The following is a 53,401-nucleotide window of genomic DNA, read 5'->3' on the forward strand; positions in this document are numbered from 1 at the left end:
CCTATCACCAGCTACGCTCGACCATCGCCCAAGTCGGTGGGAAGAAGGAATTGACCGGCCGCACCGACATCGAAATCGAGATCAGCAACCAGTGCGCCAGGCTGATCGGCAACGCGATCATCTTCTACAACTCGGCGATCCTGTCCCTGCTGCTGACGAAGTACGAGGCAGCTGGCAATGCCAAGGCGCTGGCGTTGATCACGCAGATGTCGCCAGCGGCCTGGCGGCACATCCTGCTGAACGGGCATTACACCTTCCAGACTGACGGCAAGTTCATCGACCTGGATGCGCTCGTGGCGGGACTGGAGCTGGGCTGACGGAAATTTCTGGGATTCCGGCGTACAACCCCATGGAGGTCTAATGTACCGGCTTGTCCGTGAACGAAGCGGCTACAAATGCGCGGATGAAAAGTGGTTTATTGCGAAAATGCGAACGGGCACAGTATTTCGTGCGTCGGGTGCGGGCTTGCGCGCCTGTCGCGAGCAGCCCCGAAGCCCCCGGTAGGAGCGAGCATGCTCGCGATGGCGGTGTGTTGGGTGAGTCATAGCCAAGTCATTCAGCCCACCGTCATCCGCCTCACCACGCGCCGAATCATCGGCGCCGCCAGCACCACCACCGGCAACATCGATACCCACGACAGCGCCCACGCGTTCAACCAGCGGCCGGCAAAGGCCAGGTCGAGCGCATGGGGTGTGGTGGCGATGGCGGCCGCGACCGCGCAGGTCAGGCCGGATTGAACGACGCCGAAAACGAAATGCTCATAACGGGCGGGGATTTTCATCGGGGGTTCTCGAGAAAGAGCGGGGGGGCGCGATGCCCGGCCGCTCGGGCACGATCAAGCCGGTTGCAGTTGCGCGATAGTCTCTTCGGTGGTCCACAGCCCGTGGGCGAGGAAGCGGTAATTGATGATGGCCGCCAGGTAGCCGTCGCCATCCGGCAGGCGCGGGCCGGCGGTGGCGTCGCGTACCACGACTATTTCAAAGCCCTGTTCGAGCAGTTCGCGCAGGTGTGATTCCACGCAAAGGTTGGCCGCCATGCCGGCGAGGATGATCTGCGACACGCCTTTCTTGCGCAATTGCAGCGCCAGGTCGTTGGTTTCCGGGCCGTAGACCTTGTGCGGCGAGGCGATGATGGTCTCGCCGTCGAGAATGTACGGCTTGTAGATCTCGAGGAAATCGGCGCCGGAGCCTTCGAAGTTTTCCAGGGTGTTCGGTCCCTTGCGATCGAACATGCAGATGCTGTGCATGACCTTTTCCAGCGGACCGCCAAAATGCCAGTCGTGGTCGTGCGGGTAGTAATAGTGTGGCGACACGGCCACGGGCAGGTCGTGAGCCTTGAAGGCCTTGAACAGTTTTTCCAGGTTTTCGACGGTGTTGTTCTCGACGATGCTCTCACCGAACACCGCCCAACTGGCGCCGGCAGGGCTGAGGAAGTCGTTCTGTGGGTCGATGACCACCAGGGCGGCTTTGCTCAGGTCGAGCTTGAAACCAGTGGCAGGCAGTGCGGGTTCGGCGGGGTCGGCGTACAGATGGCTCATGACGATTTACCTCTTGGGTGCTTGCGTGGATGAGACGTGAATGTTGCTTTATATAAATGACCAGTCGTCTTATTAATGAGGAAAAAAAACTCACTCCAATAGCCGAGGCAAGACCATCGATACGAAACGCTGCAGAGGTGCACCGTCGCGCAGGACCTTGCCGCGCATGACCGCACCTTCCCAGCCTTCGACGATGACACTGGCCAGCGCTTCGGCGTCGTGAGTTTCAGAGAGTTCGCGGCGCTGCTGCGCTTCACGCAGGCAGCTCGCGAGCAAACCTTCCCAGCGCGCCAGCACATCGGCCAGACGCTTGCGGGTTTGTTCGCTGCCATTGGACATTTCCAGGGACAGGTTGCCAATCAGGCAACCCAGGCTGTATTCATGCTCGCCGTGCTCGAGCACCAGGGCCTGGAAGAACTGGCCGATGCGCTCCAGCGGCTTGACCCGGGCGTCGTAGAAGATCGGCCCGTGGCGGGTTTCGATCGAGGTCCAGTATTCCTCGAGGATCTCTGCCGCGAAGTCTTCCTTGCTGGCGAAGTAGTTGTAGAAAGAGCCCTTGGGAATCTCGGCAGCGGCGGTGATGTCCTGGACGCCGCAGCCGTTGAAGCCACGGTTGTGAACCACCTGGCGGCCAATCGACAGCAAACGGGATCTGACTTCGAGGTTGACCGGGCGAGCCATGACAGAGACATCCAGTGATGAGAAAGTTTTAATAAACTAACTGGTCATCTATGTTTCGTCAACAGTCGAATTGACTGCCAATCAGTCCGCCTGCGCCATCTCGATGTACTCGAGCATCTTCTCGTTGCCATCGAGAATGTCACGGCAGATGGCCGCCCGTGCCGCCGCGCCATCGCGGCGCTTGAGTGCGTCGAGCACTTCCCAGTGATGGTCGATGGCCATGCGCTCGTTGAAGTTGCCATAGGCACGGGCGATCAGTGGGCCGGTGCGCATCCACAGGCTATCGAGCAAACCCGCCAGCACCGGCATGCGCGCGATGGTGGTCAGCGCGTAGTGAAATTGCTGATTGCACTTGAGAGCGGCTTGCAAGTCCTGGGCGTTGATCGCGGCGATGTTGTTTTCGATGCAGGCTTGCAGGGGTCGTCTCAGAAAACGGAAAATAAAGCACGCTAAGCGTGCGTGGAGGCTGGCACCCAGCGGTACAGCGTCGGAATGGACACGCCGAGGTTCTTGGCCACGTCCTTGGGCGGCACCCCGCTGGCCAGCAGCTTCTTGGCCGACTCGATCTTGCTGTCGGTCATCTTCGGCTTGCGGCCGCCTTTGCGGCCGAGCTGCTTGGCGACTTCCAGCCCGGCGCGGGTGCGCTCGACGGTCAGCTCGCGCTCCATTTCGGCAAGGCTCGCCATGACGTGGAAGAAGAACCGCCCGGATGGTGTGCCGGTGTCGATGGAGTCGGTGAGGCTCCTGAACTGGACACCGTGCTTGTGCAGATCGCCGACCAGATCGACCAGTTGCTTGACCGACCGGCCCAGCCGGTCGAGCTTCCAGACGACCAAAGTATCGCCTTCGCGCAGCATTTCGAGCGTCTTGGCCAAGCCAGGCCGGTCTGCCCGCGTGCCACTCACCTTGTCCTCGAAGACCTTTTTACATCCGGCCTTGCTCAAGGCTTCGCGTTGCAGCTCCAGGTTCTGATCCTGCGTCGAGACGCGCGCATAGCCAATCAACATGGCTTGTCTCGCGCCCGGTCGATGCGTTCCTGCATCGCCTGCATCACTTCTTCGTGGGTGTACGATCTGGCGTTGGCGTCGGTGGCTTGCCGCAGGGCTTCCTCAACCTCGCGCGTCATCCGCTCGTAATCCTCCGGCCACAGCGCTTGCTCCATGCGCAGCGACGCCTGACCCAGCAGGTGCAGCAGGCTGAACAGCCGCATGTCGTTGGTGGCGACGATGCGCTCCCGAATCTGCTCCTGAATAGCTTCGCTAGCCCGATGCGCTTGTGGTGTGGCAGTCCCCTCGTAGTCAGCGGGGAATTCCGCTTCCTCGGCAATCCTTGCCCAGGCGCTGGCCAGCGCCTCGATGGTTGACGTGCTCATTTCCGCCGCTCCTGTGCTCTTTGGCGAATCAACCGGCCAAGGGGCCTCGACGCGAAAACCAGCAGCATCACGCCTATCGGATACCAGGTCGAGAAGACCACCAAGGCATCGAAGGCTGGCCGTCCGGTGTTGGTAGGCAGTACGGCGGTCACAGCCATCAACCCGCCGACCGTCCAGATGATGCGCCACACGTAGGGCATCACGCGGGGCACGTAGCCGTCATCGAAAGCGGTCTGGTAGTAGCGGCGCAGGCCGCGCTCGGCAAGCGCCTGGCGCTGCCGCTCCGACAGCGCATCCGTCCGGCCATACCAGCGCCGGAATGGTGGACAGCGCAGCAGCAAAGGGGTGAAGAGGATCATCACCGCCACGATCGCGACACCCCACGCCATGACGGCGCCGGCATCGGGCCGCTTGGCGTTCTCGATCACGGGCGCGAAGACGCCCGGAGCACCGATCATCCAGAACAGCGCAATGTGCTGATGGAAGGAGAGCTTCATTTGCTCATCCACTTGCGCAGCAGGCGCTTTTTCAGGGAGGCGCGTTCTTGCGGGTTGCGTCCCTTGTGATTGGCGATGCGATCCGCCGTGGCGGCCTGGCGCTTGACGGGCCAGTAGGAGCGGCCATCCTTGCCCATCGACCAGACGCTGCTGGCCTGGTTTTCCAGCAGGGGCAGATGGGCGCTCAGGGCTTCGGGCGACGCGCTGGTCAGCGCCGTGCGCTCACGGGTGCGCCAGCGCTGATGCCAGAGCTTCTTGTCCTCGCGCTCGCTGCCGCAGGTCGTGTGCCCGACGATGGGTGTTTTGCGGCGGCTGCGGCTCATAACGTAGTGGTCTCCAAGAACATTCAGGACTGATCCCAGGCGTCGATGGTCAAGACCTGATCGGCAGGACAGGCGGCTACGCGGTCGGGAACTGGATGGTGTTCAGTCTCATGCCGACCCCATTCGATTGATCGCGTCGCTTGCGGCACGCTGCGACGCAAGGAGGTTTGCGACCTGGTTTAGCAGCCGTGTCCGCTGCATGTCTGTTACCTATCTCCCCGACCGCTCATTGGACCAACTCCAGAGATTGGGCTCTATCGCTCAGCCAATACGAAACCGGCATTGGCTGATGCCACAACCGAGACGAACACAAATGGCTCGGTACCTGTATTTCGCGCCCCGTGCACTTGGCCCGGTCTTGCCACGGCTATCTCACCTTCCCTGAGGGCACGAACAATCCCATTGCCCTGAAAGTAATCAGCCATTCCCGACAAAACAGTCCACGTGTCTTGGCCGTGAGGATGAATGTGAGCCGCAATTTCCTGCCCGGGATGGACATGCCAAACCACGATAATTGAGTCTCGGGTTTCAAGCACAACGGAACGAATAGGCTCGCCTTCGGACGGCTGAACATACTCGGCTACAGAAAATATTCTCGATTCAACAGTCATCGGAGATCCCTCTTTCACAGTGCCCCCAGACAGGCTGGATATGAGTTCTAACTCGAATTTGAACGGGAGGCTGGTCGTGCGGTCGTGCAGTTGCCGATGAGCGTGTCGGCTGCTGCCTCCTTGCCCACCAGCGAACTCACGTCCGTTGCGGCCATCCAGAAGGTCTTGCCCGAGCGCGGCTCATAGGTCGCGGGATCGAACACGCCAGAGGGGCCGAACATCGGCGGCTTGATTGGTCATGGCTCCATGCCTTTGTCGTTACGGTCTTCATCGTCGGCATCCTGACGCACGGCGGGCAATTGCTGGAGCAACGCCGGCAGCCATTCCTGTACCGTCTCCCACACCACATCGAGGTTGATGTCGAAATAGCCGTGAGCCATGCGATTACGCATATTGCGCATGCTGCGCCACGGCACGTCGGCATGCGCCTGGGTGAACTCGACGTAGCCATCCATCACCTTTGTGGCCGCCTCGCCGATGACGATCAGGCTCATGATGACGGCCTGCTGGGTGCGCTTGTCGGCCAAGAAGTCGTCCTTGGCCATCCCTTCCACGAAGCTGCGCGCATCGGTTGCGGCCTGCTGAATGTGGTCGAGGTAATCGGGCAGGCGGTTCTCGCTCATATCGGTTGCGCCTCCGCGAGCACCTTGGCCCGGAACTTCGGCGGCAGGTCGCCGGGAGTCAGCAGATCGACGTCAACGCCGAGCAGCGATTTCAGTTCTTCTTCCAAATCGCCCAAGTCCAACAACGTGGCACCGGGCAGCGCATCGACCAACAGGTCGAGGTCGCTGCCATCCCGGTCGGTGCCATGCAGCACCGAGCCGAAGACGCGCGGGTTCGCGGCGCGAAAGCGGCCTACCGCTTCACGCACTGCGCTTCGCTTCATGTCAAGCACAACAGACGGTCGCATGCGCATCCTTTCTTATCGAAACTCGTTGAGATGATATGCAATCAAGAATAGAATTTCAAGAACTATTTTCGAGAATCGCAATGCCTTGATTCCCGTGCCGCGCTGTCACTTTCAGAAGGCGACAGCACGAAATATCAAAAGTCGACCGCACGGTCTTTTCTGACGTTGGAGTCGCCTCAGAAAACGGAAAATAAAGCACGCTAAGGCGTAGTTCCCTCGGGCTACACCGCGTCCGCACTGCGCGGTTCTTTCTTCCCTTGCAGTGACGCAATCAGCGGGCAGGAAACGTTCCCCTTCCGCGCATGGCAGGCGCACACCAAATCAGACAGCACGGCCTCCATGCGCGCCAGGTCAGCCATCCTCTCGCGCACGTCCTTGAGCTTGTGCTCGGCCAGGCTGCTGGCTTCCTCGCAATGGGTGCCATCCTCCAGCCGCAGCAGCTCGGCGATCTCATCCAGGCTGAAGCCCAACCGCTGGGCTGATTTCACGAAGCGCACCCGCGTTACATCCGTCTCGCCATAGCGGCGAATGCTGCCGTAAGGCTTGTCCGGTTCCGGGAGCAAGCCCTTGCGCTGATAGAACCGGATGGTCTCCACATTGACCCCGGCCGTCCTGGCGAAAACGCCAATGGTCAGGTTCTCCAAATTGTTTTCCATATCGCTTGACTCCGTACATAACTACGGAAGTAAGCTTAAGCTATCCAATTCAGATTCGAAAGGACAAACGTATGTCTGAACCTCAAAACGGGCGCGGCGCGCTCTTCACTGGCGGGCTGGCCGCCATCCTCGCCTCGGCTTGCTGCCTCGGGCCGCTGGTTCTGATCGCCTTGGGGTTCAGCGGCGCTTGGATCGGCAACTTGACGGTGTTGGAACCCTATCGCCCCATCTTTATCGGCGTGGCGCTGGTGGCGTTGTTCTTCGCCTGGCGGCGCATCTACCGGCCGTCAGCCGCCTGCAAACCGGGTGAGGTTTGCGCGATTCCCCAAGTGCGAGCTACTTACAAGCTCATTTTCTGGGGCGTGGCCGTGCTGGTTTTGGTCGCGCTCGGATTTCCCTACGTCGTGCCATTTTTCTATTGATCACAGGAGTTCACCATGAAAAAGCTGCTTTCCGCCCTTGCCCTCGCTGCCGTTGTTGCCCCCGTGTGGGCCGCCACCCAGACCGTTACGCTGTCCGTACCGGGCATGACCTGCTCGGCCTGTCCGATCACTGTCAAGAAGGCGATTTCCAAGGTCGATGGCGTCAGTAAAGTTGACGTGACCTTCGAGACGCGCGAAGCGGTGGTCACCTTCGATGATGCCAAGACCAGCGTGCAGAAACTGACCAAGGCTACCGAGGATGCGGGCTACCCATCATCAGTCAAGAACTGATCATGAAAGACCCGAAGACACTGCTGCGGGTCAGCATCATTGGCACAACCCTCGTGGCGCTGTGTTGCTTCACCCCTGTTCTGGTCATTTTGCTCGGTGTGGTCGGCTTGTCCGCGCTGACCGGCTATCTGGACTATGTGCTGCTGCCTGCGCTGGCGATTTTCATCGGCTTGACCATCTACGCCATCCAACGAAAACGCCAAGCCGATGCCTGCTGCACCCCGAAATTCAATGGAGTAAAAAAATGACCGAAATCACCGTGAATGGCATGACCTGCACATCCTGCGCCACCCATGTCAAAGATGCTTTGGAAAAGATTCCCGGCGTGAATGCCGCTGTGGTGTCCTATCCAGAAAGCCGCGCGCAAGTCATGGCAGACACCGCCGTGAGCCACAACCAACTGCTGGCCGCCATCGCCGCATTGGGTTATCAAGGCTCGATCCGGGTTGGTGATTTCAAAGATGAACCAAAAATCCGTGATGCACTTGAGGGCGCCGGTTTGCATATCGCCATCATTGGCAGCGGCGGGGCCGCGATGGCGGCGGCGCTGAAGGCCGTCGAGCAAGGCGCGACGGTCACGCTGATCGAACGCGGCACCATCGGCGGCACCTGCGTCAATATCGGCTGTGTGCCGTCCAAGATCATGATCCGCGCTGCCCATATTGCCCATCTGCGCCGGGAAAGTCCGTTCGACGGCGGTATTGCGGCAACTGTGCCTGCGATTGACCGCAGCAAACTGCTGGCCCAGCAGCAGGCCCGTGTCGATGAACTGCGGCACGCCAAATACGAAGGCATCCTGGACGGCAATCCAGCCATCACCGTTTTGCACGGTGAAGCGCGTTTCAAGGACGACCAGAGCCTGGTCGTCCGTTTGAACGAGGGTGGCGAGCGCGAGGTAACGTTCGACCGCTGCCTGGTCGCCACCGGTGCCAGTCCGGCCGTGCCGCCGATTCCGGGCCTGAAAGAGTCACCCTACTGGACTTCCACCGAAGCGCTTGTCAGCGACACCATTCCCGCACGCCTGGCCGTGATCGGTTCGTCGGTGGTGGCGTTGGAACTGGCGCAAGCCTTTGCCCGGCTCGGCAGCCAGGTCACGATCCTGGCACGCAGCACCTTGTTCTTCCGGGAAGACCCGGCCATCGGCGAGGCCGTGACAGCCGCTTTCCGCGCCGAGGGCATCGAGGTGCTGGAGCACACGCAAGCCAGCCAGGTCGCCCATGTGAACGGCGAATTCGTGCTGACCACCGGACACGGTGAATTGCGCGCTGACAAGTTGCTGGTTGCCACCGGTCGGGCACCGAATACGCGCAGCCTCGCGCTGGACGCGGCGGGGGTCACTGTCAATGCGCAAGGGGCCATCGTTATCGACCAAGGCATGCGCACGAGCAACCCGAACATCTACGCGGCCGGCGACTGCACCGACCAGCCGCAGTTCGTCTACGTGGCAGCGGCCGCCGGCACCCGTGCCGCGATCAACATGACCGGCGGCGACGCAGCCCTCAATCTGACCGCGATGCCGGCAGTGGTGTTCACCGACCCGCAAGTCGCCACCGTGGGCTACAGCGAGGCGGAAGCGCACCACGATGGCATCGAGACCGACAGTCGCACGCTGACACTCGACAACGTTCCGCGAGCGCTTGCCAACTTCGACACACGCGGCTTCATCAAGCTGGTCATCGAGGAAGGTAGCGGACGGCTCATCGGCGTGCAGGCGGTGGCCCCGGAAGCGGGCGAACTGATCCAGACGGCGGTGCTCGCCATCCGCAACCGCATGACGGTGCAGGAACTGGCCGACCAGTTGTTCCCCTACCTGACAATGGTCGAGGGGTTGAAGCTTGCGGCGCAGACCTTCAACAAGGACGTGAAGCAGCTTTCCTGCTGCGCTGGATAAAAAAAGGAGGTTTTCAATGAGCGCCTACACCGTGTCCCGGCTGGCCCTTGATGCCGGGGTGAGCGTGCATATCGTGCGCGACTACCTGCTGCGCGGATTGCTGCGTCCGGTGGCGTGCACCCCGGGCGGCTATGGCCTGTTCGATGATGCCGCCTTGCAACGGCTGTGCTTCGTGCGGGCGGCCTTCGAGGCGGGCATCGGCCTGGACGCGCTGGCGCGGCTGTGCCGGGCGCTGGATGCTGCGGACGGCGATGAAGCGGCCGCGCAGCTTGCCGTTCTGCGCCAGTTCGTCGAGCGTCGGCGCGAAGCGTTGGCCGATCTGGAGGTGCAGTTGGCCACCATGCCGACCGAGCCGGCACAGCACGCGGAGAGTCTGCCATGAACAGCCCCGAGCGCTTGCCGTCCGAGACGCACAAACCGATCACCGGCTACCTGTGGGGCGCGCTGGCCGTGCTCACCTGTCCCTGCCATTTGCCGATTCTCGCCATTGTGCTGGCCGGCACGACGGCCGGCGCGTTCATCGGAGAGTACTGGGGTATCGCAGCCCTCACGCTGACCGGTTTGTTCGTCCTGTCTGTGACACGACTGCTGCGGGCCTTCAAAGATCGATCATGAGCGCTTCCCATTGAGACAAACCACGCTGTCGCTACGTTGCCTCATGCCGGCATCAAATTCGGCTGAGTAGCTTCTCGCCATCTGGACGTAGCTCACCCTTGGGTGAAACATGCCGATACAGGGTCTGCCGCGTGACGCCAAGTTCCTGGCACAGGTCGCCGACCTTGGTCTCTGGCTGACCCATTGCCGCCATCGCCAGCCGCAGCTTGGCGGCGGTCATCTTGAACGGCCGGCCGCCTTTCCGCCCGCGCGCGCGGGCCGAGGCTAGGCCGGCAATCGTGCGCTCCGCGATCAACTCGCGCTCGAACTCGGCCAGGGCGGCGAAGATGCCAAAGACCAGCTTGCCGGCGGCGGTCGTGGTGTCGATGGCCGCGCCGTGCCCGGTTAATACCTTCAAGCCGATGCCGCGCCCAGTCAGGTCGTGCACGGTGTTGATGAGATGTCGCAGGTCGCGTCCGAGCCGATCCAGTTTCCACACGACCAGTGTGTCGCCAGTTCGCAACGCCTTCAGGCAGCTCGTCAAGCCGGGCCGATCCTCGCGCATGCCGGATGCCTGGTCCTCGTAAAGATGTACTGGATCGACCCCGGCGGCAATCAGCGCGTCGCGCTGCAAATCGGTAGCCTGGGAGCCGTCCGCCTTCGATACCCGCATGTAGCCTATCAGCATGTCGTACCTGTCACATATACGTTCGATTATGTGACAGTGTGAGCCAGAAAGTTCTCGCCGTCAAAAACTGTCACTTAACCCGTCATTTAGTCTAAGACCTGCAAACGGCCATTCAGGCTCGTAATGTGACAAAAACTCCGGCGGGATGCCCTCCTTGGTGAACGTGGCGCGCAAACGTTCCAGGGATTCGGGGTCGCGTCGCCCGTAGGACGCCAGTGTGAACAGCAAGCGGGCCGTCTCCGGGTTGTGTCGCGCTTCAATGATGGCCTCATCGATGGCCTGGGCTGCTCGTTGCCAGTGGTTGATGGGTTCCGGCTTCGGCACCTTCGCCGGCAGGCCGTTGGTGAAACCAGTGTGCGGCTCCGTCTGAAACAGCGCGGCCTGTTCCCCGCGCGGGATCAGCGCCTTTGACTCGATCAGCGTGATGGCGGTGGCCGCCGCCTCCAGCATCTGCCACTGCACCGCCGGGGCCAGAATCTCGTAGGGACGCCACAGACTCTGCCCGGCGCGCAGCGGATGGCCGCAGCGCTCCCAGACATGGCGGATGCTCGCCGAGCAACTGCCGCAGTGCGAGAGCGGCGTGTTCAGCTCATCAAGCAGGGTGCGCAGCAGCCGGAACCACAAGCCGGCGTGGACACGCCGACGCGGCAGCTCCACAAAACCCGTCGTCAGCGCCTGCCAGGTGCGCCGGTCCATGCAGGCGATTGCGTCATCGGCAGGGCGCGGCGCAGCATCGGCGATTTCCCACTGAAGATACCGGCCGGGCATGCCCCAGTAGGACTCCAGCCAGCAGCCATGCTGCGGGCAGCTCAGCATCAAGGGGAGCTGCCAGACGAGTAGCACAGCTTGATTCGTTGGATCGTTCAGACACTGCGGACACGCCCGGCGAATCGTCTGGCTCGGTAGCCAGGCACGCCAGCGAGTGATGGACCGCACCTTGCGGGTGCGCTTGGGCAGGAGCACCGCGCATTGGAATGTATAGGTTTCCAAGGCTGCTGGTACCGAATCGTCGAGACTGTCGAGCAGCCACGGCACCCAGCCTGCAAGACTCATGCTGCGCAACCGCTCCAGCTCGACGCCACTGCGCTGGCAGAGCGCCGTCAGCAACGACAAGGATGGTGCGGTATCCAGGTCATCAAGTTGGCTGTGACCAAGATCGTGGGCCAGCAGCTCGTGCACGTCCATCTGGTAGCAGGCGGCGACCCGGTTGAGCCATGAGGACAGGGCTTCGCCTTCCTTGGGTGCCGGATGCAGCGGCCAGCGCGGCGCGGACTTCACATCAGTTCCCGCTCGAACTGTCGCCGCCGCTCACTGGGGCCGATGTAGTCGGCCATGCTGAGCGTGCGGTGGTTGATCGCTTCCTCGCCACTCTCCACGGCGGCGACGGCCGCCGCCACCAGCAGATGTGCAAGCTCGCCGATGGTGCCTTCGCTCCGGGTGAGCAGGTAGCTGTACCGGCTTGCAATCGAAAACGGCCGTGCTCGCAATCAGCGCAATTTCCGGCTCAGATTAACTGCGACTGACGGAGCCGTCTGGCTCAGATTATTTGCGAGCGAGCTTGCATTCAGCCGCGCCGGCTTGCATTCCATCGTTCCCTACTCACATTAACTGCAACTAGCCCCGTCTTTAGAGGTGGTAAAGATGCCGATGATGGCCATGGTGTTCTCCTTTCGGATTCATGGTCGCGCCCATCGCGTCCTTGTTGTGAGCCGATCGGCGGGTGAGGGCCGAACGCACTGCCAATGCAGCCGAAACGTAGAGAAGGACCTTGAGCTCCGAACAATTTGTTGCGCGAGAAAGCCGCTCGCCGGCGGGGAAAATGTTCGGTGGGAACGGTTGTGGGCCCAGGTCCGATCCCGCCAGGATTCACGACGACTCAAGGACGCATGGCTGACCGGCCGGACAGGAGTATTGGCCGACTCTAAACACCAGTCGTAGGCGCTGGAATCTCGCGACATGCGTAGCCCTTGCTTGGCGAAAAATATTCCCGATCGCCGAGCGCTCGATCTGACATTCGTCGTTCGGTATAGTAAAGAGTGCAGACCAGGCAGATAGGGGCGCCGGTAGCTTAAGGCCAAACCAGAGACGAGCCGCGCGAATGCTCGCCGAGGACCCGGTTTTCAAGCGCATGAGCTTATTTGACCGCGACGGAAACTTGGTCTCCTCAAGCCACGCGGATGAACCGCAAAAACTCCCTGCGGGTTGGCTGTCGCAACTGCGCGAACACACGGGTAGAAGTGCCCCGGCCAGGCGCGGAGGCTTCGATGAGCGCGGATCGGACATCTTGTCCTAACGGTCGACCCCGCCAGCGGGGGCTTCGTCAGCACCGCGCTGCAATTGCCGGCAGGGCTCTGGGACAACCATCTGCGTCTGGTCTGAAAGCGTTCAAGTATCGCAGCGGTACGCCGACATAAGGGGGCGAACGAACGGTCATTTGGCTGACCGCTCGCTCAATCTTGCGTATGACTCAAGCGCCCCCCTTTCGATACGAGACCGCCCAGATGCTCTTGAAAAAATCCCTGCGCGCTCAGCTGCTCACACTGATCGGCGGCAGCCTGTTGGTGATATTGCTGATCGCCTTCGCCAGTTTTTCCTTCTTGTCGGATGACATTTCCAAGTATCAACAACTACTCAAGGGTCCGATCGAAACGTCGCGCCTGATCGACGAAGCCAACGTGGAATTCAAAGTGCAGGTGCAGGAGTGGAAGAACGTCTTGCTGCGTGGCAAATCACCTGAAGCCTTGAGCAAGTACTGGCAAAGCTTCGAGAACCAGGAACGAAAGGTCCAGGACATCCTGGGCAGACTCGTTGAGCGAAGCGAGCACAACCCTGCCCTGTCAAAGCAGCTCCGCGACCTGCACGAGGAGCACCGGCGCCTCGGCGCCGCCTACCGCGCGGGCCGTGCGGCCTACATCGCCGGCGGAAACGATCCATTCGCCGGCGACGAGGCGGTTCAAGGCATCGACCGTGCCACCAGCGAACAGCTCAGTGGTTTGGTCATCCAGCAGCGCGATTCGGCGCTGCATCGTTCGGAAACCATCAGCGAAGCCGCAGATCGTAAAATAGTCGTCGGCTCGTTGGTAATGCTAGCCGCTGGCGTTTTCATCGCCTTGCTCAGCCTATGGTTGGTAAACCGCAATCTGATCGCCCCCATCCGTCACCTGATCGACCACATCGCCAAGCTCAGCCAGGGCGACTTTGCACAGCGCGTCGATGCGTCCCGTGCTGACGAATTGGGACGTCTGGCAGTTGCCGCGAATATCCTGCGTGACTTCCTTGCCGATACGTTCACCCTCCTGCAACGCAACACCTCGGACCTGGACAGCGCCAGTGGTGAATTGAGCGCCATCGCCGCACTGATGGGCCAAGGCACTCGCGAGCAGTTCTCGCGCACCGATCAGGTCGCTACCGCCATGCATGAAATGTCCGCTACGGCGCAGGAAGTCGCCCGTCACGCCGCCGAAGCCGCGCGTGCAGCGGATGCGGCCGATCATTCGGCGCAGCAGGGTGAGACCATGATGCGTTCGACTATCCAGACCATTACCCACATGCGCGGCGAGATCAGCAACACCGCCGAGGTAATACGCCGTCTGGAGACCGATAGCGGTCGCATTGGCAAGGTGCTGGAAGTTATTCGCGGCATCGCCGACCAGACCAATCTGCTGGCGCTAAACGCAGCCATCGAAGCCGCCCGCGCGGGCGATGCCGGACGCGGGTTTGCCGTCGTTGCCGACGAGGTGCGCACGCTGGCCAGGCGCACCGCCGACTCCACCGCTGAAATTCATCAGATTATCGACACGGTGCAGACCGGCGCGGTGGATGCGGTGCGTGCGATTGAAAATGGACAAACCCGCAGCAACGAAGGTGTCGAACAGGTTACGGAAGCGGGCAGCATGCTTCAGCGCATCACCCAAGAAGTCGAAGCGATCCGCGACATGAACCGTCAGATCGCTACCGCTGCCGAAGAGCAGACGTCCGTGGCGGAAGATATCTCGCGCAATCTGACCGAAATTACCGCCATCGCCACCACCAACCAGGACAATGTCGAGCGTACCGAGGCAGCCAGCCAGAACCTGCATACGCTGTCGGCCCAGCTCAGCGAAGTGACGCACCGCCTCGCGGGCTGACACAGGCTCTGCTCCGGCCCTAGATGATCGGTGTCACCACGTTGCTAGGTCCGACTCATCCGAGTTCGAGGGAGTTGGGGCAGGGCCGATCAACATGGCTTGTCTCGTGCTTGGTCGATTCGTTCCTGCATCGCCTGCATGACTTCTCGTGGGTGTACGACTTGGCGTTGGGGTCGTCGGCCTCACGGAGAGCTTCTTCGACCTCGCGGGTCATCCGCTCATATTCTTCTGGCCACAGCGCTTGCTCCATGCGCAGCGACGCCTGCCCCAGTAGGTGCAGACCGAACAGACGCATGTCATTGGTGGCGATGACGTGCTCTCGAATCCGCACCTGGATCACCTCATCGCCAGTTGATGCAGCTTCAACAGGTCGGTGCGCAGTTGCGGAGGCCCGCCGTCTGCGTTGTCACTCAATCGCCGCGCAGCTCGTCCACGGCATCGACTGCCCGCAGCAGTGCGGTGGTATCGAAACTCTCGGGAGTCAGTTCGTTCCAATCGTCGTCGGTGATGCTGATTGTCATGTAGCTTCTTTCCTTGTCCTGGGCAGACCCCGGCGTTACAGGCCAAGCTCGCTATGCGATCCGAGACGCACGAGTTGCAGCACGGCGTCATCCGGCTTGCGGTAAATCAACACCAGGTCGGGCTTGATGTGACAGTCCCGGTGGTCTTTCCAGTCGCCGGTGAGGGCGTGGTCACGGTGCTTCTCGGCCAGAGGCTGGTTATTCGCCAGGGCTGTGACGACGGCAATGAAATCGCTCGCCAGCGTCTGACGATGCGGGCCTTTGGCTTCGCGTTTATAATCGCGTTTGAACCGGCTGGTCTGTTCAATCGTCCGCATTCAGATCCGCCATCAGATCCTCGACGGAAGCGAACGACTTCAAGCCGCCACGGCGCGCTTCCTTCATCGCCTCGATGGTGGTGGCGTTCGGAATCAGCGGCTCGAACGGCAAGGCTTTCTCGCGGGCGACTCGGGTCAACATGATGCGGAAGGCGTCAGACACGGTGAGTCCCATCGCTGCCAGCACGACGGTCGCCTCTTCCTTGATGTGCTCGTCGATACGGGCACGGACTACAGCATTTGCGGACATGGTTTGATCCTCCAGATTGATGAGCTACATTGTAGCTCAATCCTTCCAGGAGTGCACCCAGCACACCTCGCCAGAGGCGTCTATCAAACGAAGGTTTATTGGACTGTCCGTACCATTGATGTTCACTTGTAGAAAGTGAGCCCATCGCGATGGAATACAGGATCGGTTGGTCAGGCTTTCAATGCCAGGATTCGGCGCGCACCGTTCAATACGATGAGGCCAACGACCGTACCAATCACCAAGTCTGGGTAGGGAGAGCCCGTCCACGCAACCAGCGCGCCGGCGACGATAACGCCAATGTTCGCGAGCACATCGTTGGCCGAAAAAATCCAGCTCGCTTTCATGTGTGCACCGCCTTCGCGATGGCCATAGATCATCAAGAGACAGCTGGCGTTTGCGACGAGTGCAACTAAGCCAATCCCCATCATCAGCATCGACTCAGGTTCGCTGCCATAGTGGAAGCGTCTAGCCACCTCCACGAGTACGCCCAGTGCCAACAGGATCTGAAAGAAACCCGCCAGGTGCGCAGCGCGAACTTGCAGCTGTGCACTGCGGCCGACGGCAAAGAGAGCCAAGCCATAGACGGCAGCATCCGCAAACATGTCCAGCGAGTCGGCAATAAGGCCCGTCGACTGAGCGATCAACCCTGCGCCCATCTCGATAACAAACATGGCAGCGTTGATGCCGAGCAAAATTTTCAGGGTGCTCGCCTCTTTCGACGCCGCTAATTCCTCATCAGCGCGATTGGTCGAGGCTGCTTCCTGACTAGCTGGTTGAGTCCCCAGTAGCGCTGCCCCTAGACCCAGGGACTCCAGCTTGGTAGTGATTGGGTCAACCGCCCCGTCATGGAAAGCGAGTACCTGCCTGCTGCTCAGATCAAAGGACAACGAACGAAGCTCAGGCAAGCTATTCAGCGCGAGCCGAATCATTCGCTCTTCCGAAGGGCAATCCATCTTGGGTACAGAAAAATGGCTGACCCAGGCTCCTTCGGTCGAGGGCGCGCTCGCTGCTTCAGCAGGCGCTGACACTGAACCGCAGCCACAGGATTTTTCACACGAGCTCATGATCCGCCTCTCCTATCAGGTTCAATTCTGGCAATTGAAAACCATATAGCAGGTATAGGGTCAAGCCTGGATATACTGGCTGTTTATCGAGGAGCAGCCTATGCGCATTGGTCAACTTGCACAGCTGACGGGAGCGGACATTCAGACCATTCGTTTCTATGAGCGCCAGGGCCTGCTTGCATCGCCCAATCGCCAGGCAAATGGCTACCGAGCCTACGAAGCGGATCATGTGGAGAAACTGCTGTTCATCCGCCGTTGCCGGTCCTTTGGCATGTCGTTGGACGAAATTGGTGTTTTGCAGAGCGTTCAAGCACAGCCGCAGCAACCGTGCGCGGCGGTCAATACGCTGCTTGATAGCCATATCGCCCAGGTCAGGGCCCAGATCGCATCCTTGCAAGCCCTGGAAAACCAGTTGGTGACGTTACGCAGCTGCTGCGATGACGAACGACAAAGCCTGGACTGCGGAATACTTTCGGGTCTAGTGGAGGGAGGCAAACGGCTTCCATAAGGCGCGCTAGAAAAGTGCCATTCGCTTCTGCTCAAAGCGTAGAGCTTGACCCTATAGCGGCTACAGGGTGTTCACTTGCACGATCGGCCCAGAATCATGGCCTTCCAACTGCTGCGCAAGTGAGTTCCAGATGAATACCGCCCTCCGCAATGCCATCGATGAAGCCTTTTTCCAGGCAAGGACAGCACTCCGTGAAAAGGCGCCAACCGAGGCATTCCCCTGGCTCGAGCGCGCCCACATCTTGAGCCAGCACATGCCCGTCCTGCATGCGCGGAGCCATTGGTTGATGCTAAGGGCTGGCTGGCAGTTGCGCGACTACCGGGAAATGTTCGGCCAAGCACCACGGATCATCGCTGCCGTGTTGTTCTCGAAGATCTGGGTACCGCTCGGCAATACCGGACGCGCGAGGATCAGTGCATTCGCGCCAATGCCCGTCTCACCCGGATTGCAGCGACTGTTTCAGGGAGCGAAACAATGAAATCGCCACTTGGAATGGCGCACCGTATCACTCCCGGGCTCTGGTGGACGCTATCGCTAGCCGTTGCCCTGGCCGACCAGGCGATCAAATATGTAATTGAGGGTTCGCTCTCGGTCGGCGCCGTGGTTCCTCTGACCCCAGTCTTCAATCTGGTCCATTTCTGGAATACCGGCGCAGCGTTCAGCTTCCTAGCTGACGCGGGCGGTTGGCAGCGCTACTTCTTCATTCTCCTCGCACTGGTTGTTTCGATTGGGCTCGCGTTGCTCTTGCGTAAGCCCAGGGCCAAGCTCGAAGCGCTGGGCTATAGCCTCATACTGGGAGGGGCAGTGGGGAATCTGATCGATCGCAGCTTCCGAGGCCATGTGATCGACTATCTGGATTTTTTCTGGCAATCCTGGCATTGGCCTGCATTCAACTTGGCGGACATCGGCATCGTGGGCGGTGCCGCCATGTTGCTCCTGAGCAGTGTGCTGAGTCCAAGCGCGGAACTGGACCGGGGCAGATAATGCGAAGCTCGGATGCCGCAGAAGTGGCTCGCTGGTCAGGCCATGCCTGGGTCGGCCCCGGTATCGGCGTCTTTCTCGGCCATGCCGCCCACCAGGATTGGCACCATCATCAAGCACATCAAATTGCAGTGGGGCTCGACGCCGCGATAACGGTTGAAACGCCGTTGGGTGGGCAATCTGGGGCTGCCATCTTGATTCCGGCAGGCTTGAAGCACCGGCTCAGTGCTGGGCATGTCCTGTCGATCTACCTGGATGTGCTGTCCGATGAGGCGCGTGCCTTGCGGGTGAGCGGAGCCGTGAGGCTGATGGAGATCGTAGCGGCCGATATTGCTGCGATGGTCGAGGCACTGAGGGCGTCGGGGCATTCGCCTGTCCAGTTGCAGGCGCAGGTACGTCGGCTGTTGCGGCTTGCCGATCCACCAATCCCTGATCCGCGCTTGACCAAGGTCACCGCAGCGCTGCGCGAAGGCCAAATGGGGCGTGAGGCAATGGCCGCGTTGGTGCATTTGTCACCCACGCGTTTTTCCCATTGGTTCGTGGAGCAAACCGGCCTGCCGTTGCGCAGCTATGTCAAATGGCTGCGCCTCACCCAAGCCCTGCAACACCTGGCCAAAGGGGGACGGCTGACCGAAGCCGCGCATGCGGCAGGTTTTTCCGACTCGGCGCATTTCTCCCGGACATTCAGGGCGCTGCTGGGCATCGATCCGTCCTCCGCCCTGGCTGCGGTCGATCTCCAGAAGTCATAGCTCTTTCGTTCAAGTCGAACGTCGTCCTCTGCACCTACCGTGAAGGCTCTCTACATAGGAGCTGAGCGATGTCCACTTCTCTTCGATTCGCCCTACGCTGGTTGAGCTATCCGCTCGTGTTTGGTGGCAGCGCCGCCTTCATGGTCTGGGCCTTGTACGCCGGGGTGCCGTACTGGCCCAGCACACCCTTGGTAGCCGCAGTCGGTCTATTGGCCGTCGCGGGGCTGGAGCGTATCCAGCCTTTCCGGGAGGGCTGGCTGGAGGATCACCAGGACACCCTGACCGACCTGGTGCATATGCTGGTGAATCTTTCCGTCATCCAGTTCACCGCCGAAATCCTGGCCAGGCTGGGCGATGCAGTGCCGGCTACAGTTCGTCTCTTCCCAGTCGAGAGTCCACTTTGGGTTCAGCTGCTGCTGGTCGCCGTCGTGCTCGATCTGAGCCTGTATGCCATGCACCGCATCAGCCACCACGTACCCTGGCTGTGGCGTTTTCACATGATTCACCACAGCGCCGAGCGCTTGTACTGGATGAATGGGGAGCGCCGGCATCCCCTACATGCGATGCTCATGGCTGGCCCGGGATTGGTGCTGCTGTTTGCATCCGGCGCGCCTTCGGCAGTGGTTGCCACCTGGTTCGGCATTCTGACCGTTCACTTGGGCTTTCAGCACTCGAACCTGGATTACCGGCTGGGTTGGCTGCGCCATGTCATCGGGGTGGCTGAAATTCATCGTTGGCACCACAAGCGCGACTTCGAAGATGCCCAGGTGAACTGCGGCGAATTTCTGATGGTGTGGGATCGGCTATTCGGGACGTTCTACGACAGTACAGGAAAGCAGGGCGACGCCAATGTCGGCTTGCGTGAGAGGGACTATCCCAAGGGTTACCTTGGTCAGTTGACCGAACCCTTTGGGCGAGACCGAGCCCGCACATAGCGTAGTGGGCCTCAAAGCTGTAGGCCCCATGTGTTTGCCTGGAATGATCTGGCTCGTGGGCGGAAGAGACTAGATGTTCCCGCATGCCAAGCAGACATGCGCTCTAACGAGGCAATCGATTCACTACCTATAAGCCCCGTCATTTGCAATTAATGCTGGTTGGTAGCCATGGAATGCAGGTCAGCGCGGATAAATGCAGGTTCATTCGCAGCTAATACTGGTTTGCCGGGCCGGTCAGTCGCAGTTAATTCCGGTCGAAAATCGTATTGATTGCAGGTCGGGACGTTTTCGTTTGCAAGCCGTTACACCTAGAGGTTGCAGGCGAGTCGTCAGAAAATGCTGGAATCGGCCCTATTCTGACACTGCCCAAGGTTCCGGCCTGACGCCCAGTTAGGGCATAGCTCAATATGACACATGGCTGCAAATCGCTAATTTTCCAACTATAAAGAGCTATGCTCTCAAGAAGCGGTTGCGCTAACCGATACAGTATAAATTGGGCCCCAAGTATTATTTTATTTGCACAAAGGTAATGATTATGTTTTTCAATAAAAACAAACAACTGCTGGACACAGAAAATAAGCTCTCAGAACTACAGCGGCAGCTTGATTCAATAAGTCGAAATGTCGCGGAAATCAGATTCAGGCCAGACGGGAGCGTAATCTATGCGAGCAATATCTTTCTAGAGATGCTTGGTTACAAACTCGAAGAAATAGCAGGGCAGCACCACAGAATTTTCTGCGAAAAGAATTATGCTAACACAGCTGATTATTCGCGCTTCTGGCAGAAATTGGCTGACGGCCATCTTCAATCAGGTTTATTTAGGCGGCTGCGCAAAGACGGTAACTTAGTATTGATTGAGGCTACTTATATTCCAGTTCAAAATCAAGATGGAAAAGTTATTGAAATCATTAAGATTGGCTCAGATGTCACTCAGAGAGAAAACGAGTTACTCTCACTAAGAGCCGTCCATGCAGCCATCTCCCGCTCGATGGCGGAGATCGAGTTCACACCTAACGGTGACATCCTGCATGCAAATGAGAATTTCCTCCGTGCTATGGGTTATCGCCTCAGCGATATCAAGGGTCGACACCACCGAATGTTCTGTTTCGATAATTTTTATCAAGAAAATCCAAATTTTTGGCAGAGTTTAAAGGGAGGAACTTTTTTAAGCGGGCAATTTGAGCGCAAGACCGCATCGGGAGAGACCATCTATCTTGAGGCCACCTACAACCCCGTCATTGATGAAGCCGGCCAGGTTGTGAAAGTGTTAAAATTTGCCACCGACGTCAGCTCGCAGAAGCATAAGGCTGATGAAATCCGTCAGGCCGCAGAGCTTTCCTTCACCACCGCCGAGGAGACATCTCAAATTTCCGTGCGGGGCATGGAGTCCCTTGCTAGTTCAATTGAACTATCTCAGGGTACATTTAATTTAATAAACGGTGCGGTTATTTCGATTACACAGCTAAATGCTCAGGCTAAAGATATCGAGAAAATTGTTACCATCATCCAAGGCGTGGCAGAACAAACTAACTTACTAGCACTTAACGCCGCAATTGAAGCTGCCCGAGCGGGTGAAATGGGCCGAGGCTTTGCTGTAGTAGCCGACGAGGTTCGTCAGTTGGCAGCTCGAACTAGCAGTGCCACCGTGGAAATCCAGAATGTGGTAACTGCTAACGGAAAGCTTACTCAGCAACTGAATATAGATATGAACAGCATCGCTAGAAGCGCCGAAGAAAACAACGATCAGATCGCAACTGTAACAACTATTATGCGTGAAATCAGTGACGGTGCAGACCATGTTGCCCGTACCGTATCGACGTTGTTCAAAGACAATAGCTAGTGTCCAGTTTTAGGCAAAATCAGGATCGGAACTTCGAGCCGCAGCGCTACAGAGCCAGAAGCCCAAACTTGGTGACGGCCATCGTGCTATGGAACACGATGTATCTGGAGTGCATCACTTGGGGCTGGTCGAGGCTGGCAAGTCGGTGGGCGGCGAGCTGCTGCAATACCTATTGCCGCTGGGCTGGGAGCACATCAACCTGACTGGCGATTACGTCTGGCGGCAGAGCCGCAGGCTGGAGATCGGGAAGTTCAGGCCGCTACGATTGCCCGGAAAACCTTAGCGTACGATTTTTTCCGAATTCTGCGGGCTCCCCTATCACCAGCTACGCTCGACCATCGCCCAAGTCGGTGGGAAGAAGGAATTGACCGGCCGCACCGACATCGAAATCGAGATCAGCAACCAGTGCGCCAGGCTGATCGGCAACGCGATCATCTTCTACAACTCGGCGATCCTGTCCCTGCTGCTGACGAAGTACGAGGCAGCTGGCAATGCCAAGGCGCTGGCGTTGATCACGCAGATGTCGCCAGCGGCCTGGCGGCACATCCTGCTGAACGGGCATTACACCTTCCAGACTGACGGCAAGTTCATCGACCTGGATGCGCTCGTGGCGGGACTGGAGCTGGGCTGACGGAAATTTCTGGGATTCCGGCGTACAACCCCCTATTGCTCTCTTTTCAAGCCTAAGACCTGAAGCGGGCGGCCAGCTGTAGTCATCTCTAAAGCCCTCAAGTTTCTCCTGCGTCGTTACCTCACGCTTGATTCCATCAGTCCGTCCATGGTCCGCTAGGCCAACGTAATGTTGAGCACAAGCCAATGAATCAGCTTTTAGAGACTTCCGCTGCATACCTCAAATGCGCCAACAAGATCGTGGTCTTCACTGGCGCTGGGGCTTCTTCTGAAAGCGGCATTGCCACATTCCGTGATGCACTGACCGGACTGTGGGAGCGATTCGATGCTCAGCGCCTGGCCACAGCACAAGCCTTTAAGGCAGACCCGTCACTTGTTTGGGGTTGGTATGAATGGAGAAGGGCCCAGGCGCAAAGCGTGCTGCCCAATCCGGGTCATGCAGCGGTCGCCCAGCTGGGTCGTCTTGTTTCAAAAATCACCATCGTTACTCAAAACGTTGATTCTCTTCACGAGCGGGCCTCCTCAGAGAACGTGCTTCACCTGCATGGGAGTCTGAGCAGTCCGCGGTGCTTCGAGTGCGCAATCCCTATGGATGTCCCTGATGTTGATGGCTATAACCTTGGTTATGGAAGCCGTATTGAACCGCCGGTTTGCCCTGAGTGTGGAGGGTTGTGCCGGCCGGGGGTCGTTTGGTTTGGTGAATCGCTGCCCCTGGACGTATGGGAGGCAGCAGTTGCGGCTGTTGCTGAGTGCGATGTGCTTTTGTCGATCGGAACATCCGGAGCGGTCTATCCAGCGGCCGCTCTGCCAAAGCAGGCGCTAAGCTCCGGCGCCGTAGTGATTCACATCAACCCAGACCGGGTAGCTGTGTCCAGTGAGAATGAAATCTCGTTGGTAGGGAAGGGCGGGGTGATACTGCCGCAGTTGCTGGCCAGGGCATTCAACTGACCGGCAAACTTCACGATCATGCTGACGCTTCAGGGCTTTTAAGAGGAATGGCGTTGAATGGCACACTCTGGGAAGAGCCGAATCTAGCGTGTGCCGCGAGCTCCACTACCAGAATGTCGTTTGTCGTGATGTCAGCCTTGAATACGCGGCCTTTTTTGACAGGAGGACGATTCTGAAAGTCTCGGAACGTATCATTGCTTAAGATGTACTCAGTCTCACCACTTGCGAGTTCGATGATGCTCTCATCTGCTTTGTGTCCTGGTGCGATCTCGTGGATCTGAACTGAGTGATGGAAATGCTTTTCACCATCTGGCCAAAGTTTCGCCGAGTTCTTCAAAGTCCCCGGATCGAAGCAGATTATGATCTCGACGCCAGGCCACAGTTGCTGAAGGGTCGGAACCAGGTGAGTGAGTGCAACCACACCGATGAATTTGCGATTCGGGTTCCTGCCCCGATAGCAGAGGTTTGTGCCATCGATGACAAGGCGGGTAATGCCCCTGCTTTCACGCTTTTGCAACTCAGCAATTCGTGTCTCAACCTTTGCAAGATTGCGCTGCAGAGACTCCACCTGACCGGTTTTGATACGGACAGCTTTATCCGTGTCTTCGAGCCCAAACAGGTTGAAGCATTGTTGCTGTACGACCCGCCGGCTAATTGCGTCCGGTGCAGCTTTGAACCGAAGGTCAAATTCAGCCGCAGACGCCCGAGCCTCGATAGCCAAGGCCAACTCACCGGTTAGCTTTTTCATTTCACGCAGCGGATCCACCAGGTGCTCGTCAAACCGTCTGACATCCGCATCGAGTTTAGCGACGTCGGGTTCAAGGTCTGCGACTTGGCGGTTATAGGTGGCGATTTCGGCATCTGCCTCTAGCCAGTCCAAGGTTTTATGGAACTGGATCTGGTAGTAGATTTTCTCGACGGCGCCGATCTGAATTTTGAGCTCAGACTCGAGTTTGGCAATCTTAGCCTCACGCTCAGTGTCTACCTTCGGCTTCGACTCACATTTTGGATGGGGTATTGTGCCAAACAGGCGCAGCTTTATGATTTCACTTACAGATAGTGGCGCCCAGGTCGCAAGGTAGGGGCTACCCATACGAGTTGAGTTCAACTCTTTCTGAATTGTCCCCACTCGCGCTCGCGCTAGTTCAAGTGACGCCTTGGCCTCCACTTCGTTAAAACAGTGGAGCCACCCGAGGAGAGTGTGCTGCTCTTCGACATTCTTTTTGGCTACCAGTAGAGCCGCAGATGCGGCCTCAAATCGCTTGCGATAGGGGTTGAGTTCCATGGTTGCCTTAAGTCCTGTCTATTTCGGTTATTCGTGTACCGCCATCGAGGATCAGTCTTGCTCAAAGCACCCGGCGGGACAGGTCATAGAATCCAAGCCGTGCGAGCAAACTCCGTTATCCCAGTCTTCTGCTTGAGTCGCCCGGAGCTCCTCTTGGGTTTGATATCCATAGGTCTCACGCGCATAAGCGAAAGCGGGCTTGTCAGACTCCTGATCGGAAAACTCATCCAGCATCGAATCGCAGAACGTAGAGTGGACGACGGCCTCATAGGTTGTGCCGTGTTTACAGGCGGCGGAATAGAGGTCATCGACGCGTTGCTTGGTCTCTGAAGATGGGTTGATTTCGAGCATAGTCCTGGTGTCCTCGTCAGTGTGTATTACGGGACATTCTAACGTCCTTATCTGGCGCACATAGCCAACCGCTCACTCGGGATTTCAGTAACACGAATGCCCCGTTATTTCGGGTGGCCTAGCTGATTGATCTTGGACGTGCTGGTTTCTGCGCTGTGCTAGTGTAGGAAAAGGTACTACATTTTTCGCAATAGTCAGCCTCATGTCGTCAGAACAGAATTGCCTCCAAGCCGTTCGGAAATGTCTTTCGAGCGTAACCTGGAGTTCAACATGTCTTTTTTTGACTCGCTTTTTGATTTGGTTGGCAGCGCGGTTGGCACTGTAGGTGATCTAGCAGTATCTGCGGTCGACATCGTGGTCGAAAACCCTGGCAAAGCCGCATTGGTATGCCTTGGTACGCTGGCCACTGGTGGTACAGCGCTGGCTTTTGCAGGTCCACTCGCCGCAGCCGCCGGATCTGCAGGGTTGTTGGGCGCAACGGCATCAGGGACAGCGATTAGCTCACTCACAGGCGTTGCGTTGACAAACGCCTCACTGGCGGCTGTTGGAGGAGGGGCTCTCGCCGCAGGCGGTGGTGGAATGGCGGTAGGCGCCACTGTAGTGGCTTCGACCGGAGCAGTATTAGGTGCTGCGGCTGGCGCGGGTGTAGCGGTTGGTGTCTCAGAGGCAGACAAAAAAGGGTAGGGCACATGCCGCGCATGACCAAGGCACATAGGGCAGGTCTGGATTTTCTTGATTTGGTCTTCTTCAACGATTTGGTCGTTCACGTAGGCATGGATGCCGAAGAACGCTCGCAGCTCCGAAGGATTGTTGAGCGGGTCACGCAAATGGTCGAGTGCCGGCATTCGGGCCGAGAGGCTGAAGTCATAAAGCATTTGGTGTTTTTCATCCTTGAGGTGAGCCTGGCCAACACCACCGAGGAGTTGATGCAGGTAAATCCGAATGTACCTCCGCCACCAAATCTTTCCTCTGAGCAGATTGAAGCAGTCGACAACTTCTGGAATGACTACCAGATGGCCTACATGACTGTGGTTACGGAAAAAAGCACTGGGGTTTTGGCCAATCCTGCATTGGAGATAGCTGAGGTATTGATAGGGGAGTTCGCTGGCTACTCGCCTCTAGTCAGGCGAGATCTGCTCACACGATGCTTTGTCAGTGAGTTCAAAGACGCGCCATTAGGTGTTTACTGTTGGCTGATCGTTTCTGGAGTTTTGCCGGTAACCAAGAACAATCCGGATCGAATCACGGATGAATTCAGCGATTCCTTCATTACACGCATAGCCTTGCTCGCCGATTACCAGATGATTGTCCACGCCTTCAACATGATGATTAGCAAGGATGAGGGTAGCGCCGTATACCTCCGTATGCGGAATCTCAGCCTGACAGAAGAAACGGTCGATCGCCTTTTGGATATTCAAAGGCATTTCAATGAAGCACTCAACAAGAAAAGCCTGAGTGGCATCCCTCTGATCTGCTGGCGGGATCTTGAAGATCCATTGCAGGTTCAGGGGTTCTTCGCCGAATGGAGCAAGCGGAAGGTGCGTTTTCGGATGCACACCGGGACCCTGGGCAGCTGGTTGGGCATTTTGGGGGCGGGCATGGTTCATGAACAACTGATGGTCGAGTATGCCCATGCCGCTAGGAATCAATACCCCAACAACCCCGGAACGGTGAGGCTTTCGGATCTCAAGGTCCCTGCGGTCTTCAGTGCCTATGACAATCGGCACACTCTCACTGATTTCGTGCAATGCCGGCTCTCTGATTACGGCCTCAGAATCAATCCAGACACCCTATACCGCAGCCATTCGACAATGAGAAAAACGACGCTGCGGTTACTGGCGATGTACTGCGACATGACGCGCGCTTCGGGCATTGCAATGGCTGCCCCGTACGAGGACGTTAACTACGGCAATGCGTTCATACACTCAGACAAGCTAGGCTGACAGCCTCATTCATCATGACGCTCCACGTCCAACCGGTCAGCGGCCGTGTCACATCGCCCAGGTGGGCAGAACGCCAGGTGCCGTTATGTTAGTGCGGCCGTACCAATAGGAACGTCTCATGTCCACCGAACAGCCGAACAAGCCAATTGCACTGCTAGTTGCCGAGGTCAAAGCACAAGCCCTGAATGCACCTGCAACTGAACAATCAGCAGCGTTGGCCAGGATCAATGTCCTTGTCGCCAACCTAAAAACATATGGACCTTCGTCAGTGCCTGCCAGGCTGGATAACTGAACGTGGAGCATACAAATCATGACCAAGGACGTCACAACATTAACCTTCCACGGCGGGCTGAAAGGGAGAGGTTATCGACGATGCCCCGGCGAAACGTGTGTCCCCCCTTGTAAGCTGGCCCACCAGGAGTGGCTCTGACATCAGCCCACCTGTTTTTCCGCACGATTACAAAGAATAAAGGCTGTCACAACACCTCCTTTGACTGGGCAAACATAGGCTGTCCTGCTGCTTGACGGCAGTTAGCCGTCCGAGCAGAGCGGGGTGCCCTGGTTGTGACAACCTTTATTGTTTCGCCCTGCTGGCTGACCAGCCACTTTTCCGCACGACTAGAAAGAATAAAGGTTGTCACAACACCCCCTCTGACTAGGCCAAACCTACACTTGCCGGGTGGTTGAGGACAGTTAGTTGTCCGAACAGAGCGGGGTGCACACTGTTTGTGACAACCTTTATTGTTTAGTCCTGCCGGATGGCCAGCCACCTTACAAAAATCGAAAGATACAGAAAATGTAAGCAGTCCTGGCTGATGGCCAAGGCCGTTTCAATTCGCCTGGCGGGAGGCTCACAACGGGTCTGAACCGCCAGTGCACCTCCAAACCGAATATCTCCATATAACCAATTTTCTCGGGTTTTATGCCAAAACCGACCTAAAACGAAACATCATAGCAGGGGGAGATCTGCTTCATCTGGCGCACCTCCTAACATCTCCAAAACCCTAATTCCCCCAGATTTGCTGGGCCTGAACCTACCCACCATTCTGATTAACCGCTTTTCCTTTCTTTCCTTTGCCTGGCTGTCGCCAGGCCCTTTTCTTTCTGCTTCTCCCCCAGCTTTTCCTGTGCGGCGTGCACCTGGGCCGGCCGGGTAGGACGCTTTTAAAGGAAGAGCGTTTCACAGGAGATGTAACAGGTAGTTCGAGGGGTGCCATAGGAAAATAGGGCCGCTTTGCTATGATGTTATTTATTTAGTGGTAACGCTTTGGGTGGCACTGTCGCCAGGTGTAGCCACGAAATAAAGTCTGTCGCAGAGCATTTGAATGCTGTCGCTGAAATCCGCCGCTTACCCTATAAATCAGAGCCTTAGGTGCGTTGAATGGCGCGATGCATTGGGTGCCTCAACACCGGTTTCCGACAGACTTTATTTAGTAGGTCACACGGCAAGGCGTGGTTCAGGGGGCCGAGAATGCTATGTACCCTGGGTTAAGGTTTGGGCTGAACTATTCGTCGTCGGGCTCTGTGTAGGCTTCTGCCAGAAGGGCCTGGGCGTGACCTTCCAGGAAGTCGAAAACCTCCTCTTGGATATACCCGTTGTATTGCTTGCGCCGACCCTTTGATACGACCCCGTTCTGGTCTAAGCACTGCATAATCAGCTTACTCAAGAGGTTGCCGCGCACGTCATAGTTGTCATTAACCACCTTGAGCAAGGTGTCGTATCGTTGCAAATACTCAGTTTCTTCCCTAAGTTCGACTTCCAATGCCCGCTTGGCCATTTCCAGCGTGAAGGCCACACACTCAGTCGCATCCCAGTAGCGATATAGGCTTGGGTCGCCGGTGAAGTTAAGCGACATGTTGTCGGCATCGATCCAACGAACGTCCCAGAATTGCCGTGCAGGTTTTGAGAAGCTCTGCAGAGCTTCTAGATAGCGTTGCTCCTCTCGTTTCATGGCCACGGAGACAGGAAGTAACAAGCCGTTCTCCAGCGCACCACTGCAGCACAATGCCTGGTGTATCAAGAAGCGCGACAGTCGCCCATTCCCATCCATGAAGGGGTGCAAGAAGACGAACCCGAATGAGGCAATGCCGGCGGCCACCAGCGGGTCAAGCTCCAAGGGTGCACGGTTTGCGAAGGCCATGAGTTCGAACATCAGCTCCCGGCAAAGATCTGGAGGGGGGGGGATATAGGTGACCCCCGCCGCTCCTCGAAAGGAGTTGGTCAGGTGGTTTTGTTCATGCCGGAAGGCCACCGCCCATTCGAGCGGTTGGGAAATCGCATTGTTTTGCAAAGAAACCAAGTAGTCTTCGGTAAGCGGCTGGCGGTCATGTGCCTGGCGCAGTAATTGAACAAAACGCTCTGACTTCTGCTGGCTTGGTGCTTCCTTTTCAATCGCAAATGAAGAATCTGTTTCGCTCAGGTACGCCCAGTTTATGGCGCGATCCATCATTTCCTTAGGCAAGGAGGCAATGAACTCTTTCGAACGGCCGAGAATGTCGTATTCAAGCAGGGCCTGAACCTCAGGCGTGCGTTCTACCGTCGCGCAATATTGGAGCGTCCCAAGACCATTGAAGTCCACGCGCCAGCGGTTGTTTCGCACCGATGGGCCCGTGATGTACCGCTCTGGATCAAACAGCAGGACGCCAGGGCCCCGAGGCTTGTCCGTGTAGTCCAGTAATAAGTCGGAATAGGCTTCCCAGAGGAAGCAGACTTTGCGCAGATAGCCGCTGCTGGGAGATTGGGTTATGGCCTCGACAAGGATTCGAGCTTCAATGCGAGGCAGAGCCTGCGCCAAAATAGAGAGGTTGACGCCCTCATGTTTGAGCGCAAAGATGATGTGGGCGAGAAAATCCCCAGCCTCCGGCGCAACCGCCTGCGGTACTGCAAGCGCGCCGTTGATCCGCTCAATGCGGGTGACGGGTTGAACGAGTGCTGGGTTCTTTACCCCGATAGCCTTCAGCCTCATCTCATTGATCAAATGGGCGTAACCCACCATATTTCCCATTATTCCCCCTGTCTTTGGCTAGATTTTTTTAACAGAGCCAGAATTTTCTTAAAATATGCCCAGATCACTCAGAAAATATTAACCGAAAATGGGCGCAGAACCACGTTTTTTAGGTCTTTCGCATATCGGCGCGACGGGAATCTGTGTAGTGGTCGTCGTGTGTTTACCTGTCGGCTGTATTACGGCAACGATTTAAGCATGGCAGCCTGACATCAGCGAAAAGAGGGCTGGTAACGTGTTTTGTTTCGCGTCCTGCCAGGCCCAAGTCTCGGTTGCTCGGCTAAGCAACTTTCACAGCGTTGATGTGCAGGACATAAGCGCCGGAGCGCAGTCCCATGATTGGAACCTCCGCAGCCGGAGTTTGCAGTCACACCCGGCGCAGCGTGGCGGCTCAATCCTCACTCAGTCACTGGCGCTGCCCCCGAATTGACTCAGTGGCCGATGCCAAGCTGACACTGCCTGATTCAGTGAGTCGGACATATGCTGACAGGGATAGTCCGGATGGCTCGCTTTGGGAGCGGTCGAGCGTCGAGTGGTTGGTCTGGCCTAAACCCGGACGTTGTGCCCTAGAAATTTCAGGGACTTGGCCATCCTGCTGTTGATTGGAGGCGCCTCGTGAGGCTTGACCATCCCGACAAGCTCCAATGAGCAGAACTTCCCAATTTTGGACAGTCTGTAGTTCTCAGACCACAGCAAGTCACAGATCCTGACGGCAAAGTCGTCCTTCCCATATAGGAGATGTGTAAGGCTTGCTTTCACCCGGGTGACGTCGCCGCCGTTGTCCTTCCAAAAGACCACAGGTAGCTGAGCCAAGCCCCCGCGGGTAAACCGTAGTAACTCCGAGAAGGCATGCACCTGCAGCAGTCCCTCTGTAAGCAGCTCCTGACTGCTTTGACCTATAGCCTCAGGTGATCCAAACACCTGGTGCAGAAGGTTTTGTGAACTTACGTAGCCGGACTCAATACGGGGATCCCTCGTATCTACCCACGCTTGAGAGATCGACGCCAATTTTGTAAGCCGCGCCGCCGGGTCCAGCTCCGGCGCTTCCTTCCAGGTTTCATCATCGAGAATCAGAGTAAGGCGACACCAGTTTAGGAACCTGTTGGTTTCAGCCGAAATATCCAAACTAGCGAGCTCAGGTCGACGATACCCACCACTCTCCAAGAATGAGGCAACCTCACGAAACGCGGGCATGTACTGGCTGTAAATGAGCTTTTGCATGTCAGCCAGGAATAGGCGCTGTGGTGATTTCTTTTCACTACCTACCAAAACGTTGGTAGGCGTGACGGGGGCCAGGCCCTTGTCGAACAGGGCGTCTGCAGAGGGCAACTTCTTTGCCGATTCCCAGATAATTCGAAACTTGCTGAGCTCTGCCGGCGTCAATATGGCTGCATCATCCCAAAGCTCGGCGAAATGCAGTAGCAGCGCAGCTATGCGAGCCTCGTCGTGGGGCTGATCCAGCGTGATCGTTGCTTCGCGGTTTTGGACCAGTCCTCCCTGAGTGAGATTCGCTGATCCAAGCATTGCCTGATTGTCATCTCCAATGAAAACCTTTGAGTGGAAGCCATCTGTGAAGTAATGCACCGTACAGTTGGGTTCGGCGACAACCTTCGCCAGTTCGCCTGGATGAGTTGCCGAGTTGAGGCCAACTAGAAGCTGTACGGTCGCACCGCGGCGCGCGGCCTTGATAATCTCATCAGATCGATTGAAATACGGCGCAGCGAGCCTTAGCACTGAAGCGGATTCAAGTAGGAGACTATAGGCCGAAAGGACGTAGTCCTTGGAAGGCCCATTGGTGTGGACGGGAAAGGTGGGCATGCCGAAAACCTAGCTGCTGTGAACAGCCAGTTTACATGGGCCGCTAGTTACCGCAGAAAAACGAAGTCAGGACCCTCCGTAAGCTGGAGGGGGTGCTATCCAGCAGGGCTAGGACTAAATTCAATAATTGATGGCTCGCATATCTGACTAGATCGAGTGAGAGGCGACATGAGCCTGAAAAGTGAAGACCCATGCGCCAATGGACATTTAGGTGGCCTGTCAGAGGGCCTTCGTTGAGATAGTGCTCTCAACACCCTTGGTGTTGGAGGCTTCGGGGTAACAGTCACGCATGGCCTGATTCATAGCTGCCGACGTGCTCTTAGTTCCCAGTGTCTGGGCCAATGCAGCACACATTGAGGCTTTGCCAGCTGGTGTCAGGTATTGGCTGAGCTGGATGCCCGGGGCAGTAATTTCAGAAAGCTCTTCCTTGGTAGCTGCAACAGCCTTTACTGTGGCTACCTTTGCAACAGGGGCCTCCTGGTGCAGCATCACCGTAGTGAGCGACTCGGCGCTGGAATACAGAGACATGGCCAAGGCAACAGGTTGAGCGAGAGCTCCGATCATCGATACTAACATTGGCATTCCTTTAGGCTGGGCACCAAGCCCGCATATTGATTGAGCCACAGTCCAGCAATGGCTATTTATGACGGTTCGCTTGAGGCCGGCGGTAACGAGTTCCCGCACGGAGAGACAAGCGCTTCAGGCGATGCTGAAGGTCTTAGAGGAGAATAACCGGGCAAATTTAGCCAGCAACCCGAAACACCCCAACCAAATTCGAGATTGAGGTTTGGGTTGCGGACAGCTGGGTTAGCTTGAGAATCTCGGGGAGCCGTAGGCCACAATCCGACAGCACGCGAGGTCCGATGATCATTGCATTCCAGCCATACCTAGAGCGCCGGCGTAATCAGAAATCAACGACACCATTGAGTTCGATTGATTCACAGAGTGCTGAGCCAAAATCCGATGTTGCACTAGTCGACTCGGATCAGTTCAGGACGCCATTTGATGATGCTCCAGAGTCGTATAGAGACGGGTTCAAGTCTCTTTGGGTACGGGTGCACAAAACCATTGGACCTAGGGATTGCTCACCGAACGAAACTGAACGGCGTTTAGGTATGGTTTCAAACCAAGCCCTTTACATGATGGAGGACTGGCCTGAGGGGCTGAAGTCCTTCATATGGAAAAAATACGGCGAAGGCTGCGTCCCATACTGCGACCTGATTGAACTGATCTTGATTATTGATAGCCTTGCTGCGTCGGTTACGCCAAGGCCACGCGATCCATTCTGAGGTGCCGTAGCAAAGCCCGTGCGACGCGGGTTGCAGCCAATTGATCTACACTGTGTGTACGACATTTCCTACGAATAATAGGTATATTGTTTGTAGGAGCCGAACCTTCAGCCTTGACCAATACCTAAGCCACAGCACGGCTGGTAATCACCTCACTGAAGAATTTTTAGTTTTGACGGAATACCACCAAAAACTGTGGATGTGTGGCCATTTGCCGTGCCCAATTCGCGGCGCGCACTGTTATGCCATCACTTTCGGTCGTATTATGTGTGCATTGACGTTCACAGGTGTCCATATGCAGGTGTCCATATGAACGATGGCCAGAAAAATTAGCGACCAGGACGGCCGCATGACGAACGAGCATTCCGATCGAGCTATACCCCAACACGATCGGTCGACAAATGAGCAGGATCGTTTTTTAGATTATTGTCAGCGCAACGAAATTCTAATCAAGGTCTACCTCGACTCAGGTCGAGCGTTGCAGGGGAAGATCGTGGATCACGACCGGAAGTGCATTCTCCTAGGCGCAACGCGCGTAGAGAAAATCCCTAAGATGATCCCGAAGTCCTACATTGCTCTCGTTCGCGCAGAAGAAATATTGCCACTTTTCCTTGAGTACAAAGGGAGAGGGAATCACATCACCCGTAAAAAAGCGCGCAAGAAAAAGAAAGCCGAGATGCTTGCAAGCGCACAGGTGGGCACTGCACCAATTCGCAAACCAAGACCTGCCCTTTGCGGGAAAGCCAGTCCAACACCAACAGTCCCGAAAAAGGCACCGGGCGCAGTGGAGGTGACGGTGAAGAAGACTATGAGGTCGAAGATGGTCGCCCCAAAAGATAAACCGTCGACGCCATCTGAAGTAAAGGGCGACGACGGTAATTGATGCTTCGATCAGTTACTAGATGAGCACTCCAGGTGTGGCCCGGTGTAGGCGATCACTACCTTGCCATCGATGATATCAAAGTGAATTCGCATACCCTCAAGACCAGCGCCATTGCCAGCCTTGAGGTGACGTTCGAAGAAATGGATCTCGCCCTGATATTCAAATTCGCGCTGCGCCCGCAGACGGCGATGCGAGCTAACAGTTTCAGATTCGTTTGCTGAGTACGAGTTGCCGAGAATGGCCCGTGCCGTCGAGTCGGGATTGCCGGCCATAAGCGAATCGTAATACGGAAATACCATCGTGGTGATAACGTCCAGCATGCGCCCGGTCTGCTGGAAAGACGCCGCCTCTTTGGCAGACTTCCAAGCAGAATCCAGCACCACAACGCGCCCTTCAGAAACAGATTCGATGAACATGAGTACGTCCGTGGGCGTAATCGAGTCACGCATAGCTACGCGACGCATCATGTCCATGTTCAAAGCCAACGGTTCAGGCCGGTGAACGGGCAGACCCAGGTTTTCCTTGAAAAGCCGCAGGTTGTAGAGCTCAACACGCATCTCGTTGCTGTCGATGTCCTTCTGCTCAAGCAGGCCCTTAAGAGTCTCAATTTGGGTTTGAAGGTCTTCAACCTCTGGTGAGGTCGCTGTAGGAGCTGCAGGCTGCTTGTGGAGCTTCTCGACGACCGCCAAGGAAGCGGCGTGCTTGTTTGGACCAGGCGAACCTTTACGCAGCAAACGATCCCACTCCTCATAGAACCGCTGCCAGGTGCGTACCAGTGGTGAAAGACTTTCGACCTCGGTTTTGAACCAATTACGGTTGGCCATGATCTCTTCGCTGCCGGCCTGAGCCAGGCTGGCGATCTTGATCATCGCGCTCGCGGTAAGGTTCGCGCCCAACGTTGAGATCTGTGACTCCAACTCGCGGGCCTTGGCTAACTGCTTATCTGCGCGTTTTGTGAAAGCTTCGACATCCATATGCGCATGGTTGAACTGGATAAGCCCCCGAAGCAATTGGACGGCTTCACAGGTGTGACCTTTAGGCTGCTCAATTGCCCGGCCGATGAGGTCCCTCGGGAGAGCCTTGTGATCAAAGGGCACCTCCATCGATCCTGCATGCTTTTGCAATGACTCAGTGAGCGCGTTCCATCGAGGGAGTGCAAAGTCATCACAGAATTGCTTGTATACAATAGTCAGCACGTTTTCGCCGGGACTTAAGGCTAAAGCTGCTGCTTCGGCGGCATTGAGCAAGGCTGGGAGTGGTTGCTTTCGACCTGCGCTCGAACTGTAGTGGAACGTCACAACCTCTTGGACGAGGCTTGCAAACCCGTTCTCAGACATTTGCTCAGCAAGCGGCACAGCAGGGTCCATTGGACCCCGCTTGGCGATCAACCGTTCTTCCTTGGCCGCTTGCTCAGGGAACACTTTAAGAATCGACTCACAGGTTCCTAGGATCACCCCAGAAAACGGCGATGGCAGTGCATTGAGCAAGACAGACAAAGCCATATCAATGCGAAAGCGATCGGTCTGATTAAGCTTCTGAGAGCTATCTGCAAGCCGATCCTTCAGTGCTCCCAGGTATAAAAGCGGCAGTGCAAGCTCACGGTAAAATACGCCTGCCTGGAAAAGGCTGCGCATGATCGGGAAGCATCTTTCAATATGGCTGACAAGATCAGTAGCAGCGGAGGTTTGTGCCATGGTGCGCAGTTGATCGCGGGCCTTATTACCAAGCAGCTGACCGAGGTTGAACTCAAGCTTGGAGCCTAAGTCAATGCGATCGAACTCATCCCCCATAACCTCGGCCACAATGTGCCGGTGCTCGGCAACGCCCAGAAAACTAAGCATTATCGTTGCCGGGGGCACACTCCGCCCTTTGGGCAGGTTGAAAGTGGCTAGGCCCCGAACGTTATTGAGCTTCGGGCTACGTAACCGCATCAAAACATCGGTAACGTCAGCGATGGCCTTTGGAGAGCCATACCAAGTGGTCCAGGCTGCCTGATTTACCATTGGTTGCCGGAATGCTGGTGGCACTATGTAGCTGAGACGGAGCCTTCCGTCACTCTCTTGGGAGTCTCCGCTACCGTTAATCTGATCAGAAATCGAGATGTCGGTAACACAAAGCTCGGTATCAGCAGTTGAAACAGTTTCTACGGCAGCGTCCATGATTGGTCCTTGGTTAGGAAGGGGAGAAGCCCAACCTAACGCCAGACTTCTGGATTCCCAGGCGTATGGGCCATTTAGAACTGAGCGTACGAAGAGCCGTAAGCTTGCTTATTCGTCGGCCGGTCGTAGTAAGGGGAGGAGGTGACCGAGTCGCTGTCGGAATCAGCATCCGACATTACAAGTTCGTCATCACCGTCCTCGTCGATGCACATGTCTTCCATAAAGGAGATATCGTCGGATTCGGCGGCGGAATCGACAGACTCAGGGAAGATGAAGGGCAGTTGCCAGTGTTTGGCAAATCCTGTGAGGAACCGAGTGGTGACGTTGAGGGTCTGGGCAGCTGCCTGGATCGGCGCTTTGTCCGCAGCGAGCTTCTCAGCTCGGCAATAGAACTCGTTCTTCACATCCAGCGAAGGGCCGCCAACGAATGTGATTTGCTCATTGTATGCGTAGGTTTTGAGGAAGCGATGGCTGACCTTAAGGATGTCAGCTGCTTCTGCAACGGTGAACAGTTCAGAAAGTTCGACACAACGGGCGAGGAACGCATTTTGACCATTGACCCAGGCGCGGCGGCTTTTGAGCTCCAGACCGGGATTGATGGCTAGGTCACCGGGCTTAACAAATGGGGTAGGGGCTTGGACCTGACGGGTCTCATAGTGGATCAGATAGTGATCCCAGAGCTTTTTGACTTTACGCTTCTCTGCAGGGGTGCGGCTTTCACGATCGGCAAACGTCACCCCGCGCTGTATTGAGTGCGTCCTCAGAAATCCGGTACTGACACGAAGAAGTCGGGCCGTCTCCTTTATAGAGAAGGTTTCAGATAGCTTGACGACTTTCTCGTGGAAATCGTTCAAGGCTGCCGTTTCGGCTGCCTTAGCCTTATCAGCCAATTTCGGATTCAGGTCCAGAATCTGATTGTGCACTGCTCACCCCCTACATTTATTTGTGAGGGGGCTGTCCATTGACTGGACTCGGCCTTATAGCAGACAAGACAGGGACGGAGGCCGCGCCCAAAAAATGGGTACGACCTTCCCTAGCGAGTAGCGGGGAAATATTTCCCAGCCGTCGGTGCCGTCAACTACAGGCAGAGAGACCAGGTCTCCCCCTCTACACGTGTGTCTGACGGCGGGATAATTCCCAGCACGCCAAACTTTATGAGCCAATTTATTGGCTTCGGGGAGTGATAGTACATTGACACCTTCGTCTGTGAAACCCTTCACAGAGCATTCAGTCCCAATCTGAGGAAATTAATTTTTTATCCTCAAAAAAAACGTATATAAAACAGTGGTTTGAAAATTCCCTGAGAGTTCAGTTTGTCTGACGAACGGTAGTGTGCTAACTAAGCACCCGTTTTGGAGACGTATCAGGGTTGCTACAAAGGCGTTCTGCGGATGAGGATTTTGTCCACCCATTTTGACTGGTCGAAATGATTTTGGTCGTTATGCTCTTTTCCGCAGCCAGCATCCGAAGCAAATTTTAGCCCTTACGGACGCCGGACCCCCCACACATTGCAAGGATTCAACAAGTGAGCCAACACACACTGAGCAAGACCTTCCTGGCCCTGGCCATCACCGCTGCAAGCGCCAGCGCACTGGCTGTTCCTGCCGACCTGAACAAGGATGTTAGTGGAGCCAGCGAGGTGGCTTACTCTCGAGTCAGTTACAACAATGTAACCCTATCCGGCAACGCAAACCGCGAAGCGGATCAAGATGGTACCGGCTTTAAAGGTGCAACCATTACCGGCGACCTGACCAATAACGCGAATGTAACCGCTCACGGTCAATTCGTTGATGCGCTGGACTTGGATTCCTCGGACGACGGCGATGCAGTACCTACCACCGTCAGTGGCAACCTCACCAACAACGGGAACTTCGAACTCTCCGGCATGGCCCCAGTAGGTATCGTTACTGACGGCGCTACGATCGGCGGCAATTTTGTCAACAATGGCAACATGTCCCTGGTCGGCGCTGACAACACCATCGACAGCGACACCCCTCGCGCTATCGAACTGGGTAATACCCAGATCGGTGGCGATGTGATCAATACTGGCAAGCTCTCGGTTAGTGGCACGGGTTCTAAAGGCATTTACGCCTTCACATCCACCGGTACAAGTAATCTGGGCACCATCGGTAAAGACGTCATCAACAAAGGCAATATCGCCGTGTCTGGTAATGATTCGGCCGGCATCAGCCTGGAAAAAATCAACTTCGGCCATGACGTCATCAACGAAGGCACTATCGCAGGCAGCGGCAGCAACACCTCCGGCATCGTCATCAAAAGCCTGAACTTTAACGCCCTTAACAACATCGGCACCATCCAGGTCTCTGGTGACAACGCGGTGGGCATCCGCGTCGTCGACTCACTGGCCCCGGAAGTGAAGACTGCCACCAACGGCATCATCAACACCGGCAACATCATTTCGACTGGTACCGGGATCAGCGTGGAAAGCGTCAACTACGACCCTTCCGAGGGCGGAGATGACAATGCGAATAATCTGTTTGTAATTCACCAGAACGGCGGATCGATCGTCGGCGGCGAGAAATCCATCAACGGTAACTTCCAAACCCGCCTCGAGTGGACTGCCGGCACTATCACCGGCAACATGGAAGGCCTGAACCTCGTCCAGGTCGACGGCAATGGCACCTTCAATGGCCAAGAGATCGAAGCATTCTTGGTCGATGTGAACTCGGGCACCCTTTACCTGGCTTCTACCAGTACCAGCTTTACTGGTGATATGAACGTAGCCTCGGCGGGGACGCTGCAACTTCGAGTCAGCGATCAAACCAACCCGGCAACTCCAATCCTGAATGTGGCCGGTAACGCTACCTTCGCCAGTGGCAGCAAAATCGGTGTTACCGCTAACCCGGGTGACTTCACCGGCAACAGCCAAGGCACCACCTACACTCTGGTGAAAGCCGGTACGCTGACCGACAACGGTCTGTCCGTGGTGAGCAGCTCCGCACTACTGAACATCACCGGCTTCAACGTTAGCGGCGACCAAGTGACCGCAACCGTTACCGGCAAGTCTGGTTCGACTGTTGCCGACCTGATCGCCAAGATGGGCGCTTCAGGTAATGCATCCCGCGCTATCCGCCCCTTCACTGACAGCGTCCTGAGCAAGTTGGATGCAAACGACAAGGTCTTCAAAGCCTTCGCCAATGCTGATGAACAGCAGCTGGCTCGCTTGGCTGAGCAATTGTCCCCGAACGTGAACGGTGGCTCGACTCAAGCTGCACTGGGCGGCCAATCTCTGGTTTCCAACGCTTTGAACGGCCGCAATGCTGAAGTTCGCGGCATGTCCTCCGGTGACGTGCTGAAAGATACCGGCGTATGGGTCAAAGGACTGTACTCGGATGCAGACCAAGGCTCGCGTGATGGTGTTGCAGGCTACAACGCTTACAGCAGCGGTATCGTCATCGGTGCTGACGGCAAGCTGACCCCGGACCTGACCTTGGGTCTTGCCTACAGCTACATCAACTCGAAAGTGAACGGCTTGTACAACAAGACCGACGTCGATGCATACGCTTTGACTGCCTACGGCAGCTGGAACCAAGGCCCTGCTTTCGTAGACGGTAGCGTGACCATCGGTAAGAACGAAAACACCAGCAAGCGTGACATCGCAGACACCGTTGCAAAAGGCGACTACGACAGTGACCTGTTCGGTATCAACGTACTGGGCGGTTACGGCTTCAACTTCGACAACGGCTTCCTCGTCGAACCACGTGCTGCTCTGCGCTACAGCAACCTGAAGATCGATGGTTACACCGAGAAAAACTCCAGTGCTGCTCTCAGCGTCGGTGGCCAGCGTATCGAAGTAGGTGAAATCGGCGGCGGCGTTCGTGTCGCCAAGGACTTCAGCTTCATGAACGGTACGCTGAAGCCTTCGGCGACGGCCATGGCTTACCACGACTTCATCGGAGACAAGGCGAACACCACCAGCACTTACACACTGGGCGGCTCTCCATTCGTGTCCTCGGGCGCGTCTAGCGCTCGCAACAGCCTCGAGCTGGGCCTGGGCGCTGACTACTCGATCGGTGCGGTTACGGTAGGCGCGAGCTACTCCTACCTCAAGAAAACCGACTTCAATGCCGATACCTTCACGGTCAAGGCCCGATACGATTTCTAGAATAAATTCAGGATGTTAGAAGAAGCGGCCAGCATTGCTGGCCGTTATTCTTTTGGATGCACTTGCCGATAGCCTCCTTGAGGGACGCTATCGAGAGATGCATTAGAGAGAGGCTGAAAATGCTTAAGACTATGATCACCAGCATCGCCCTAGCCAGTGCTGCTTTGCTGGGAGGCTGTGCATCACCGGTAAACCTTGCCCAGTTTTCGACAGGCTCCTTGAGAGGAGCCGTGCTACAGACACCTACATTTCCTATTCAGGGAATGGTTCCCGCACCGGGGACTTACAAGCACCTACGTGTGTACATAGAGGGGGACGGCCACGCCTGGGCAACATCCTCCCAACCGAGCACTGATCCAACCCCACACTCTTCACTCATGCTTCAGTTTGCAGCTGAGGATTTAACATCCGCGGCGTACTTGGCCAGGCCATGTCAGTTTGTAAGGTCCAGCGCCTGCACCCTTGATGTCTGGACTGGATCACGCTTCGGTAAGCCGGCCATCGACTCTATGGATTCAGCCCTAACTGCCTTGAAACGTCGCTTCAATGTAGAGGCTTTTGAACTGGTTGGGCACTCGGGCGGTGGTGAGGTCGCGCTCGTGCTGGCCGGTATGCGCGATGATGTTGACCAGGTGCAGACCATTGCCGGCAACGTAGACCCGGTATTTTGGACAAAGCTCCACAAGCTGAGCCCACTCAAAGCCCCCATCACCCCTTTGGCGTACAAAGCACGGCTTGCTCAGATTCCCCAAAGACACATTGTTGGTTCCAACGACCCAGTGGTTCCCCCTTCAGTCGCGCAGGCCTACAGCGCTCAGCTTGACGGCTCTTGCGTGGAAATCGTTGTCGTAGACGCAACACACAATGATGGATACGGGACCCTGTGGAATCGCTTTTCTACCACCCCGTTGCTTTGTAAGTCGCGGTAAATAGCCGGCTTCGGCCGGAAGCAAGGAATGCTGTTATGCCTGGATTGTCCAAGGGACATCAGAAGCTGAGCTTGGCCGGCAAAAAAGAAGCGCTGCAACTGCTTCTGGCCACATCTCAGGGTTCATGTGCGGTACCAACGCTTGCTTTTGGCTCTCATGACCCAAGGGTCGTGGCGCTTTTCGATTGCGACTCCTGTTCAAGTGGCGCGATCCTCACCGAGGTAAAGCGCCCGGGCAAGCGAAAGCGTTGGCAGGTCGTCTGCAGTGAGTGCACAAAAAACAGTGGGGAAGCCTCAAAAAACCCTTGGACAGCCTCGCTGCTGTGGAACGGCGTAAATCTCTCTAGTTGCCATTATTGCGAACTGCCGCTGTTCGGCCTGGCAGGCATGTCGCCGAAAGAAGCTCATGACCACATAAAATCCATCCGCGGCATCCTGGTTCTAAGGATCTCACTTTGTGATACAGAGCTTCAGCTGTTCAGAATCGGAGAAAGCACGAGCAAGCCCGGCACTGGGTATGTAGAGCGGCTTGATGCCTACCTCAAGTGGGCGATGCTCGCGCACAGATTAATCAAAGCTTGCAAGGGTCGAACGAGCAACACGATTTCGTAGCATGTGTTTGGTTTGCTAGTGACAGATCTGGGACCTAGCATTGGGTCTGAATGGGCACACCCCCCAAAACATAGGAACTCACCCATGCTAGTCGCGTCCAAGAGCGGTTTGATTTCAGTCGTTGATCTGATTGAAGACACCAAGAAAACATGGGTCGTCATGGATGAAAAGGTCAAAAAAACCATAAGCAAAACCGACGCGAGCACACGGGGATTTAATCTGATGTCTGATGCGTTGAAGTGGGTCGGGGCCGATCCTGAGCTGATTCAAACCTTCCTAGCCAGTGAAGCCGAATCTGCTGAAGAGGCAACAAAGCATTGATACCGCGCATAGGTAGGCACGATTGGTTAAAAGTTGGCTCACCGGTGTTCTGGGGGGCGTCAGCCTTCACCTTGGCCGGGATTGCCGCTGTCGCCGTTTTGCCAGCTGCGACCTGGTCATCTGCGGGGCTTGCATCCTTTGGCCTCCTATCTGCTATTTCAGGTGTTATTTTCCTGATGAGGCGAACTGAGCCGCTTCGCCCTGCCATGAGGCAGACTCTCGGGGTATTCCTAATCGTTTACGGCGCCTGTGCAATTGGTGGTGGGCTCGCCGGTCACGAGGCCCCTACAACGCCGCTCAGGAGCTTGCAGCCACCAGCACAAACACATGAATCGCTATGGAAGCTTGCAAACAACGAAGGGGAAGGGCGGAACCTGATAGCAGCGGCCGTTGCGGCGCGACAGAAGAGTCTGATCCTTTGGACCGCGCCTGGCTGTACTGCATGTTCTTCAGTTTTGGATTTGACAGTTTTGAATCCGAGCGTAAACCCCAAACTTGCTGGCTATAGGCTTATTCGTATCGAAACCCCCGACGCGGCTACCCACAGCATTCGTGAGCAGTTTGGAGTGAATGAAACACCATCCCTCACTCTCATGTTAGGTGATGAGACTGTGCCGGCGTATGGGCGGATCGGAAGAGAGATTGATGCGCCGTCAGTGATGGATCTGTTGGATACCCAGGTTCAGGCGGAAGACGCCGCTCGCTAAGAATTAGGCCGTATAAAGTCTCCAGTATGGGAGTTAGCAATGACACGCATCGCAAGGATGAACATGATCATCAGTGGCCTGGGACATCTGGCCATGATGGCTTGCCTCATCTATTTCAGCGCTACGCTGACCAATTTCTTGATAGCCATTGTTGTGGTGAGCAGTGTTGAAGCTGTCCTTATTCATCTGTACAGAAAATACCGCTTGAGATCGAGAAAACCTGTTTTAAAAGGCTAATGGGCGGCTTTGGAACTGACGACTTAAAGAGGAATCACTTTGAAGGAAATACAGGGCAAGCAAATTGGGAAGCTCATTTCACCTCCGTTGATTTTTATTGGTTGGTGCTGCCTTTCATTCCTGTGGCGCGGCTATGTACCTAAAGAAATTTTCTGGCCAGTAACCGTTTGTACAGCTAGTTGTATGGCTATTTGCACTTGGCTGATTTTGTTCACTCGGAAAGCTGTACGAAATCGGGTGTATCTGAACGTAAAACCTAACGTGATCGAAATCGAAGGTGCCGAGCACTTCAGTGGCAAATTCTCGTCAGACTTACGATTTATCATCAGTTCCGATGCTTTTCAGAAAACGCTCGTGGATGTTGTCCTGCGCGAGTCGTACACCCGAGGCCGTTTTATGTTTCCGCGCGAAGCTGCTTACGTCCGAATCTGGCCAGGGGTTACCGGGATTACGGATCTGGAGGTTGAGGCTATCAACAAGGCCTTAGCTGAAGAGTTCGTTGAGTTTGAAGTCGAAATTGTTAAGGACGCTGATGCTCAACATGCTTATGCAACGGCGGTGCAGGCATAGCTGCCAAGCAGTCGAAAGTAGACTGATGTACATATGCGAAAAAGCCGACATCTAGTCGGCTTTTTTGAAGCAGCTGGTTTAGCCCGAGAGGTCTTCAGGGCTGAAGCGAACTCTGCGTTCTTGGTAAAGGCGCTTGTACGTACCGTCGGTGACCTGGGTCATTTCAGGCAGCTGCTTGACAGCCAGGATGGCAGAAGTCGCAGAGGAGTCGAATGCCTTGTCACCACTCGATTTGACCACCTTTGCCGACTCAATATGACCCTTACGCCCCATCTTGATCACGATCTCGACGGCCATACCGTTCCGGGCGCTTTCAGGCCGCTTCCAGTTTGAGATGATCTTCGATACGAGAATCCCGTCCACACTCTCCAGCACCTTGGGCTCTTCGACTACAACGGGTGCTTTGATCTGATCAAGTACAGGGTGGGGCTTTAACCCCATTGTTGGGGTTTGGAAAGCCGCAAGGATTGTGTCCCCAGCATTTCCGATACTCGCCTGAGGAGCTCCACTTTCACGCACCGGGGACTCTTCGATCCGAGAGTCAGTAGCTTTGAAGACTTTTACGCCGGCAGGAGTCGGGGCAGCCGGCCCTAGAGGGATTTCGGGCTTTGCGATACCCACCGGGATATCGTGCTGCGATTCCCGTACAGCAACCTTAGGAGTCGGGTGGGGTTCGGTTACGGCTGTCGCCGCATCTGGCTGGTCATTGCTCGTATCGGCTTGACTTGATGCAACAGACTGGACCTCATCTTGGGGTGCCTGCTCTTGTGGCGTGGAAATCTCACTTGGGCGCCCCAGGAGCGGCAGCATGGCAATCTGGTTATCTTTTAGCTGCGAAACAAGCGAGTTCAGTTTCCCGATCTCCCGCTGGCTCTCTTCATGCTGGGTCTTCATCTCGGTGCGTGCAGAGTTGACCATGATCAGCGCTGTGGCAGACATGGTTGCTAGGACCAATGAAATTGTCGACGCTAGGAGCGCCAGATGCTTTTCAGTCACCACTCATCCCTCTTGTTGGTGCGGATAGGGTAACGGCTTATAAGGGAATTCAAAGCCAAAACAGGGTGCCCGAATCCAGTAGGGATGATGGTTTTTCAGTATGCAGTTCGAAGTGGCAGAAACGGGCACAGTCGTTATATTGAAGACACTCCTAAACCGGACCAGGAACCGAAATGGTCAAGATATTTGTCGACTCCCGGGAAATTCCATCGCGCATCCCCGAAGCCCTTCGTGAGCTGGGTGCTGAAATCGCAACCGGGAATCTCGAAACTGGCGATTACGTTTTGGAAGCGAACCTAGTGGTCGAGCGCAAGACGGCTGCGGATTTCTGCGCCAGCATCATAGATAGCCGGTTTATCAACCAGGCCAACAAGATGGGGCTGAACTTCAAGAAAGTCATTTGGTTGATAGAAGGCGACATTTTTGCCGTCAGATCGCAGATCCACCCTGACGCACTAGATGGTGCGTTGAGCTACCTTGCAGTGGTTTTGGGTCAAACTGTCATCTGGTACAAAAGCCCGAAGCGGGCTGCGGGGATAATTTATAGAATGGCGAAACACGCCCAGACAGGGCTGGGGTATGAACCTCCCATGCGCAAAGGGAAAGTACCGGCGGGTATTGGCCAGGCACTATTCGATCTAGAGGGGAAGTGCGGTTGTGGTCCTGTAGCCGCCCGAAAACTGCTCAATCATTTCCGCTCTGTTTTCAGGGTCAACAACGCCTCGATAGATGAGCTGTGCGCGGTAAAAGGTATAGGGCCAAAAAAGGCTCAAGCAATTTTCGAAGGGATTCACTACGAACTGCCCGAAGGGGTGTCTGCTGACGATCAGCCAACCCTGCTGGCTGACCAGCCTGCACCTAAGTCACTGGTTTAATCATATGAAAATTTCAAACTTGGTTAAGACCCTTCGCAAGTTTGATGCAGATAGCTGCATTTTTGTGACCCTTGGAGAGGACGGTGAGCCGTACTGTGTATCGATCGAAAGCATCAGACTGGTCGCGGATGCCAGTTCAAAAGCCGGGATCTCAGTGCTCATTCGCGCTTTTGAGATACAGCACGGGAAATGTGCGAGCTCGCTTGATGACCCAGAATGGTTTCTCCGGGATTCGAAAGAAGAATACGATCTGACAAGTGCAGTTATCGAGGCGCTGACGGGATATAGCGCTGATGCAGAGGTATTTGTTGAGCTAGGCCCAGACCATAAACCTTATCAAGTGAAAATTGAGGCTGTCTCGGGCTTTGATGACTCAGCGCTTGAGGATGAGTGTAGTGAGTCTGAAGACTGTACTTCTGTTGGAATACGAGCATACGAGATACCCGCGAACTTCGTTCCCACAGCTGCATAAGGAAGGCCCGCTAATTTAGGGGCCTTCTTGTCTTTCCCTACCTCAATTGCTTACGCGCCGGCTTCGAACTTCACTGTGCGCTGGCGAAGATATTTCACGTATATCGCACGATTCACCGTGGCCATTTCAGGAATTTTGGCCAAATCAGCAGCAGCCTTTATCACTGAGTCGTCCACGTCCTTCGAACCGCTGGAAGTCGGCACCAGTGCGTTGGTAATGGTGCCGTCTGGAGCGAATTGGACTAGAACCTCTACTGACACGGGAGAAGTGGCTGACTCAGGACGCATCCATCGACTCTGAAGGCGAGCGACAAGCATCTTGTCGAAATTCTCAACGCCCTTCTTCTCTGCTTCTTCTACCTGCTTCTGAGCGTCAGCCTTCGCAGCCTCAATTTTGGCCACAGCGGCCTCTTGCTCAGCATCGAGCGCGGCTTTTGCTGTGCGGTAGGACTGTGACTGTTCGATCGACTGCTGCAGGCTGGCAATGCTCTTTTCGGAGGCAAGCTGTTTTTGCTGGATGGCTGCTTGGCTGATCTTAACCTCGGCCGCGTCACTGCTGGCCTGCACTGACTTAGCCTCGATGTTGAGGATCCGCTCACGTTGACTTTGCCAGGCATCATCCAACGCATTCGCAGCACTCATAGCCTTGAAGGAAGCATAGAACGCGATGACTACCAGGACCATCAGAACGACGATGGTGATAAGTGCGCCGGCGACGAGTGTCGTCCGCTTAACGTTAACGGTTGAGGCGTCGCCCTCAACCTGGCTAAGATTTTTAATTAGGGCTCGCATAGCGCTCCATCACTTCAGGGATTCACGCCTTCAGGCGGCTAGGCGGGCTGCCTAGCGCTGGATATTCTCCCCGTGATCCAGTGATGACTCCATTCAAAAGGGGGTCACCAAATTCACGTCTCGGGTCGTGGGGATGTATAAGCGGAGAGGGAGGTCAGCGGGATAACTTGAACAGCCGTGGTGCTTTTATCCAAACTCCAGCGCTGATACCCATAGCAACCCCTATCGTAGTAGGGATTGAGGCATCTGATGCCAGAGCGCATAGGGCAGCCAGAATTCCGTAAGTCGCAGCTATGGCTACCCTCGCGAAGGAATTCTGTTTGCGGACATGGGCTTTCATTCGAAGGAACCTTAATAGGAATGGGTGGGGCTAAGAGTAGGCGAGCTTGTAGTGCGGATTTGACGATCGCGAATTCGCTGGCAGCCTGGCTGCTTTCAGCAACTGAATGAGTTGGTATGGATGAATAGCTTAACGAACGGTGATGAAATGACTACTCAAACCCAGGCTTCGGAATTGCATGAACTCGATGAAGCCTGACCGGCCGCAAATGTGGCAAGGCTATTTCAGGCTAGCTTGGTAGAGAGGCATCACTTTAGGAATTGCAGCTTCGAGCAGCTTCATCCGATCGCCATCGCTCGGGTGAGTGCTCAGGAAATTCGGGGTGGACGAACCCTTGCTAACGGCTGCCATCTTCTTCCAAAGGGTGATTGCTGCGCGAGGGTCAAAACCAGCACGAGCTGCCAACTCCAAACCGATTAAGTCGGCTTCTTCCTCGTCGCGTCGACTAAATGGCAAACCTACCCCGGTGCTCAGCGCCTTAGTGATAGCGCTCTTACCTAACGAACCAGCACCCAGGACATTCGCTCCAACTCCTCCTGCAAGTTCAAAGACAGCATTCTGCGATGCCTGCTCCCGTCCATGCTCACGTATTGCATGCCCAATTTCATGCGCTAGGGCAATCGAAAGCTCGTCATCAGTGAGATTGAGCCTTTTGATCAGGCCGCTATAGACAATGATCTTTCCGCCTGGCCCGCAGTTCGCGTTCACAACGTCGGCATCGATGACGTTAACGAACCATCCCCACTTTTCAGCATCCGGGCGGAAGACGTGTGTTTGCATAACCAGCCGTACAGCAATCTGCTGGACATGTTTGCCAAGTGGAGAGTTCGTGATCAGGACTCCCGACGCCTCGGCCTTTTTCACCCCGGCCCGGTAAGACAGGGCATATGACGTGTCGACATCATTCTGAGAAAGGCCGGCAAACATGTATTGAGTTCGATCCACGCCTACTACGCCTGGATTGGTTGTCTGAATGCCGCTGCAACCCGCCAGAAGGGCAAGCGAGCCAGCTAGGCCGAGCATCAATATCCTTTTCACTTCACACTCCCGCGGTCACGCTTATCGGCCTTGGCAATCATTTCTGGGGTGGCACGCTCGTTGTTGACTTCATTCACTTCGCAACCAGCAGCCCGGAACAAAGCATCAGCTGCTTCCTCGAGTGCCTTCCGACTTCGGGGTCTGGCTCTGCTCATCTCTTCGTTCAGCAAAGGTACCAAAGCATCAAGTTGGGATTGGCTGAGGACGAAACCTCGAAAAATAGGGCTGAACATCACTTACCTCCCGGGCCGTGCAGATAAAAGGGGCTTGGCCATGAGGACAAGAATAACGGCCGCAACCTGAATGGCTACATTTTGGGGCACTTGATACCCCTTTTTTGGGGATGATGCGAGCCGAAATGGCCTCATACTTGATCGACGCCCAACTTAATCCAGCGGTATAGCTGATGCTCCAGATGTTCTTATCCCTGCTCCTTATACCCACGGCAGCAATCACCGTATGGCACCTCGCCCTGAGCCGCATAAGCCGTTTCACATGGCGCGCGTACCAGATAACTGGTGCGATCGGGGCCCCTGTCCATGAGCTATCTCATTTGTTGGCCTGTATCGCGTTCCGCCTGCAGGTCCAACGGGTAGCGCTTTACACGCCTGGCAGAACAGATGGGTGCCTTGGATACGTAGTATTCACAGCCAACCCCAGATCTATTTTCAATAACGCGGGAATGGCAGTACAGGGTGTTGCACCCTTGATCGGAGGTGCGACGATCGTGCACTACGTCCTGAAGGGCCAAGGTCTTGTGAGCGTGCCGTCTGAGATATCTGGCGATCCAGGCTGGATCGTTGATGAGGCAGTTAGGACGTTGAATGCCACTGTCGTGATGGCTGCGTCTGGCGGCGTGGGTTTCACTGTACTGCTGGGAATACTGGTGATCGCCATGCACTCCATTCCAAGCTGGGCAGATGTACGAGTTGGGCTGAAGGGTTCGCTGATGCTGGGAGTTACTGCAATATTCGCCGGCGCGGCTAGTGAGATAGCGGCCTCATATGTGAGCTTCGGGAGCAGCGTCCAATCATTAGGGCTGCTCATAACGTACTGGATTCGGGTCACCCTTGAGATGGGGCTGACCGGAGCCGTCAGGCTTGTCACGCTTGCCATGATTGGGGGCCTGGGACTTGTAGTTGTGCCGGGGATTCTCTTTGAGGGCGTAGCTGGAGTAATTAACTCGCTCAAACGCCGACACATCACGAGCATTGACGAATAATCGCAGAGCTGAACCGACGCCCGCGCCTTCTTACTCCTTCACCTCGGGCATCAGATCAGCCACCTCGGGGCGATAAAGTCCTTTCTGCTGTTCGTAGAAATACCGGAGCTGCTCAGGTGGCATAGGCGCATCCCCTCCGATCAGGAAGGCTCTGAGCTCGTAGCTGTCACCAATCGGCCAATCCAAAGTGATGATATTCAGGGCAGGGGCCTTGCCCAACATCGACCAGGTAGGCAGCGAACGGACGTAGTGAACGATCATCACCTCAAGGGGAATTAGATCCCGCAGATCCGGCGATGGAGCCTTATCCATTGCCCAGAGCCCGAAGACAAGTCGGAGCTTGGGGTCCGGTTGCTTTGTGAGGGATGTTAGCTGGGTAGCATCTGCACTGAACACAGCGTTTCGCTCATCCGCATCCTTGAGTAGCTTAATCGGGACTCCAGTTGCGCGCCGCACACCGACGATAGGGCTGTAGCTCAAAATTGAAACGGTTGAATAATCGGGAAGGGCCATCTCACTCTCCATGGCGGGGCTGATCATTCAGTGCAGGGTAACAGCGCGAACTGAATAGTCGATACCAGCTCTACGGCCCAATGGATGGAGGGGTAACGGGTTTGGTCAACCCTAGCGCTATTTTGTACCGTCATTTTGGGTTGAGACGGCAGGGTATTGTTGAAATGATGGTTATAGCAGGTCGCCCACAGCCCGGAACAACGACCGCTGCCCTTCAACCCATCACCAGCGAGGGCGGAGCTATTCGTCACTACGACCGGTGGTCAACTCAACGGCCGGCCTTTCATTCCCCCGCCCAGGAAAGCAATCATGTTCCGTAAACTCTTCGACTCGCTAAGCCTTAAGCCTCGCAAACCTGTAGTGCATATCGATTCGGCTCTCCTCAAGGCCACCTCAGTCGATAGCTCAGCCCCAGGGATCCAAGCAATTGACGTAAACCTAGAACAAGGCCCAAGCCAGAGCTGGATAGATCACGCATACCCATTGAAGCAAGTTGTAATCGAGATCCATGGCAGCGCTCAGACGACTCTGGCGCACTTAATTGCTGAGCTTGACCAGGTATTCCTGAAACTCATCAAAGGCGAAACGGTAGGCGAACGTAGTGACGGGGTCGTAACCCATAAGTATGCGTACCAAGAACAAGTACCAGGCCCATCGTTCTTCGACGAGCCTGTGGCATTTCACCCAGAAGCACCAACCGCCGGGCAGGCACTGTTCGTTCGCCTGCAGGGCACCCGGCATAGCAACTTCCCTGACATCAACAACCTGATCGCTTCTGTAATGAACGAAATCAACTCGAAAAAAACATCGGGATCCGCTCATGACGATGACTTCGGCTACTCATTTGCCCTCGTGTGCGCCCCTAACCTGAACTGATCAGATGTCCCAGTGGAGGTGGAAAAGCCCCACCCGTTTTGGGCGGCTTGCCCGAAGCAAGTGATCTAACATGGCTGCTCTTCCTGAAGGTGCGGCCCTCAATGTTCCGAAGCTTTATCTCTGCCATCATCGGGCTTACCTGTCTCGCGGTGCTGGTACCTGCTCATGGGTTTGAATTCACATCAAACCAAGACTTCCTCCCAGTCCATGAAGCGTTCAAGGTTTCCGCAACTGGCACTCCAGATTCCGTACAAATTCGCATCCTGGCAGCGCCTGGGTACTACTTGTACAAGTCCAAATTGAGTTTTCAAGCTCAGGGCGTTGGTGTTCGGTCAGGCGCAGCAGTGCTGCCCGCGGGTGAGCACAAAGCAGATCCCTATTTTGGAAACGTGGAGGTTTATCACGACACATTGGTGGTACGCCTACCAGTTCAGAACCATGGTGCTGATGGCTTTGACGTGAGGGTTGGCTTCCAAGGGTGCGCCGAAAAAGGTCTTTGCTATCCCCCTGATCAACAGATCATCCGTATAGAAGGGGATGCAGGGATTACAGCCGCCAGTGACTGGAGCGCAATGTCAGTGGTTTCCGCATTCATAGCGGGCCTGAAACTGTTCCTCACACCAGGTGTTTTGCCTGTCATTCCACTACTCGCGTTTCTGCTTCTACTCGATAAACCCTCAGTCCGAAGAGGCATCACTATAGGACTAGCTTTCACGGCACCCATGGCGACAGGTCTTGTGGTCCTCAGCTCAGCTATAGCGCTAGCAGAAGACGGCATCGAGATACAGCCCATCGCTCAGTCCGCATGGATACTCGTACCGTCAGTATTAGTTCTGTTGGGTCTGGCTGTTATGGAAACTCACATTGGCAAAACCCGGCGAGATGTCCATGGACATCACGCCAGAAGAGTCTTTGTATTTTTTGCCGGCGCCCCATGCGCAGTAATGCTGGGCTTAGTATCCCTTATCTACACAACACCATTCACCTCATCATCGATGGCAGCGGTGATGCTGTACCTCAAGGCAGGGGGTGAGCCCATTGGAGGGATAGCGCAACTTGCCGGGATCGCATTGGGTATGAGCAGTCCGCTGGTGCTGTTTGCCGCGACATTGGGAGGACTGCTTTCCTCAGTTGGGAAGTGGAATGAGGCGATTCTGGTGTTCGTTCGCGCGCTTCTGGCCATTGTCGGAGTTTGGGTGCTTGGACGTGTGCTGCCAGGGCCGGTAACACTGGGCCTTTATGGGGTAGTGGCGGTCTGTTCGGCCGTGTCACTTGGAGTTTTCGGATCACTGGGGTCAGCGCTATCGCTGTCAAGTAGGGTCGCCGCGATTGCCGTCTTGTTATATGGGATCGCCGCATGGATCGGGATGCTCAAAGGCGAAACGTCACCCTTACAGCCTCTGGGTCCAGGCATCTCCTCAGAGGCCCCCCGTGAACAGCCCTGGATATTGGTCAACACACCACAGCAGTTGGCCATAGCCCTTGCTGAAGCTAAGACTGCGGGAAGCCCGGCTCTTGTGGAGTGGGTAGCGAGTTGGGCCCCAGGGAGCGACCAAGTTGCCGACACAGCGCGGCACGTTACATTGATAAGAGACAGTCTCGGGGCTTTCAAAACTATTCGAGTCGACCTCAGTCAGGGTGGCCATTCGGTTCGCAGCTTATTGGAGCTAAACGGACTTTTGGGCCCCGCATCTGTTCAGGTGTATCGCTCTGATGGGGTTGAGGTTCAATCATCCAGGCTTGTCGGTGTAACCACGGCCAAGGAGATCGCTAAGTCGCTGCAGGCTATCGATAATTATACGGATAAGTGAGGATGCGTAATGAATACACTTCAATCTAAACCTCCTAGCCAGGATGAAGCCCGTGGACGGCTCACGAAAGATCAATTCATAGCTTTACGATCACTTGCAAAGGGTCATTGGGTACAAGGAAGTGCGATTCAGTGGAAATTCAACCGAACCTGGCTCTCGGTACACGTATCGAATACCTTTTTGGATACGGTTAATTCGCTTCAAATACGGGGCCTGGCCATCAAGGGGAAATGTTGCTTGAAATGCAAACGTGACGTCTACCTGCTGACCGAGGCCGGATTGCAGCTTGTAACTCATGCCAACTCTCCTTACCAAAATCGCCAAGTGAAAAGGGAGGCAGCGATCAAAAAACAGAGCATCACCTCCCGACTGCTCTACTGGCTTGGTAGATAGCCGATAGACCGATATGGAAATAAACCAATTACAATTCTGCGCCATGATATCTATTTAAATATTGCGCTTTTGCATTAAGGTATGTGAAAAATATGAAAACTTTAGTCGGAATGTTTTGGGGAATGGTCGGCGGGGTATTTGTTGCCTGTGGAATAATCCTGTTCACCCAGCTAATTGGGGCCGGAGCCGATTTGCTTGGCTTTACTGAATGGACTTATCGTTACTACATGATTTGCCTCAGCGTATGCTTCGCCTTTCTAATTATGTCGAAGCCTGCACGTAAATATTGGAGGTTCATGACAGTTTTCTTTGTTGCAGTTGTCTTGGTAATTGGAGTTGGTTTCAATACCTTTCTTGATACATCAAGCGCCAATGCTCAAATGGATCAGATTGCGAATAGTCTCCTGGCGATGTCTTTGATTGTGGCTAAAGCAGTCATGTACGTGGGTCCAGGTGCCTTGACAGCATTTTATGCGTTTGTAGCGTTCAACGGGGTG

The 53,401-nt window shown here is 55.9% G+C and carries 63 protein-coding genes and 4 pseudogenes (1 of these 67 cut by a window edge); 35 read left to right on the top strand and 32 right to left on the bottom strand.

Annotation, left to right across the window (positions count from 1 at the left end; translation table 11 throughout):
- Positions 1-317: Tn3 family transposase (locus MF6394_RS00005; RefSeq protein WP_042933690.1), on the top strand; the 317-nt coding region annotated here is incomplete at its 5' end.
- Between the two features lie 239 nt (positions 318-556).
- Here the strand turns inward: MF6394_RS00005 and MF6394_RS00010 are convergent.
- From MF6394_RS00010 to merR, 12 genes are all read right to left on the bottom strand, one after another.
- Entirely contained in the window at positions 557-781 is a 225-nt protein-coding gene (locus MF6394_RS00010) for a DUF2798 domain-containing protein (RefSeq protein ID WP_003465037.1), read from the bottom strand.
- A gap of 54 nt (positions 782-835) precedes the next feature.
- On the bottom strand, positions 836-1,537 hold the full coding sequence (locus MF6394_RS00015; RefSeq protein WP_003465039.1) for a cysteine hydrolase family protein: 702 nt from the start codon (positions 1,535-1,537) through the stop codon (positions 836-838).
- A 90-nt stretch (positions 1,538-1,627) separates the two neighbouring features.
- Positions 1,628-2,218, bottom strand: a complete 591-nt coding sequence (locus tag MF6394_RS00020; protein ID WP_003465041.1) for a TetR/AcrR family transcriptional regulator — start codon at positions 2,216-2,218, stop codon at positions 1,628-1,630.
- 81 nt (positions 2,219-2,299) lie between these two features.
- Positions 2,300-2,695, bottom strand: a complete 396-nt coding sequence (locus tag MF6394_RS00025; protein WP_312937577.1) for an FCD domain-containing protein — start codon at positions 2,693-2,695, stop codon at positions 2,300-2,302.
- Positions 2,668-3,225, bottom strand: coding sequence for a recombinase family protein (locus MF6394_RS00030; RefSeq protein WP_003100847.1), 558 nt, complete (start codon positions 3,223-3,225; stop codon positions 2,668-2,670). Before MF6394_RS00030 ends, MF6394_RS00025 begins: the two co-directional genes overlap by 28 nt.
- The gene (locus MF6394_RS00035) at positions 3,219-3,590 is read right to left on the bottom strand and encodes a hypothetical protein (RefSeq protein ID WP_003100853.1); all 372 of its coding nucleotides are present in this window, start codon (positions 3,588-3,590) and stop codon (positions 3,219-3,221) included. The genes MF6394_RS00030 and MF6394_RS00035 overlap by 7 nt, the downstream gene beginning before the upstream one ends.
- The gene (locus MF6394_RS00040; protein ID WP_003100856.1) at positions 3,587-4,087 is read right to left on the bottom strand and encodes a hypothetical protein; all 501 of its coding nucleotides are present in this window, start codon (positions 4,085-4,087) and stop codon (positions 3,587-3,589) included. Before MF6394_RS00040 ends, MF6394_RS00035 begins: the two co-directional genes overlap by 4 nt.
- Entirely contained in the window at positions 4,084-4,410 is a 327-nt protein-coding gene (locus MF6394_RS00045; RefSeq protein ID WP_003100858.1) for a hypothetical protein, read from the bottom strand. Before MF6394_RS00045 ends, MF6394_RS00040 begins: the two co-directional genes overlap by 4 nt.
- A gap of 254 nt (positions 4,411-4,664) precedes the next feature.
- Positions 4,665-5,021 (bottom strand): cupin domain-containing protein, encoded by a 357-nt coding sequence (locus tag MF6394_RS00050; RefSeq protein WP_003465043.1) that lies wholly within the window; start codon positions 5,019-5,021, stop codon positions 4,665-4,667.
- 236 nt (positions 5,022-5,257) lie between these two features.
- Positions 5,258-5,644, bottom strand: a complete 387-nt coding sequence (locus tag MF6394_RS00055; protein WP_003100872.1) for a HepT-like ribonuclease domain-containing protein — start codon at positions 5,642-5,644, stop codon at positions 5,258-5,260.
- Positions 5,641-5,907, bottom strand: a complete 267-nt coding sequence (locus tag MF6394_RS00060) for a nucleotidyltransferase family protein (protein WP_016487057.1) — start codon at positions 5,905-5,907, stop codon at positions 5,641-5,643. The genes MF6394_RS00055 and MF6394_RS00060 overlap by 4 nt, the downstream gene beginning before the upstream one ends.
- A gap of 245 nt (positions 5,908-6,152) precedes the next feature.
- Positions 6,153-6,587: an Hg(II)-responsive transcriptional regulator gene (merR, locus tag MF6394_RS00070; protein WP_000429838.1), complete on the bottom strand. Its 435-nt coding sequence runs from the start codon at positions 6,585-6,587 to the stop codon at positions 6,153-6,155.
- A gap of 71 nt (positions 6,588-6,658) precedes the next feature.
- On the opposite strand from merR, the gene merT reads away from it, so the two are divergent.
- Genes merT through merE form a run of 6 tightly spaced genes read left to right on the top strand, consistent with a single transcriptional unit; the run spans position 6,659 to position 9,806 of the window.
- Complete coding sequence (gene merT / locus MF6394_RS00075; protein ID WP_001294667.1) at positions 6,659-7,009, top strand: mercuric ion transporter MerT; 351 nt, start codon at positions 6,659-6,661, stop codon at positions 7,007-7,009.
- Positions 7,010-7,024: 15 nt separating this feature from the next.
- On the top strand, positions 7,025-7,300 hold the full coding sequence (gene merP, locus MF6394_RS00080) for a mercury resistance system periplasmic binding protein MerP (protein WP_000735441.1): 276 nt from the start codon (positions 7,025-7,027) through the stop codon (positions 7,298-7,300).
- Positions 7,301-7,302: 2 nt separating this feature from the next.
- Entirely contained in the window at positions 7,303-7,548 is a 246-nt protein-coding gene (gene merF, locus MF6394_RS00085) for a mercury resistance system transport protein MerF (protein WP_000654684.1), read from the top strand.
- On the top strand, positions 7,545-9,191 hold the full coding sequence (gene merA / locus MF6394_RS00090) for a mercury(II) reductase (protein ID WP_000136268.1): 1,647 nt from the start codon (positions 7,545-7,547) through the stop codon (positions 9,189-9,191). The genes merF and merA overlap by 4 nt, the downstream gene beginning before the upstream one ends.
- Positions 9,192-9,207: 16 nt before the next feature.
- A complete protein-coding gene (merD, locus tag MF6394_RS00095; protein WP_003465059.1) occupies positions 9,208-9,573 on the top strand; it encodes a mercury resistance co-regulator MerD in 366 nt (121 codons plus the stop codon).
- Positions 9,570-9,806 carry a broad-spectrum mercury transporter MerE gene (gene merE, locus MF6394_RS00100; protein ID WP_001087809.1) on the top strand — a complete coding sequence of 79 codons (237 nt, stop codon included), beginning with the start codon at positions 9,570-9,572 and terminating at the stop codon, positions 9,804-9,806. Before merD ends, merE begins: the two co-directional genes overlap by 4 nt.
- Before the next feature lie 52 nt (positions 9,807-9,858).
- Here the strand turns inward: merE and MF6394_RS00105 are convergent, their stop codons facing one another.
- Genes MF6394_RS00105 through MF6394_RS00115 form a run of 3 tightly spaced genes read right to left on the bottom strand, consistent with a single transcriptional unit; the run spans position 9,859 to position 11,960 of the window.
- Positions 9,859-10,473, bottom strand: coding sequence for a recombinase family protein (locus tag MF6394_RS00105; RefSeq protein ID WP_000904941.1), 615 nt, complete (start codon positions 10,471-10,473; stop codon positions 9,859-9,861).
- Positions 10,474-10,533: 60 nt separating this feature from the next.
- The gene (locus MF6394_RS00110; protein WP_003465063.1) at positions 10,534-11,751 is read right to left on the bottom strand and encodes a TniQ family protein; all 1,218 of its coding nucleotides are present in this window, start codon (positions 11,749-11,751) and stop codon (positions 10,534-10,536) included.
- Positions 11,748-11,960, bottom strand: a complete 213-nt coding sequence (locus MF6394_RS00115) for an NTP-binding protein (RefSeq protein ID WP_024015044.1) — start codon at positions 11,958-11,960, stop codon at positions 11,748-11,750. Before MF6394_RS00115 ends, MF6394_RS00110 begins: the two co-directional genes overlap by 4 nt.
- A gap of 1,596 nt (positions 11,961-13,556) precedes the next feature.
- Between MF6394_RS00115 and MF6394_RS35065 the strand changes: the two are divergent.
- Together MF6394_RS35065 and MF6394_RS35070 are read left to right on the top strand one after the other, a co-directional pair.
- A pseudogene (locus tag MF6394_RS35065) lies at positions 13,557-13,667 on the top strand (hypothetical protein); the annotation flags it as partial.
- A 228-nt stretch (positions 13,668-13,895) separates the two neighbouring features.
- Positions 13,896-14,600: a methyl-accepting chemotaxis protein gene (locus tag MF6394_RS35070; protein ID WP_370588167.1), complete on the top strand. Its 705-nt coding sequence runs from the start codon at positions 13,896-13,898 to the stop codon at positions 14,598-14,600.
- A 55-nt stretch (positions 14,601-14,655) separates the two neighbouring features.
- Here MF6394_RS35070 and MF6394_RS00130 read toward each other — a convergent pair whose 3' ends face one another.
- The 4 genes from MF6394_RS00130 to MF6394_RS00150 all read right to left on the bottom strand — a co-directional run bounded on the left by MF6394_RS00130 (position 14,656) and on the right by MF6394_RS00150 (position 16,752).
- Entirely contained in the window at positions 14,656-14,940 is a 285-nt protein-coding gene (locus MF6394_RS00130) for a hypothetical protein (protein WP_425311902.1), read from the bottom strand.
- 216 nt (positions 14,941-15,156) lie between these two features.
- A complete protein-coding gene (locus MF6394_RS00140) occupies positions 15,157-15,438 on the bottom strand; it encodes a type II toxin-antitoxin system YafQ family toxin (RefSeq protein WP_011282522.1) in 282 nt (93 codons plus the stop codon).
- Positions 15,425-15,688 carry a type II toxin-antitoxin system RelB/DinJ family antitoxin gene (locus tag MF6394_RS00145; RefSeq protein ID WP_020303033.1) on the bottom strand — a complete coding sequence of 88 codons (264 nt, stop codon included), beginning with the start codon at positions 15,686-15,688 and terminating at the stop codon, positions 15,425-15,427. Before MF6394_RS00145 ends, MF6394_RS00140 begins: the two co-directional genes overlap by 14 nt.
- Before the next feature lie 170 nt (positions 15,689-15,858).
- On the bottom strand, positions 15,859-16,752 hold the full coding sequence (locus tag MF6394_RS00150; RefSeq protein ID WP_033902376.1) for a cation transporter: 894 nt from the start codon (positions 16,750-16,752) through the stop codon (positions 15,859-15,861).
- Positions 16,753-16,852: 100 nt separating this feature from the next.
- Here MF6394_RS00150 and cadR point away from each other — a divergent pair, with 100 nt between their 5' ends.
- From cadR to MF6394_RS00195, 10 genes and pseudogenes are all read left to right on the top strand, one after another.
- A complete protein-coding gene (cadR, locus tag MF6394_RS00155) occupies positions 16,853-17,260 on the top strand; it encodes a Cd(II)/Pb(II)-responsive transcriptional regulator (protein ID WP_024015046.1) in 408 nt (135 codons plus the stop codon).
- A 130-nt stretch (positions 17,261-17,390) separates the two neighbouring features.
- Positions 17,391-17,738: a DUF3703 domain-containing protein gene (locus tag MF6394_RS00160; RefSeq protein ID WP_024015047.1), complete on the top strand. Its 348-nt coding sequence runs from the start codon at positions 17,391-17,393 to the stop codon at positions 17,736-17,738.
- Positions 17,735-18,244: a signal peptidase II gene (gene lspA, locus MF6394_RS00165; RefSeq protein WP_003452327.1), complete on the top strand. Its 510-nt coding sequence runs from the start codon at positions 17,735-17,737 to the stop codon at positions 18,242-18,244. Before MF6394_RS00160 ends, lspA begins: the two co-directional genes overlap by 4 nt.
- Entirely contained in the window at positions 18,244-18,990 is a 747-nt protein-coding gene (locus tag MF6394_RS00170) for a helix-turn-helix transcriptional regulator (RefSeq protein ID WP_024015048.1), read from the top strand. Before lspA ends, MF6394_RS00170 begins: the two co-directional genes overlap by 1 nt.
- A 68-nt stretch (positions 18,991-19,058) precedes the next feature.
- Positions 19,059-19,925: a sterol desaturase family protein gene (locus MF6394_RS00175; protein ID WP_024015049.1), complete on the top strand. Its 867-nt coding sequence runs from the start codon at positions 19,059-19,061 to the stop codon at positions 19,923-19,925.
- Between the two features lie 535 nt (positions 19,926-20,460).
- Positions 20,461-21,219 (top strand): annotated as a pseudogene (locus MF6394_RS35075) (PAS domain-containing protein); the annotation flags it as partial.
- A gap of 87 nt (positions 21,220-21,306) precedes the next feature.
- A complete protein-coding gene (locus MF6394_RS35080) occupies positions 21,307-21,765 on the top strand; it encodes a methyl-accepting chemotaxis protein (RefSeq protein WP_275941885.1) in 459 nt (152 codons plus the stop codon).
- 20 nt (positions 21,766-21,785) lie between these two features.
- Positions 21,786-22,048: pseudogene (locus MF6394_RS00185) on the top strand (Tn3 family transposase); the annotation flags it as partial.
- Between the two features lie 33 nt (positions 22,049-22,081).
- A pseudogene (locus MF6394_RS00190) lies at positions 22,082-22,396 on the top strand (Tn3 family transposase); the annotation flags it as partial.
- A 185-nt stretch (positions 22,397-22,581) separates the two neighbouring features.
- The gene (locus MF6394_RS00195) at positions 22,582-23,343 is read left to right on the top strand and encodes an SIR2 family NAD-dependent protein deacylase (protein ID WP_078465726.1); all 762 of its coding nucleotides are present in this window, start codon (positions 22,582-22,584) and stop codon (positions 23,341-23,343) included.
- Between the two features lie 16 nt (positions 23,344-23,359).
- Here MF6394_RS00195 and MF6394_RS00200 read toward each other — a convergent pair whose 3' ends face one another.
- Both MF6394_RS00200 and MF6394_RS00205 read right to left on the bottom strand, forming a co-directional pair.
- Entirely contained in the window at positions 23,360-24,628 is a 1,269-nt protein-coding gene (locus tag MF6394_RS00200) for a hypothetical protein (protein ID WP_078465727.1), read from the bottom strand.
- A 51-nt stretch (positions 24,629-24,679) separates the two neighbouring features.
- Positions 24,680-24,979: a hypothetical protein gene (locus tag MF6394_RS00205; RefSeq protein ID WP_078465728.1), complete on the bottom strand. Its 300-nt coding sequence runs from the start codon at positions 24,977-24,979 to the stop codon at positions 24,680-24,682.
- Between the two features lie 689 nt (positions 24,980-25,668).
- On the opposite strand from MF6394_RS00205, the gene MF6394_RS00215 reads away from it, so the two are divergent.
- The gene (locus MF6394_RS00215) at positions 25,669-26,922 is read left to right on the top strand and encodes a hypothetical protein (RefSeq protein ID WP_078465730.1); all 1,254 of its coding nucleotides are present in this window, start codon (positions 25,669-25,671) and stop codon (positions 26,920-26,922) included.
- Positions 26,923-27,040: 118 nt separating this feature from the next.
- The gene (locus tag MF6394_RS34090) at positions 27,041-27,214 is read left to right on the top strand and encodes a hypothetical protein (RefSeq protein ID WP_161952138.1); all 174 of its coding nucleotides are present in this window, start codon (positions 27,041-27,043) and stop codon (positions 27,212-27,214) included.
- A 1,213-nt stretch (positions 27,215-28,427) separates the two neighbouring features.
- Here the strand turns inward: MF6394_RS34090 and MF6394_RS00220 are convergent.
- From MF6394_RS00220 to MF6394_RS00230, 3 genes are all read right to left on the bottom strand, one after another.
- Complete coding sequence (locus tag MF6394_RS00220) at positions 28,428-29,927, bottom strand: Fic family protein (RefSeq protein ID WP_078465731.1); 1,500 nt, start codon at positions 29,925-29,927, stop codon at positions 28,428-28,430.
- A gap of 546 nt (positions 29,928-30,473) precedes the next feature.
- On the bottom strand, positions 30,474-31,745 hold the full coding sequence (locus tag MF6394_RS00225) for a phospholipase D-like domain-containing protein (protein WP_078465732.1): 1,272 nt from the start codon (positions 31,743-31,745) through the stop codon (positions 30,474-30,476).
- Between the two features lie 219 nt (positions 31,746-31,964).
- Entirely contained in the window at positions 31,965-32,321 is a 357-nt protein-coding gene (locus tag MF6394_RS00230) for a hypothetical protein (RefSeq protein WP_078465733.1), read from the bottom strand.
- A gap of 287 nt (positions 32,322-32,608) precedes the next feature.
- Here MF6394_RS00230 and MF6394_RS33600 point away from each other — a divergent pair, with 287 nt between their 5' ends.
- Positions 32,609-33,034 (top strand): hypothetical protein, encoded by a 426-nt coding sequence (locus MF6394_RS33600; protein WP_153045938.1) that lies wholly within the window; start codon positions 32,609-32,611, stop codon positions 33,032-33,034.
- Positions 33,035-33,383: 349 nt separating this feature from the next.
- Positions 33,384-33,917 carry an RNA chaperone Hfq gene (locus MF6394_RS00235; protein WP_161952139.1) on the top strand — a complete coding sequence of 178 codons (534 nt, stop codon included), beginning with the start codon at positions 33,384-33,386 and terminating at the stop codon, positions 33,915-33,917.
- Between the two features lie 8 nt (positions 33,918-33,925).
- Here MF6394_RS00235 and MF6394_RS00240 read toward each other — a convergent pair whose 3' ends face one another.
- Positions 33,926-36,076: a hypothetical protein gene (locus MF6394_RS00240; RefSeq protein ID WP_078465735.1), complete on the bottom strand. Its 2,151-nt coding sequence runs from the start codon at positions 36,074-36,076 to the stop codon at positions 33,926-33,928.
- 74 nt (positions 36,077-36,150) lie between these two features.
- Complete coding sequence (locus MF6394_RS00245) at positions 36,151-36,999, bottom strand: hypothetical protein (protein ID WP_078465736.1); 849 nt, start codon at positions 36,997-36,999, stop codon at positions 36,151-36,153.
- A gap of 602 nt (positions 37,000-37,601) precedes the next feature.
- Between MF6394_RS00245 and MF6394_RS00250 the strand changes: the two genes are divergently transcribed.
- A complete protein-coding gene (locus MF6394_RS00250; protein WP_078465737.1) occupies positions 37,602-40,202 on the top strand; it encodes an autotransporter family protein in 2,601 nt (866 codons plus the stop codon).
- A gap of 521 nt (positions 40,203-40,723) precedes the next feature.
- Here MF6394_RS00250 and MF6394_RS34095 read toward each other — a convergent pair.
- Positions 40,724-40,885, bottom strand: coding sequence for a hypothetical protein (locus tag MF6394_RS34095; protein WP_161952140.1), 162 nt, complete (start codon positions 40,883-40,885; stop codon positions 40,724-40,726).
- Between the two features lie 281 nt (positions 40,886-41,166).
- On the opposite strand from MF6394_RS34095, the gene MF6394_RS00260 reads away from it, so the two are divergent.
- The 4 genes from MF6394_RS00260 (at position 41,167) to MF6394_RS00280 (ending at position 43,577) form a co-directional block, all read left to right on the top strand.
- A complete protein-coding gene (locus MF6394_RS00260) occupies positions 41,167-41,742 on the top strand; it encodes a hypothetical protein (protein WP_078465739.1) in 576 nt (191 codons plus the stop codon).
- Positions 41,743-41,826: 84 nt separating this feature from the next.
- Positions 41,827-42,063: a hypothetical protein gene (locus tag MF6394_RS00265; protein WP_078465740.1), complete on the top strand. Its 237-nt coding sequence runs from the start codon at positions 41,827-41,829 to the stop codon at positions 42,061-42,063.
- Between the two features lie 746 nt (positions 42,064-42,809).
- Complete coding sequence (locus MF6394_RS00275) at positions 42,810-43,007, top strand: hypothetical protein (protein WP_078465742.1); 198 nt, start codon at positions 42,810-42,812, stop codon at positions 43,005-43,007.
- A gap of 39 nt (positions 43,008-43,046) precedes the next feature.
- Positions 43,047-43,577 carry a hypothetical protein gene (locus MF6394_RS00280; protein WP_078465743.1) on the top strand — a complete coding sequence of 177 codons (531 nt, stop codon included), beginning with the start codon at positions 43,047-43,049 and terminating at the stop codon, positions 43,575-43,577.
- 78 nt (positions 43,578-43,655) lie between these two features.
- Here MF6394_RS00280 and MF6394_RS00285 read toward each other — a convergent pair whose 3' ends face one another.
- On the bottom strand, positions 43,656-44,573 hold the full coding sequence (locus tag MF6394_RS00285; protein WP_153045939.1) for an energy transducer TonB: 918 nt from the start codon (positions 44,571-44,573) through the stop codon (positions 43,656-43,658).
- A gap of 173 nt (positions 44,574-44,746) precedes the next feature.
- Here MF6394_RS00285 and MF6394_RS00290 point away from each other — a divergent pair, with 173 nt between their 5' ends.
- Both MF6394_RS00290 and MF6394_RS00295 read left to right on the top strand, forming a co-directional pair.
- A complete protein-coding gene (locus MF6394_RS00290; RefSeq protein ID WP_078465745.1) occupies positions 44,747-45,448 on the top strand; it encodes an ERCC4 domain-containing protein in 702 nt (233 codons plus the stop codon).
- Between the two features lie 4 nt (positions 45,449-45,452).
- A complete protein-coding gene (locus MF6394_RS00295) occupies positions 45,453-45,920 on the top strand; it encodes a hypothetical protein (RefSeq protein ID WP_078465746.1) in 468 nt (155 codons plus the stop codon).
- A gap of 50 nt (positions 45,921-45,970) precedes the next feature.
- Here the strand turns inward: MF6394_RS00295 and MF6394_RS00300 are convergent, their stop codons facing one another.
- The 3 genes from MF6394_RS00300 to MF6394_RS00310 form a co-directional block, all read right to left on the bottom strand.
- Positions 45,971-46,711 (bottom strand): TonB C-terminal domain-containing protein, encoded by a 741-nt coding sequence (locus tag MF6394_RS00300; protein ID WP_078465747.1) that lies wholly within the window; start codon positions 46,709-46,711, stop codon positions 45,971-45,973.
- Positions 46,712-47,270: 559 nt separating this feature from the next.
- Positions 47,271-48,074, bottom strand: coding sequence for a M48 family metallopeptidase (locus tag MF6394_RS00305; protein ID WP_186353504.1), 804 nt, complete (start codon positions 48,072-48,074; stop codon positions 47,271-47,273).
- Positions 48,075-48,085: 11 nt separating this feature from the next.
- A complete protein-coding gene (locus MF6394_RS00310) occupies positions 48,086-48,322 on the bottom strand; it encodes a hypothetical protein (protein WP_078465749.1) in 237 nt (78 codons plus the stop codon).
- A gap of 494 nt (positions 48,323-48,816) precedes the next feature.
- On the opposite strand from MF6394_RS00310, the gene MF6394_RS33605 reads away from it, so the two are divergent.
- The gene (locus MF6394_RS33605; RefSeq protein WP_153045940.1) at positions 48,817-49,311 is read left to right on the top strand and encodes a hypothetical protein; all 495 of its coding nucleotides are present in this window, start codon (positions 48,817-48,819) and stop codon (positions 49,309-49,311) included.
- Between the two features lie 30 nt (positions 49,312-49,341).
- Here the strand turns inward: MF6394_RS33605 and MF6394_RS00320 are convergent, their stop codons facing one another.
- Positions 49,342-49,824, bottom strand: coding sequence for a hypothetical protein (locus tag MF6394_RS00320; RefSeq protein ID WP_153045941.1), 483 nt, complete (start codon positions 49,822-49,824; stop codon positions 49,342-49,344).
- 309 nt (positions 49,825-50,133) lie between these two features.
- Between MF6394_RS00320 and MF6394_RS00325 the strand changes: the two genes are divergently transcribed.
- From MF6394_RS00325 to MF6394_RS00340, 4 genes are all read left to right on the top strand, one after another.
- Positions 50,134-50,700: a hypothetical protein gene (locus MF6394_RS00325; protein ID WP_078465752.1), complete on the top strand. Its 567-nt coding sequence runs from the start codon at positions 50,134-50,136 to the stop codon at positions 50,698-50,700.
- A 101-nt stretch (positions 50,701-50,801) separates the two neighbouring features.
- Positions 50,802-52,511: a protein-disulfide reductase DsbD domain-containing protein gene (locus tag MF6394_RS00330; protein WP_078465753.1), complete on the top strand. Its 1,710-nt coding sequence runs from the start codon at positions 50,802-50,804 to the stop codon at positions 52,509-52,511.
- 9 nt (positions 52,512-52,520) lie between these two features.
- Complete coding sequence (locus tag MF6394_RS33610; protein WP_153045942.1) at positions 52,521-52,904, top strand: hypothetical protein; 384 nt, start codon at positions 52,521-52,523, stop codon at positions 52,902-52,904.
- A gap of 92 nt (positions 52,905-52,996) precedes the next feature.
- A protein-coding gene (locus tag MF6394_RS00340) for a hypothetical protein (RefSeq protein ID WP_078465755.1) crosses the window boundary here: on the top strand, positions 52,997-53,401 show its 5' portion. It continues 33 nt past the right edge of the window; only the first 405 of its 438 coding nucleotides appear in the window; its start codon is at positions 52,997-52,999; the stop codon falls past the right edge of the window.

This window comes from Pseudomonas sp. MF6394 (assembly GCF_002018845.1).
In the GTDB taxonomy this organism is placed as follows: Bacteria; Pseudomonadota; Gammaproteobacteria; order Pseudomonadales; family Pseudomonadaceae; genus Aquipseudomonas; species Aquipseudomonas lactis.

What these genes read in the sequence shown, in the direction of transcription:
- MF6394_RS00170 (WP_024015048.1), top strand. Translation starts at nt 18,244, where the DNA reads ATGCGAAGCTCGGATGCCGCAGAAGTGGCTCGCTGGTCAGGCCATGCC.
- MF6394_RS00310 (WP_078465749.1), bottom strand. Translation starts at nt 48,322, where the DNA reads ATGTTCAGCCCTATTTTTCGAGGTTTCGTCCTCAGCCAATCCCAACTT.
- MF6394_RS00275 (WP_078465742.1), top strand. Translation starts at nt 42,810, where the DNA reads ATGACACGCATCGCAAGGATGAACATGATCATCAGTGGCCTGGGACAT.
- merE (WP_001087809.1), top strand. Translation starts at nt 9,570, where the DNA reads ATGAACAGCCCCGAGCGCTTGCCGTCCGAGACGCACAAACCGATCACC.
- MF6394_RS00060 (WP_016487057.1), bottom strand. Translation starts at nt 5,907, where the DNA reads ATGAAGCGAAGCGCAGTGCGTGAAGCGGTAGGCCGCTTTCGCGCCGCG.
- MF6394_RS00145 (WP_020303033.1), bottom strand. Translation starts at nt 15,688, where the DNA reads ATGTCCGCAAATGCTGTAGTCCGTGCCCGTATCGACGAGCACATCAAG.
- MF6394_RS00235 (WP_161952139.1), top strand. Translation starts at nt 33,384, where the DNA reads ATGACGAACGAGCATTCCGATCGAGCTATACCCCAACACGATCGGTCG.
- merP (WP_000735441.1), top strand. Translation starts at nt 7,025, where the DNA reads ATGAAAAAGCTGCTTTCCGCCCTTGCCCTCGCTGCCGTTGTTGCCCCC.
- MF6394_RS00225 (WP_078465732.1), bottom strand. Translation starts at nt 31,745, where the DNA reads ATGCCCACCTTTCCCGTCCACACCAATGGGCCTTCCAAGGACTACGTC.
- MF6394_RS00105 (WP_000904941.1), bottom strand. Translation starts at nt 10,473, where the DNA reads ATGCTGATAGGCTACATGCGGGTATCGAAGGCGGACGGCTCCCAGGCT.
- MF6394_RS00220 (WP_078465731.1), bottom strand. Translation starts at nt 29,927, where the DNA reads ATGGGAAATATGGTGGGTTACGCCCATTTGATCAATGAGATGAGGCTG.
- MF6394_RS35070 (WP_370588167.1), top strand. Translation starts at nt 13,896, where the DNA reads ATGTCCGCTACGGCGCAGGAAGTCGCCCGTCACGCCGCCGAAGCCGCG.
- MF6394_RS34090 (WP_161952138.1), top strand. Translation starts at nt 27,041, where the DNA reads ATGTCCACCGAACAGCCGAACAAGCCAATTGCACTGCTAGTTGCCGAG.
- MF6394_RS00265 (WP_078465740.1), top strand. Translation starts at nt 41,827, where the DNA reads ATGCTAGTCGCGTCCAAGAGCGGTTTGATTTCAGTCGTTGATCTGATT.
- MF6394_RS00195 (WP_078465726.1), top strand. Translation starts at nt 22,582, where the DNA reads ATGAATCAGCTTTTAGAGACTTCCGCTGCATACCTCAAATGCGCCAAC.
- MF6394_RS00030 (WP_003100847.1), bottom strand. Translation starts at nt 3,225, where the DNA reads ATGTTGATTGGCTATGCGCGCGTCTCGACGCAGGATCAGAACCTGGAG.
- MF6394_RS00330 (WP_078465753.1), top strand. Translation starts at nt 50,802, where the DNA reads ATGTTCCGAAGCTTTATCTCTGCCATCATCGGGCTTACCTGTCTCGCG.
- MF6394_RS00295 (WP_078465746.1), top strand. Translation starts at nt 45,453, where the DNA reads ATGAAAATTTCAAACTTGGTTAAGACCCTTCGCAAGTTTGATGCAGAT.
- MF6394_RS00305 (WP_186353504.1), bottom strand. Translation starts at nt 48,074, where the DNA reads ATGCTCGGCCTAGCTGGCTCGCTTGCCCTTCTGGCGGGTTGCAGCGGC.
- merF (WP_000654684.1), top strand. Translation starts at nt 7,303, where the DNA reads ATGAAAGACCCGAAGACACTGCTGCGGGTCAGCATCATTGGCACAACC.
- MF6394_RS00020 (WP_003465041.1), bottom strand. Translation starts at nt 2,218, where the DNA reads ATGGCTCGCCCGGTCAACCTCGAAGTCAGATCCCGTTTGCTGTCGATT.
- lspA (WP_003452327.1), top strand. Translation starts at nt 17,735, where the DNA reads ATGAAATCGCCACTTGGAATGGCGCACCGTATCACTCCCGGGCTCTGG.
- merA (WP_000136268.1), top strand. Translation starts at nt 7,545, where the DNA reads ATGACCGAAATCACCGTGAATGGCATGACCTGCACATCCTGCGCCACC.
- MF6394_RS00160 (WP_024015047.1), top strand. Translation starts at nt 17,391, where the DNA reads ATGAATACCGCCCTCCGCAATGCCATCGATGAAGCCTTTTTCCAGGCA.
- MF6394_RS00215 (WP_078465730.1), top strand. Translation starts at nt 25,669, where the DNA reads ATGCCGCGCATGACCAAGGCACATAGGGCAGGTCTGGATTTTCTTGAT.
- MF6394_RS00320 (WP_153045941.1), bottom strand. Translation starts at nt 49,824, where the DNA reads ATGGCCCTTCCCGATTATTCAACCGTTTCAATTTTGAGCTACAGCCCT.
- MF6394_RS00205 (WP_078465728.1), bottom strand. Translation starts at nt 24,979, where the DNA reads ATGCTCGAAATCAACCCATCTTCAGAGACCAAGCAACGCGTCGATGAC.
- MF6394_RS00045 (WP_003100858.1), bottom strand. Translation starts at nt 4,410, where the DNA reads ATGAGCCGCAGCCGCCGCAAAACACCCATCGTCGGGCACACGACCTGC.
- MF6394_RS00055 (WP_003100872.1), bottom strand. Translation starts at nt 5,644, where the DNA reads ATGAGCGAGAACCGCCTGCCCGATTACCTCGACCACATTCAGCAGGCC.
- MF6394_RS00230 (WP_078465733.1), bottom strand. Translation starts at nt 32,321, where the DNA reads ATGTTAGTATCGATGATCGGAGCTCTCGCTCAACCTGTTGCCTTGGCC.
- MF6394_RS00140 (WP_011282522.1), bottom strand. Translation starts at nt 15,438, where the DNA reads ATGCGGACGATTGAACAGACCAGCCGGTTCAAACGCGATTATAAACGC.
- MF6394_RS00040 (WP_003100856.1), bottom strand. Translation starts at nt 4,087, where the DNA reads ATGAAGCTCTCCTTCCATCAGCACATTGCGCTGTTCTGGATGATCGGT.
- MF6394_RS00200 (WP_078465727.1), bottom strand. Translation starts at nt 24,628, where the DNA reads ATGGAACTCAACCCCTATCGCAAGCGATTTGAGGCCGCATCTGCGGCT.
- MF6394_RS00035 (WP_003100853.1), bottom strand. Translation starts at nt 3,590, where the DNA reads ATGAGCACGTCAACCATCGAGGCGCTGGCCAGCGCCTGGGCAAGGATT.
- MF6394_RS00260 (WP_078465739.1), top strand. Translation starts at nt 41,167, where the DNA reads ATGCCTGGATTGTCCAAGGGACATCAGAAGCTGAGCTTGGCCGGCAAA.
- MF6394_RS00325 (WP_078465752.1), top strand. Translation starts at nt 50,134, where the DNA reads ATGTTCCGTAAACTCTTCGACTCGCTAAGCCTTAAGCCTCGCAAACCT.
- MF6394_RS00150 (WP_033902376.1), bottom strand. Translation starts at nt 16,752, where the DNA reads ATGAGCTCGTGTGAAAAATCCTGTGGCTGCGGTTCAGTGTCAGCGCCT.
- MF6394_RS33600 (WP_153045938.1), top strand. Translation starts at nt 32,609, where the DNA reads ATGATCATTGCATTCCAGCCATACCTAGAGCGCCGGCGTAATCAGAAA.
- merD (WP_003465059.1), top strand. Translation starts at nt 9,208, where the DNA reads ATGAGCGCCTACACCGTGTCCCGGCTGGCCCTTGATGCCGGGGTGAGC.
- MF6394_RS00015 (WP_003465039.1), bottom strand. Translation starts at nt 1,537, where the DNA reads ATGAGCCATCTGTACGCCGACCCCGCCGAACCCGCACTGCCTGCCACT.
- MF6394_RS00175 (WP_024015049.1), top strand. Translation starts at nt 19,059, where the DNA reads ATGTCCACTTCTCTTCGATTCGCCCTACGCTGGTTGAGCTATCCGCTC.
- MF6394_RS00050 (WP_003465043.1), bottom strand. Translation starts at nt 5,021, where the DNA reads ATGACTGTTGAATCGAGAATATTTTCTGTAGCCGAGTATGTTCAGCCG.
- MF6394_RS00290 (WP_078465745.1), top strand. Translation starts at nt 44,747, where the DNA reads ATGGTCAAGATATTTGTCGACTCCCGGGAAATTCCATCGCGCATCCCC.
- merR (WP_000429838.1), bottom strand. Translation starts at nt 6,587, where the DNA reads ATGGAAAACAATTTGGAGAACCTGACCATTGGCGTTTTCGCCAGGACG.
- merT (WP_001294667.1), top strand. Translation starts at nt 6,659, where the DNA reads ATGTCTGAACCTCAAAACGGGCGCGGCGCGCTCTTCACTGGCGGGCTG.
- MF6394_RS33610 (WP_153045942.1), top strand. Translation starts at nt 52,521, where the DNA reads ATGAATACACTTCAATCTAAACCTCCTAGCCAGGATGAAGCCCGTGGA.
- cadR (WP_024015046.1), top strand. Translation starts at nt 16,853, where the DNA reads ATGCGCATTGGTCAACTTGCACAGCTGACGGGAGCGGACATTCAGACC.
- MF6394_RS35080 (WP_275941885.1), top strand. Translation starts at nt 21,307, where the DNA reads ATGGAGTCCCTTGCTAGTTCAATTGAACTATCTCAGGGTACATTTAAT.
- MF6394_RS00300 (WP_078465747.1), bottom strand. Translation starts at nt 46,711, where the DNA reads ATGCGAGCCCTAATTAAAAATCTTAGCCAGGTTGAGGGCGACGCCTCA.
- MF6394_RS00010 (WP_003465037.1), bottom strand. Translation starts at nt 781, where the DNA reads ATGAAAATCCCCGCCCGTTATGAGCATTTCGTTTTCGGCGTCGTTCAA.
- MF6394_RS00240 (WP_078465735.1), bottom strand. Translation starts at nt 36,076, where the DNA reads ATGGACGCTGCCGTAGAAACTGTTTCAACTGCTGATACCGAGCTTTGT.